Origin of the sequence: Clostridium sp. TF06-15AC (assembly GCF_003481165.1) — a bacterium.
In the GTDB taxonomy this organism is placed as follows: domain Bacteria; phylum Bacillota; class Clostridia; order Lachnospirales; family Lachnospiraceae; genus Otoolea; species Otoolea fessa.
In genome coordinates, this window is sequence record NZ_QUKS01000001.1 from 698,477 (window position 1) to 756,147 (window position 57,671).

Sequence of the window (57,671 nt, forward strand, 5' to 3'; positions counted from 1 at the left end):
TTTTCCCACATCGACAATCGATGCACGGAAAATCTCGGAAATCGCATTGATCGCCATCCGCTGGTTCGCATTTGCCCTCACCTTGACGAGCATCAGCTCACGATATACGGAATGACCTTCCCGCAGTTCCTTGATGTCGTGTACATCTTCCAGTTTTCCAAGCTGCTTCTGAATCTGCTCCAGAACCTGATGATCGCCCAGCGATACAACCGTCATACGGGAGTATCTCGGATCCGCGGTCACGCCAACTGTAAGACTTTCGATATTATATCCGCGGCGGCTGAAAAGTCCAGCCACACGGCTTAAAACGCCGGCAGTATTATCTACCAGCAATGATAACACAATTCTGCTCATGCAATCTTCCCACCTTGATCTTCTGTCTTGTTCGTATAGCCTTAATGATAGCAACCAATTCTCAGTTTGTCAACTAATTAAAAGGAATGCCTAGCATTCCCCAGAGCTATATCATTACTGTTCACGCATACGTGCCCAGTAACGGAATTTGCCGTGGCTTTGCATTTAAATACGGCAAATTCCTGCTGCCACCACGTTTTCTTACGGCACTTTCGGTTCCAAAAGTGCCTACCTGTGTACATTAACGATATATCAACACATCATTTCTGGTGTTCCTGCCACTTTTTCTCCCAGTCCGGACCGTATTTAAAATACATCTTCATCTCGGTTCCGACACTGATGAGGCGTGCATCGTCCGGGATCTCCTCACGCGTATACCAGCCTGCCTCAGAAAGCTCGTCCTCCTGCAGCCGGATCTTATCGTCCCCATCCAGTTCTGCAAAAAATCCGATCATCTCCGTATCAGTAAATGCCCACGGCTGACTCTTGAAATAGCGGATATTTTTAACTTTCAGCCCGACTTCCTCCATCACTTCGCGGCGGACGGTCTCTTCAAATGTCTCTCCGATCTCGACAAATCCAGCGATCAGCGCATACCCACGGTAGGTACTGTGGTTGACGCGGTAGCGCGACATAAGAAGTTTGTTCCCGTTCGTGATCGCCACGATGACTGCCGGGGAGATCTTTGGATATTCCGTCTGACCGCAGACCGGGCAGACGAGTGCCCGCTCGTTCTTGCTGTCCTGCGTCTTTGCCCCACAGCGTCCGCAAAACTGACGGCTCTGTCTCCAGCGCCACAGCTGCACCGCCGTGATCGCTGCAAATGCCTGGTGCATCGGCTCCATCGCACGGATGTCGGTTGACGTTTTCCATGCATAGCAAAGCTGCTCCGGCTCTTTTTCTACCCCTTCCAGTGCACCAGAAGCCATCTTCCCAGCTTCCATATTATTTTTGTCCGAAACAGGCATCTGACCAGCACCTTCTTTTAGCTTTGCCAGAATCTCTTCCGCTTCTTTCTCCGGCACACTGACCAGAAAATACGGCTTCTCATCAACCGAAAAGAGATAAACCGCCCGATCCATCAGTTCCGGAACTGCCTCCTCAATCTCCTCCCGGCGCGGGATAGTAAGCACATGTTCCTCCACGGTCTCACGCAGAAGAATCCGGCTTTTCTGGATGCAGAAGACATAGTCCTGTGCTCCAGGTTTCTGAATGTGGTATGTATTGTCATAGCGATGTGGTGCGATATCCTGTATCATAACTTTATCTCTCTATCCTTTTATTCTCTAAAACTTGTGTAACCGTTATTCCCATACTGTGTAACAATGTATAACGGCTGTCCTCGCAGACATTCTTTGTAATCTTTCTGCAAGTCATTTCATTTTACTCTTTTTAATAAAAAAATACAATCCCCGATTCGCCCCAAGCTTACAACCGTCCCACAAAATTCTCATATCCAAACGCCCGCACCACTTCCGCTGTCCCATCTTCATGCCGGTATACGATCGACGGAAGCGGCATTCCATTAAAGGTATTATTTTTGACCATCGTATAGAGTGCCATATCGCCAAACACCAGCCGCCCGCCCTCTTTTAGCGGTGCTTCAAACGAATAATCCCCGATGCAGTCTCCCGAAAGACAGGTTGGTCCGCCCAGGCGGAACGTATACGGCTTTTCGCCCGCTTCTCCCGCTCCGATAAGCGGCGGACGGTACGGCATTTCCAACACATCCGGCATATGACAGGCCGCCGAGGTATCCAGAATTGCAATCTGCATGCCGTTTTCCATCGTCTCCAGCACGGAAGTCACAAGAAATCCCGCGTTTAAGACAACTGCCTCGCCCGGTTCCAGGTATACTTCCACCCCATATTTTTCGCGCAGCCCGCACACCAAACGGATCAGGCGTTCCCGATCATAATCTTCTCTCGTAATGTGGTGTCCGCCGCCCAGGTTCAGCCATTTTACCTTTGAAAACCAGGCTCCAAACTTCTCCTCCGCTGCCCGCAGCGTCGTCTCCAGGTCATCTGAATTCTGCTCGCAGAGCGTATGCATATGAAATCCATTCAGATACGGAAGGATAGTTTCTTCAAAGTTTCCCGCCTCCGAAAGCATCGAAAGAGTCGTCCCCATGCGGGATCCCGGCGCACACGGATCATAGATCGCGTGACCCTCCTGCGTGGAACACTCCGGGTTCAGCCGGAGTCCCGCCTGTTTTCCGGCTTTTTTTACTTTTTCACCATATTTCAGCACCTGCCCCGGCGTATTAAAAACGATGTGGTCGGCATAATTTAAAATCTCATCAAACTCATCCGGGCGGTAGGCGGCAGAAAACACATGGGTCTCCCCGCCAAACTCCGTTTTTCCAAGTCGCGCCTCATAAAGCCCGCTCGCCGCGGTTCCCGACAGATACTGGCGAATCAGCGGGTAGACCGAATACATGGAAAATGCTTTCTGTGCCAGCAGAATCCGGCATCCAGCCCGCTCTGCCGTATCCTTCAAAATTTCCAGATTTTTCTTTAAAAGCGTCTCATCCACCACATAAAATGGTGTGCGGATCGCCGCCGTGTCCCGGAGAACCCCAGCCGCCTCCCGTTCCTGCATCTGTTTTCCTTCCTTTCTTTCTTCCATCTTCCGTGTCCGTTCTCTTCCTGCGCCTAAAAAAACGCAAAATAAAACCATTTTCTTAATGGAAGCATTTTTACCTTAATCCACCAGTGCCGGATCCCAGGATTCCTTCCACGGAAGTCCCCATTTATTTAACGCATCCATAAATGGATCCGGATCAAATTCTTCAATATTATAAACGCCCGGTTTCTGCCAGGTTCCATTCATCACCAGCATCGCGCCGATCATCGCCGGTACACCGGTTGTGTAGGAGATCGCCTGAGAACCAACCTCTTTGTAGCACTCCTGATGATCGCAGATATTATATAAGTAATACTTCTTCTCTTTTCCATCCTTCTTACCCTGGAAAATGCATCCGATATTTGTTTTTCCAACGGTACGCGGACCAAGGGATGCCGGATCCGGAAGCACTGCCTTTAAGAACTGCAGCGGTACGATCTCTTTTCCTTCGTACATAATCGGCTCGATCGAGGTCATGCCGACATTCTCCAGGCACTTTAAATGGGTCAGGTAGCTCTGACCGAAGGTCATGAAGAAGCGGATCCGCTTGATTCCCGGCATATTGAGCGCCAACGATTCGATCTCCTCATGGTGAAGCAGGTACATATCCTTCATGCCGACGCCGTCAAAATCATACTCTCTCTTGATCTCCATCGGTTTCGTCTCTACCCAGTGTCCATCTTCCCAGTAAGAACCGTTTGCCGACACCTCCCGGATATTGATCTCCGGGTTAAAATTGGTTGCAAACGGATAGCCGTGGTCGCCGCCGTTGCAGTCCAGAATGTCGATGTAGTTGATCTCGTCAAATTCATGTTTCAGCGCATATGCCGAAAACACACCGGTTACACCCGGATCAAAGCCGCTTCCCAGCAGTGCGGTAATGCCCGCCTCTTTAAATTTCTCACGGTATGCCCACTGCCATTTGTACTCAAATTTTGCCGTGTCCTCCGGCTCATAGTTCGCAGTATCGATATAATGGGTCTTCGTCGCCAGGCAGGCATCCATGATTGTCAGATCCTGGTACGGAAGCGCCAGGTTCAGCACCACATCCGGGTTAAATTTCTCAATCAGGGCAATCAGCTCGTCCACGTTGTTTGCATCCACCTGCGCAGTCTGGATCTTCGTCTTGGTGGTTCCTTCTAATTTTTCTTTCAGCGCATCGCATTTGGACTTCGTCCGGCTTGCAATGCAGATCTCCTCAAATGCCTCGCTGTTCTGGCAGCACTTGTGAATTGCTACGGAAGCTACGCCTCCACATCCGATAATTAACGCTTTTCCCATCTTTTTTCCTCCTGTATTCTGAAATGTACTCTGTTTTTGTTCCATTTTATAATCCAAATTTCACATTTGCTTTTGTTCAAACACTTTTCAGTTCATGTCTCAAACACACACTTTTATTTGATGATACCAGGGTCAAAAGGTCAGAAGTCCGACGCAAGCTTGCTTGCAGGAGAATTTTTGACCTTGGGACCCGCCAAAAACATTTCTTACTTAATCTTTGGATTTCCCAACAGCGCCAGCAGCATCTCCCTTACAATCTTGCACGCCACCGCCGTCGATGCACCGGACGCATCCAGCGCCGGGGATAATTCATTCACATCACATCCAACAATCCGAGCTGCGCTGCAGATCTGCGTGACTGCCCGTCGAAGTTCCTCAAAACTGATTCCGCCCGGTTCCGGCGTTCCTGTTCCCGGAAACACACTCGGATCCAGCACATCCAGATCCAGGGTAAAATACACCGGTTTTCCTTCCAGTTTCCGAAGCGTTTCCTGAAGGACTTCCATATCCACAATAAATGGATGCGTCGTCACGTGTTCTTTTCCCCAGCGCCATTCCTCCCGGTCGCCGGAGCGGATACCAAACTGCGTGATCCTGCCGTCTCCCAGGACTTCCCAGCAGCGGCGCAGCACACAGGCGTGTGAAAGTTTCGCACCCAGATAATCGTCCCGCAGATCGGCATGTGCATCAAAATGAATGATATGCAGATCCGGATATTTCTCTGCCAGTGCCTGCACCGGTGCCAGCGTCACCAGGTGCTCGCCGCCCAGCATAAATGGGATCTTGCCATCCCCGGCAACCTCCGCCGCCCGTTCCCGCAGATCCTTTAACGCCAACGATGCGTCACCAAAGCAGAGCTCCTGATCGCCCGCGTCAAACACGGCGTAATCGGTCAGATCACGGTCCTGGTACGGCGAATACGATTCCAGCCCATAGGATTCCGAGCGGATCGCCCGTGAGCCAAACCGGGTGCCCGGGCGGTACGAAGTGGTTGAGTCAAACGGCGCGCCGTAGAGCACGATCCCCGCCTCCTCATAGCTGGCGTCACACGCCAAGAACGTCTCAATATTTGCCTTCAACATCTTCTAACATCTCCTCCACATATGCCGGCAGGTAAAATGCCCCTTTATGCAGGGTCGTCGTATAATACCGGCAGTCCAGCCCCCGCAGGTTCCATCTTGTCTCATCCAAATCCTTTAACGGATGGTATTTCTTCGACGCAAATCCAAACAGCCAGTGCCCGGACGGGTAGGTCGGAATATGCGCCTGATAGACGCGGCTGATGGGAAATGACTCCACGATCCGCTTATGAGCCCGCTTGCACGCCTCCGCGTCTTCGGCATAAAACGGGCTTTCATGCTGATTGACCATGATGCCGTCCTCTTTTAACGCCTTATAGCAGTTCCCGTAAAATTCCCGGGTAAAAAGCCCTTCGCCCGGTCCAAACGGGTCGGTTGAATCCACGATGATCAGATCGTATTCATTTTCCTTAAAGCGGACATATTTCAACCCATCCTCATAGTGGATCGAGAGTCTCGGATCATCGAGACGACACGCTGTCTTCGGCAGATACTTCCGGCAGACCTCCACCACCAGCGGGTCGATCTCCACCATGTCGATGTGCTCGATCTCCGGATAGCGAGTCAGCTCCCGGATCACGCCTCCATCCCCGGCTCCAATTACCAGTACCTTTTTGACCAACGGATGCACTGCCATCGGCACATGCGTGATCATTTCGTGATAGATAAATTCATCCTTTTCCGTCAGCATCATATATCCATCCAAAGCCAGAAACCGCCCAAATTCCGGCGAATCAAAGACATCGATCCGCTGGAACTCGCTCTTTCCGCTGTAAAGCTGGCGATCCACCCGGATGGAAAGTTTTACATTTGGCGTATGATTCTCTGAAAACCAGAAATTCATAATTTTCCCCTTTCTATCTACTGCTTATTTATTTCAGCACATTCAGGCGCTCAATCCCCGGATCCTCCGGTCCGGTCATTGAACATCCTTTTTCCAGCGCATACGCAATGTAGTCAATGATCTCTTCCGTGATCTGCTCGCCCGGCGTCAGAATCGGGATGCCAGGCGGGTAGCACATGACAAACTCACTGCACACACGCCCGGCTGTCTCGCGGATCGGAAGGGATTCTTTTTCTCCATAAAATGCCTCCTGCGGCGACATCGCCACGATCGGGTCAATATAGTCAAAATCCATCAGCGTCGATTTATCCCGGCTGAACCGGCGCTTGATCTCCGCCAGTGCGCTGACCAGGCGCTCTACCTCCCGCTGCCGGTCACCGATGGACAGATATGCCAGAATATTTCCCAGATCACCAAATTCCGCCTGGATATCGTACTCGTCCCGGAGAAGATCATAAACCTCGATCCCCGCCAGCCCGATATCGCGCGTGTGAATTGAAAGTTTGGTCACATCGAAATCATAAATGCTGTCGCCGTTCACCAGCTCCTTCGAATAGGCATAATAACCGCCAATCCGGTTGATTTCTGTTCTCGCATACTCCGCCAGCTCCACCACCTGCTTAAATGCCTCACGCCCGCGAAGCGCCAGGTTCCGTCTGGAGATATCGAGGCTGGAAAGGAGCAGGTAGGAACCGCTCGTCGTCTGCGTCAGATTGATAATCTGGCGGACATACCCGGCGGACATACCCGGACCCGTCAGAAGAATCGAGCTCTGCGTCAGGCTTCCGCCCGATTTGTGCATCGAAACCGCCGCCATATCCGCCCCAGCTGCCATCGCGGAAACCGGCATATTTTCCCCGAAATAAAAATGGGTTCCATGTGCCTCATCAGCTAAACACAACATCCCATGCTCATGTGCCAGCTTTACGATCGAGCGCAGATCCGAACAAATGCCGTAATACGTCGGATTATTCACAAACACCGCCTTAGCATCTGGATTTTCCTTGATCGCCCGGCGCACATCTTCCACACGCATTCCAAGAGGAATCCCCAGTCTCTTATCACCCGCCGGATTCACATAGACCGGAACCGCGCCTCCAAGCACCATGGCGCCCATGACGCTGCGGTGGACATTTCGCGGCAATATAATCTTCTCGCCCCGCTTGACTGCCGTCAGCACCATGCTCTGAACTGCCGATGTCGTACCGCCGACCATCAGGAATGCGTGTGCCGCCCCGAATGCCTCAGCCGCCAGCTGCTCCGCATCCGCGATGACGGACACCGGATGGCAGAGGTTATCGAGCGGCTTCATGGAATTGACATCCAGCCGCATGCAGGTCTCTCCTAAAAGTTTCGTCAGCTCCGGGTTGCCGCGCCCCCTCTTGTGCCCCGGCACATCAAACGGCACCACGCGCATCTTCTGAAATGCTTCCAGCGCCTCATAGATCGGCGCGCGCTCCTGGGTCAGCGCGTCATCTCTTCGACTGCCTCCCCCCGTTTCTTTCGGTCCTGAAGCTTCCTTTCTGCGCCGTGCACTCCGTCCGACGCCCGGCTCCAGATTTCTTCTCTCTTCTTCCATCTGCCGTCCCTCCTGAAAATCACTCATTCGTTTCTTCTATCGAATTTCCCTGGTTTTCGCGGTATTTTCCAGTCAAACTCTTCTCTTTCCTCTCAAAAAGCATTTCTTTTAAAACACATTTCTTCCGCTGAAAATTTCAATCATCTCCCGCCGCAGGCTCTCCATAATACTGAGTCTGGTGGTCGGCGGAAGTTCATAGACATCTGTCTTAAACAGATAATTCTGCAGATCGATCTCTTTCAGCATCATCTTGGTATGGAACAGATTCGCCTCGTACACATTGATATCGACTACATCGTAGCGCCGCAGCGTTTCCTTGGAGATATAATCCTGAATCGAGCGGATCTCACGATCCATAAACAGCTTTTTTCCGTCCACATCCCGCGTGAACCCGCGCACCCGGTAGTCCATCGTGATGATGTCCGAATCAAACGAACCGATCAGGTAATCGAGAGTCGAAAGCGGCGTGATCTCCCCGCAGGTCGCCACATCGATATCCACCCGGAAGGTCGCCAGACAGGTCTCCGGATGGTATTCCGGATAGGTATGGACGGTCACATGGCTCTTATCCAGATGCGCCACCTGCGTCTCCCCCTGCACCGGCACCATAGAGCCTTCCGCAATCAGAAGTGTGACCGAAGCCCCCTGCGGATCGTAGTCCTGCTGGGAAATACTCAATACCCGTGCCCCGATCATATCCGTCAGCGATGTTAAGATCCGGGTCAGGCGTTCCGAATTGTACTGCTGATCGATGTAGGCAATATAATCCTTCTGCTCCCTCGGTGTCTTGGCATAACAGACATCATAGATATTAAAGCTAAGCGCCTTTGTCAGGTTATTAAAGCCGTATAATTTTAATTTTTCGCTGTGATCCATATCTTCCTTCTCCTGAAATATAAATGGTGTTGATCATGTAATAGGAAATTCCAAGGAATTTCCTATTACACATAAAAAAGAATGTGCCTTGGCACATTCTCGCGCCGAGCGCGGTCGCTTGCGACATGTTTCTGCTTCGCGCGAGTGCGCATCCTCGCGGAGCGTTTTTTTCATAGGACGTAATTTCCTATGAAAAAAAGCGGATGACGTGTCTCCACATCATCCGCAAAACGTTCTTTTTCTGCTTCACTCTATTTTTACAAATCTGCCGTATAGCTACGAAATCTTCCCTTGTCTCTATTTACCGCATATACTGCAAAACCTTTTTATCCACAGAAATCTCACATTCAGAGTCTATATAGCAAATATCTACTTTTACCACTCTTATTGACCGTTTTACAAGTTGATGTGCATGAGCACTGGTTGTAAAGTAACCAACTTATAAAATTGAGCTTTTAACTCAATCAATAGGGCAGCTCGCACTGCCAATCGGCATTTGACCCGGCTGTCCGTATGGCCATTCCCTGTTTCACAGGTGGTCAGATATATTTGCATGGATGACTCTTAAAATGTTAAGATTTTCCATATCAGAGGTATCATACAGCAATTTTGGCAAAATGTCAAGAATGATTTTTATTTGGGTTGACATTTAAAAATTTTTACTTTTCTAACGGTACTTCCGTCCTCTTCCCACAAACCACAAACATCGCCACGCCCGCCGCAAAGATAAACAGTGAGATAAACTGTGAAGTCGAGAGGAACCCGACCGCTCCCCGGTTCAAATCACCGCGGAAAAATTCCAGCACGAAGCGTCCCAGACTGTAGCAGATCAGATACAGGGATACCACCTGCCCCTGTTTTTTGCACTTTTTCGCCGCATAAAGAAGCAGCAGGCAGTGCAGAAAATCCAGACCGCTTGAGATGAGCTGGGTCGGAACCAGCGGAATGTTATTCGGGGCAAAGTCCGAATTGTGGAACACGATCGCAAAATGGCTGTGGGTCGGCATACCGTAGCAGCAGCCAGCCAGGAAACAGCCGATCCGTCCAAAGCCCTGTGCGAGCGCAACCGACGGCATGACCAGATCCGCATACTGGAAAAAGGAAATATGCTTGATCCGGCTCAGCACATAGCCGCCCAGCACGCCGCCGATGATGCCGCCATATACGACAAATCCATCGCTGATATCTAACAATTTCTTCGGGTTTGCTACAATCTCATCCAGAATTGTGACATAGTACAGAAGTTTTGCACCTAAAATTCCACATACGACACCGCAGATCGCGATGGAGAGGATCATATCGACATCCATCCCCCGCTTGTTTGCCCGGTACTCTGCCATGTAATACGCAGCGATAATGCCGATGCCGATCATCAGGCCATAGCCATGAATCGTGATGCTGCCGATTGTGAATAAGTCATTTTTCATGAAATACTTGTCCTCCGTTCTCTTCTTTCCTACAATTTCCTACAACGCATGAACATCCATATAATACTGATAATTCGGGAACTTATTCTGGAAGTGTTCTGCCATATAGTACGCCGCTTCTTTCGGGTTCCGGTTCTTGATTGCCTCGAAAATCTTCAGATGGCTCTCATAGAAATACATGCCGTCCGTCTGGCGGATCTGATCCGACACCAGATCCATGATGCTCGAATAAATCAGGCGGATCAGCTGGTTTCCAGAAAGGTTCACCACCCGGAAATGGAACAGGTTATTGTAATACTGGCGCGTCTTCAGATCGGCTCCGCCCGCAATCGCCTCTTTCATCGAATCCATCAGCGCCTGAAACTCCCCGATCTCCTCTTCCGTGATCTTGGCGGCCGCAAGCGACGCCATCTGCACCTCCATGATATAGCGGAATTCCAGAATATCATCCATCTTGCCGTTTTTTAAGTAAAACTGCATTGCCAGCGGATTGATCACCTCGACCGTATCCGCCGTAATATAATTGCCGTCTCCCTGACGGCTGCGGATAATCCCCAGCACTTCCAGCGCACTGATCGCCTGCTTGAGCGCCGGTCGCCCAACTCCGAGCATCTCGGCTAACTGGCGCTCCGGCGGAAGCCGGTCACCTTTTTTTAATTCGCCGTGCATGATCATTTCCTGGATCTGTGCGACTACCTTCTTATATACTGAAACATTTTCTTCGATTGGCTGAAACATTCTCAGTCTCCCTCCTGCTGATTTACGTTCCCTAACGCCTATCGATTATATCATTATTTATGTGAAAAAACAAATGTTAATAGATAGCAGACAACCTCCAGCACCGGCACAATCCAAAAAATACAAGCGCCTCCCTGTGCTACTCCCAACAGTCCCATCGGCGTTACAACATTGGAATGCCACGGGACCAGAAGACTCATGTATAAAGCGCCCAGAAAGAGCGAATGAATCATTTTCTCCCGTTTCCAGCCTTTTTCATCATACACCGACATCAGGCAGGAGACGGATATCACCAGGGAACACATCGCCGATGCTGAAAAAACATTTACTACAAAAGCAAATAAAATTGCTGCTATATTTCCTTTTTTCTCTGTATCCGCCCACTTAAACAACGGCTGCATCATGCATCGGATCGCCCCGCTTTTTTCAAGCATTCCAAACAAACTAAACGCTAAAAGGAACAAAAGAACCGTCCCAGCCATGCTGCTGATACCTCCGCTGTGAAAATAGGATCCTTGGTCCGGTCCATTCCATAAAACATTCAAAATTGTCTGCCATCGATATTTCTGGTAAAAAAATGCCACTGCCATCCCGGACACGCAGCCTGCCATCAACGCATGCATGGCGTTTTTCCTCATTAACATAAATATAAGAACCACTGCAGCCGGTATATACACGGGCATTCCCAGGCACATTTCCCCGAATATTTGCATCATTTTACTGCTTTCCTGTATCGATATTCCTGCCAGTTCTGCATTCTTCCATCCCACATAAAAACAGCCTGCCAGACAAACGCATATGGTTGGAATGATACTATTTCGTTCTGCTTTCAATGTTTTCGCCAGTTCTATTTCAACACTGGATGAAAGTAAATTCACAAAATCCGACATCGGAGAAATCCCATAGCCGCAAAATGCTCCGGCTATTATAACAGCTGCTGCTATTTTCTCTTCATATCCCATACTTGTTCCAATATTTAAAAATAGGATTCCCATGGTTCCACAGGAACTAAACACACTGCCAGTCAGAAAACTAAACAGAAAGCATCCTGCATACGCGGTGACCGGATACCATTCCGGACGAATCCACAAAATTCCTGTATACGTCAGTCCTGGAATCGTACCTGACAGATTCCATATTCCTGTCATCGCTCCTGCACATAAAAGAAAAAAGATAGGTGAAACTGCCCTTGTGCAAGAATGAACCATTGCTTCCTGAAGCTCATTCCAGGAATAAGAATTTGCTTCTAAAAACAGAATCACGTAGATCCATGCAAGAAAAAAGAATGCCTGCACCGGTACTTGGATCCCGCATACTGGAACTGCCAGAATCAGGAAAATTCCTCCCACCAAAGCTCCCGATCGTTTTTTATTTAATTTTTCTGCCCCCATCATTCCTCCTGTTTCTTTTTTCCACTGTAACGTTCAAATAACCCTTTTAATTAGAAAAACAGATGTAAAACAGGTTTTCTCTCCCCATCCTACATCTGTTTGACTAACTTATGAAATGTCTTATTTATCCTTGTTTAATTTCTTGATTCCAAACCCGGTAAAGCCCCAGAGAACCGCAAAACAAAAACCTGCGTAACAAAAGATTGCCCACGGAGCATATGCGAACGTAGAGACTCCCAGCGTTCCCGACATATACGCACCGCCCGCTGACCACGGAACCAGAGGAATGGAACAGGTTCCTGCATCTTCCAGTGTTCTGGAAAGATTCTGCGGTGCCAGATTTCTTTCCTTAAAGGACTCACTGAACAATTCTCCGCCCATCAAAATCGGAATATATGCATTTCCAACAATCAGCGCAATAATCAAGACTGAAATAACCGTTACCAGAATCAAAGTTCCGTCACTGTGTACGAATGTTTTCAATTTTTCCAAGATTGCATTCATAAAACCAGCCGCACTCATAGCACCTGCAAATAGAAATGCGCAGAGCACTTTCAGCACCGTTGCCATCATGCTTGTCATTCCGCCCCGCTCTACCAGCGTTTTAATGCTTCCTGTCACTGTTTCCGGATCAATTCCCAGCATCGATAAAGAAAATCCGCTATATGCTGCCGAAATTACCTTTGCAACCGTCGCTCCCTGAAATACAATCGCTAACACTCCTGCCAGAACCGATGCTGTAAACATAACCGGAATCGTTGGTTTTCCCATCGCTGAACCAACCAGCACAACCACCAGAGGAATCAATAAAAACACATTAAAATGATAAATAGAAGCGAGTCCCTCCGTCATCTCATTTGCCGCAGATGCATCGACCGATGAAACCACCATTCCAGTACGTCCAGCTATAAAATATACCACTAAGCAGACAAGCGCCGCCGGGACCGTCGTATAAAACATATGCCGGATGTGTTCAAACAATGTGGTTCCGGCTGCTACCGGAGCCAGATTTGTCGTATCTGAAAGCGGTGACATTTTATCTCCAAAATAAGCACCTGAAATAATTGCGCCCGCTGCTGCCGGAAGATTAACGCCCAATCCCTGAGCTACTCCGATAAGTGCCAGCCCGACGGTTCCAACTGAGCCAAAACTGGTTCCCGTACACACAGAAACAATTACTGTAATCACAAAAGCCGATATCAGAAACAGCTGTGGATTTAAGAGCTTCAGGCCATAATAAATCAACATAGGAATTGTTCCTGATAACATCCAGGTTCCGATAATCATTCCAACAAATACAAAGATAAAAATCGCCATAAATGACTTTCCTATCTTTTCCGAAACCGCATCTGCAATCTCATTCCAGGTTGTTCCATAAAACAATCCTAAAAGCACCGTAAAGAAGGAACAAACAAGTAAGAGTACTTCCACACTTAGTCTGAACTTTCCAAAACCAATTCCCAACACGAACGCCATCACCAATATTGGAAGCATCGCAGCCCCAAAACCCGGTTTTCTTTTCTCTTTCATATTCATTCCGTCCTTTCGCTCGAATCATATGTTTCTCTTCTACCATCCCTCTTTATAAACCCCTATATGAATCTCACGCTTACGGTTTTACCCGTTTCCTCACAGAGTGCACTTTCTTTTATGATGTTCAATCATCAATCGACACTCCCAGCGTTTCTGTCATCTTCTTATATTCCTGTGAAAACTTTTCTGTTATCGGACCAGGAATCTGTGTACCAATCTTCTTTCCATCGATCATTTTAACCGGAACCACTTCTCCGACTGTACCACAGATAAATACCTCATCCGCATTATAATACTCTGAAACAGATACGTTTCTTACCTGTACTTCCATTCCCATCTCTTTTGCTATCTGAATCATTGTTTTTCTCGTAATTCCCGGAAGCTGTGAATCTAAAGTCGGAAGTATTAATGCTCCATCTTTAATCATCTGTAAGTTTGTAGAGTTTGTCTCCGCCACATAACCATTCTGGTCAAGCATAATTGCTTCATCCGCTCCCTGACGGATTGCCTCACACGCCGCCATAATCTGGTTCAGCTGGTTACAGCAATGAATCTTCGGATCCATGTAAGACGGGGAATAGCGTTTCAGCCAGGTTGTTACCAGCGTAATTCCCTCTTTATTGAAAATAGGGGGTTTCTGATCCACACAGATAACGATCGACGCATTCGTCACATTTAAAGTCGGATGCATACCTGTCTGTGCTTTAAATCCGCGCGTCACCTGTAAACGCATATGTAAATCAGTAAATCCTGCATCCAGATTTCGACGAATCAGCTCTTTTACAATTTCCTTCATCTCATCTTTGGTCTTTCCTATATCGATTCCCAGCGTGTAGCAGGACTCATACAGACGTTTGATATGCTCATCCAGACGGTATACTTTTCGTCCATATGCACGGATTCCTTCATATACGCCATCTCCATGCTGAAAACCACTGTCATATACGGAGATAACGGCTTCTGATTTTTTAACAAAATCTCCATTTACATAAAGGATTGTATCTGCAATTTTCTGTCCGTGTAACATAATAGAACCATCTTCTGTCAACTGTGATAACTTATACATATCCGTTCCTCCTTCAATTATCTTTTTATTTCTCTGATTGTCACTTTGGTATAATGGTAAATTGGTAAGTCCATTTACACTATGATCATATCACATTTCTCCTGTATGTCAATATTAAAATTTATAACTGTTATAAACATATATTTATGTGTCTAATGTTATTTGATTCATTGTTGGATTTTTACAGAATATAGTCTAGTATTTAGTTTTACTTTTTCGCAATTTAACGCAAAAAAACAGACAGAAAGAATAAAATTTCCTCTCCATTCTTTCTGCCCGTCTATTTTTATTATATTTTATTAAAAGCCAACTAAGCAGGGCGCATTTTTACGCCTCTTCCCGCTCTTCCTCCGGCAGCAGGTTCGTCATGCTTTTTAAGCTGATCGCCAGTGTCGAGCTGTTGTGCAGCAGCGCCGACATCGACGGTGTGATGATACCAGCCACGCCTAAGAGAATCAGACCCAGGTTGAAGCTGATGACGAAACGGTAGTTTCCATGGACACGTTTCATCAGATCCATGCTCAGATGACGCAGAAGCACGACTTCATCCAGGGAATCTTTCTTGATCGTGATATCCGCGATCTCTCTGGCAATCTCTGCGCCCTCGCTGACTGCGATGCCCGCGTCTGCCGCTGACAGGGCCGGTGAATCGTTGATGCCGTCACCGATCATGATAACTTTGTGGCCTTTCGCCTTCTCCTCCTCAACAAAGCGCGCCTTATCCTCCGGAAGTACCTCGGAGAAATAATCATCCACGCCGACCCTCTTCGCGATCGCCGCTGCGGTCCGCTCGCTGTCGCCGGTCATCATGACAATGCGCTTAAATCCAGCCTCTTTTAACTGGCGGATGACAGACGGTGCTTCCTCACGCAGCGGATCCTCGATGCAGATAACGGCTGCAAGCTGTCCGCCGATTGCCATGTAAAGATGGGAACAATTTTCCGGAAGGTTCTCAAACTTCTCTTTTCCATCCTCCGGCAGTGTGCACTTCTCATCCTCAAATACGAAATGGTGGCTTCCAATCACGACGCGTTCTTCGCCCACATAGGTAGCGATACCGTGCGCTACGATGTAATCCACTCTCGAGTGCATCTCATCATGTACCAGATGACGTTTTTTCGCTTCCTGTACGACCGCATTTGCCATCGAGTGCGGAAAATGCTCTTCCAGGCAGGCTGCGATACGAAGCAGTTCTTCCTTCTCCATGCCGTTGAAAGATACTACATCGGATACAACCGGTTTTGCCTTGGTCAGTGTTCCGGTCTTGTCAAATACGATCGTCTCTGCCTCGGCAACTGCCTCCAGGAACTTGCCGCCCTTGACCGTAATGTGATGCTGGCTTGCCTCACGCATCGCAGACAGGACTGCAAGCGGCATTGCCAGTTTCAGTGCACAGGAGAAATCAACCATCAGGATCGACAGTGCTTTCGTCGCATTGCGGGTCAGCAGATAGGTAAGCGCGGTACCGCCCAGACTCCACGGAACGAGTGCATCTGCCAGGTTTGATGCCTTGCCTTCAACAGAGGATTTGAGCTTCTCCGAATCCTCGATCATCTGTACGATACGCTCATAACGGGTGGAACCGGCGGATTTTTCTACCTTGAAGGTAATCTCTCCCTCTTCCAGCGCGGTTCCTGCGTAAACATAGCTGCCCGGCTCTTTTCTGACCGGCTGGGATTCGCCGGTCATCGAAGCCTGGTTTACCATCGCCTCGCCGCTTACTACGACACCATCCAGCGGAATCACTGTACCCATATGGACGGTCAGCTCGTCGCCCGCGGTAACATCCGAAAGCGGTACAAGAACTTCGGTCCCGTCCACTTTCTTCCAGACCTTTTCCACATTCAAGGACATGCTCCGCGCCAGATCACCAACGGATTTCTTATGTGTCCACTCCTCCAGAAGCTCACCGACGCCGAGCAGGAACATAACGGAGCCAGCCGTATTGAAATCGCGGCGCAGAAGGGAAACACTGATCGCCGTCGCATCCAGCACCTCCACATGCAGCTTGCGCTTAAATACGAGGCAGTGGATACCTTTCACGATATAACGGATCGCCTGCACGGACGTGTATACCGCACGGACCGGCGCCGGGAGAAATGTCTTCGTCGCAAAACGGGTCAATACCTTCTGAATCAGCTTTTCTTTGTACTCCTGATTCAGGGCGCGTCCGCTGCTTTTAACTGCCATCTCCTGTTTTTCGGTAATCTGACCATCAAACGCCGCTACCTGTACGAGTACCGCCTCCCGATCCTCCTTATAATAGATAACCGCATCTGCTGTCCGCTCATACACCTTAGCCGCCGTCACGCCGTCCAGACCAAGCAGATACTGTTCCAAAACGTCCGCTTCGCGCACGGTATGGAATTTCCGGGCAAGGCTGATACGGATTCTTCCTTTGATTTCATGCTTTATAATGAATTTCATGATTCATCTTCCTCCGGTTATAGAAGAGCTGCCGCGAGACAGCATCCCATGCTATCTTGCGGCAGCCCCCCTGTTATTTAGATTCATGTATTCTTGGAGTTGCTATTACTGCTCTGCCTTCTCAGCCTCCGGTGCGGCCTCGGTTGCCTCAGCAGCCTCGTTGAAATCCTCATCCTCACCAAAACTCTCATAGCCGCGAGCCTCGTTGATCTGCTTTGCCTCAGCCAGGATGTCCTCAGCGTTCTCCTGAATATTGGTAGCGGTGGTCATCACACAATCACGTGCACGAAGTCCGGCTGCTACGCAGTTTACGTAAAATTTCTTTGCATCCTCGCTGCCAAGAATCTTAACACCTGCTGTTCCGAACAAAACGCCGCCTGCAAATAAACCTAATTTTTTTAATTTGAAAATGTCCATCATGATTACTCCTCCTCTGATATTATCTAATTATATTCACATATGATTTTTGAAAACTATTTATTCCATTTCAAATGCGAATATTGCTGCGTTTAATGACTCATTTCTGAGGTACAAGTAGATGGTAACAGCTTACCCCCATGATAGTCAAACCTAACTTTCCTTATTGAGATTTTTTATCAGCTAGCATCCGAAGTTATACTTGACAGCTCATCCTCATTCCGCAGAGAATACTGGCGGCAACGGTTTAAAACGCCGATTTCTTCCAGCACTGCAATCATCCGGTACACCGTTGCCTTTCCGATCCCCGGGTCGCGCTTGGATGCCTCGTAGTAGATCTCCTTACAACTGCTCCATCTTCCCTCCAGGATCACATCCAACATGATCTTTCTTTGATCGGTCATCCGTTTCCCCCGTCTCTTCAGTTCGCCGATAATCTGCTCTCTCTGCTGCATCGTATCATCTCTCTTTCCATATCCGGTTTCTGCTTAAATTTGTAATATATAATTAGCAGTGACAAACTTGAGTTAGAATATCAAAACCATAGTTAGATGCATCTAACTTCAATCTACAGACTACCTCTTTTTTTCTCATCTGTCAATGAATTTTCGAAAATATATTTGATTTTCTTCTCTGATAATGGTAAGGTACTCACAGAATGATCAATTCAGACAGGAAAGGAAGGATTTTTTGATGAGCTTCAAAGAAATAAAGCCAGAAGAATTAAATTTTAACCCGTTTACCCGCATCGGTTCCGACTGGATGCTTTTAACCGCCGGCACCGAGGATAAATTCAACACCATGACTGCCAGCTGGGGCGGCGCAGGCGTATTCTGGGGCAAACCGGCTGTTACCTGCTATATCCGTCCCCAGCGCTACACCAAAGAATTTATAGACAAAGAAGAACTCTTCTCCGTCAGCTTTTTAAAAGACGGTCACCGCGATGCCCTCAAACTCTGCGGCTCCGTATCTGGCCGTGACCACGACAAAATCAAGGAAGCCGGTCTGACCCCGGTCTTCATCGACGGCGTACCGGCATTTGAAGAAGCTGACACCATCCTCATCTGCCGCAAAATGTACCGCACATCCATGAATCCGGCAGATTTTATCGATAAGGACGCTGACAGCAAGTTCTATCCGGAAAAGGACTATCATGATATGTATATTGCGGAGATTGTGAAAGCGGTTGTGGCTGAATAAGCAGAGCCGCTCCATTTAAAATTTAAATCCCACAGGAAACGCTGATTTGCAGCATTTTCTGTGGGAATCCTTTGAATGATCCTTTTGGGTCTATTTGTTTATATTGTGTCTTTATTTATTCCTTTATTTTGCCAATTCCAGCATCCGCGCCAGCGGACCAACCGCCCTCTGCCGCATCGCCTCATCCATCTCCACTTCCTCCTCCGGATTTTCCAGCGCCCGCAGTACGCTGTCCAGATGAATCTTCTTCATATTCGGGCAAAACTGACGGTGACCTACGGAGAAAAACTTCTTCTCCGGATTCTTCTGCAGCAGTTCATAGAACACGCCCATCTCGGTGCAGATCAGGAAGACTTTCTCATCCGAATTCGTCGCATAATCAATAATCTGGGAGGTACTTCCGACAAAATCTGCCAGCTCCAGCACATCGCCGGTACACTCCGGATGCGCCAGCACAACTGCCTCCGGATGCAGCTCTTTTGCTTTCTTTACATCTTCCGCATGAATACTCTTATGTACATGGCAGAAACCGTCATTGAAAATAAAATGTTTCTCCGGCACTTTTTTTGCGATAAAACGTCCCAGATTCTCATCCGGAATAAAGAAAATATCCTTGTTCGGCAGTTTTTTTACGATTTTGAGTGCATTCGATGAGGTAACACAGACATCCGATTCTGCCTTGATCTCCGCCATCGAGTTCACATAACAGACAACGGCTACCTCCGGATACTCTTTGCGTACTTCGCGGATCTTCTCCACCTCAACCATGTGAGCCATCGGACAGTCCGCGCTCCGGTCTGCCATGATAACCGTCTTCTCCGGGCTTAAAATCTTCGCACTCTCGCCCATAAATGACACGCCACAGAAAATGATCGTCTTCTGCGGCACCGTCGTCGCCAGCTCCGCCAGATAATACGAATCGCCCACATAATCGGCAATCTCCTGCACTTCTCCATCTACGTAATAATGTGCCAGAATCACGGCATCCTTCTCTTTTTTTAATGTCTCGATCCGCTGCTTTATCTCCTGATCCATCTCTTTTCCCTCTCCTTTTTTCACCGCTCTGTTCACGCTTCCGAATCCCCATCGATTGACAGAAACCATACCATTTTCCGACAGCTGCGGTTCATTTTCTTCTTTACAATGTATCCGACATCTTTGCCACGCCATATTTCTCTGTCCATATAGCTTCCACACGGTAAACTTCTGTGATTATACCTCTAAGAGAAAAGCTGTGTCAATGAATTTTTGACACTTTTTATTACATCTGTCTTGTCACATAACAATTCATCTATATACAGACTGAACGTCTGCTTTTCCGGCGCTTCAACCAGAGCAGCCAATATGCATTTATGCAATTTTTTTGTTTCACAAATGTATTTTACTGTGCAACAAAAAGTCAAACCAAAAATCGGACGGTTTTTCGCTGTGTTTTTCACTGTTCAAACCGTCCAATCTACATGACATATTTATAATTTTATCGCTTTATGCACATCCGCCCTTATTGCTGAAACAGCACCAGTCTCGATACCTTTCCTTCCGCGTCCGCCCAGATCGCGCATTTCTTTCCCGCTTCCAGATCGTCTGCGGTCACGATGTTCCGGGTTAAATACGGCAGAATACGTGTCTCAGCGCTGACCGTATAGGTCACGCCATCCTTTGCTTTCACACAGACGGTATCATCATTCTCGGCACTCTTTTTCACCGACTCGATCTCCGTGTAAACCGGCACGGCGCTCACATCGGTTACATGGACGAAGAAGAGCTGTCCGTTCGTGATTGGCGGCTCGCTCATCGCCATCGCATCCCCGATGTAGGCATATACAACGGTTCCCGTCTCCGCCTCAGTCATATCGACCGGATTGCCTGTCTCTGCGTCAAAAATCGGCGTTTCCGGTGAAAATGTGATCACCATCTCGCCGGCACTGCTGATTCCCGACTGATTGTCGATCGTGACGGAATCGCTGGTAACCTCCGAAACCGGACCATAAACACAAATAGTTTCCGCTGCAGTGGCCTCCCCAGCTGCCTCCGTATCTTCGACAACCGGCTTTGTCTCCTCATCGCCCGCTTTTGCACTGGAAGCGCACCCAAGCGCACCTACCGACAGTGCTGCACAAATTCCTGCAATATATAACGAATTTTTTTTCATAATTTGAATCTCCTTCCGACTGTTCTTATGCCTGCTCCCTGCCTGTTCCCAGGGACTTCTCTGAAATTTTTCAAAACTTCCCAGGCACTTTTTTGTTTCTAAAACCAGTGAAATATTTTTCTTTATACTCTGTATTCAGCTCTTCTATCTGGTTTTCTCTGTTCTAACAGTCTACCCTATTTCATTCAAAAGTAAAAGTGCTTTTTTCTTACGGATTTCTGATATTTTATTACTGTTCACGCATACGTGCCCAGTAACGGAATTTGCCGTGGCTTCGCATTTAAATACGGCAATTCCTGCTGCCACCACGTTTTCTTACGGCACTTTCGGTTCCAAAAGTGCCTACCCGTAAACAGTAACGATATTTTCCTTTGCCGGTCAGGAGGTCCATACAAAGCTTCAGCAACTGTGCTGCCATGTAACATTTCACTCCACTTCCTCTTCTATCAGCTCCACACGGCAGATCTGTGGAAAATTTACCGCGATCTCCCCGCCTATATTTTCAAGTCCAGGCTGATTTCCACTCCTTATTTCCGCCAACCACAAAACTTGCCGGTAATAGTCGATTTTCTTCAATCGTCCTGCTGCCGTTCGGTAAGCGCCGCCATCCTTGTGCACGTCCGGTTGGAACCAGGTCACAGAAAGCCGAACCGTCTCGCCACGCATCAGCTGCTCCTCCGCTTCCACAAGCGTCTGATTGATCATCTCACGCACGCTGTCATCCAGATCGATCTCCCGCTCGGTCAGACGCGCCTCCTCCTCTACCGCCTCCTCATAGCCATTCAGTGCGGCAAACGAGGCAAACTGCGCCGCCCGGTCCTCCACCGGCATCCGTGCATGGCGCAAGGGAAATGGGTAAGAATGACCGAGGATATCGCCGTAGCGGCGCTGGGCGTCACTTTCCTGCCCTTTTTGGGTTTGGCTTCGTCCACCTTTTAAGTTTTCAAATTCATTCACTCTATATTGATCTTCCATCTACGCCTGATGTCCCCCGATCTGCCCGTTGCGCTCCTTGGCGGTCGCGCCTTCCTCAAAGTTCATCCCGCGCAGCACCGCGTTTTTTCCGTATTTTTTCTTGATTGTCAGAAGCGCTTCCTGCATCCGGCGCTCCCGCTCGCGTTTTTTCTGTTCTTCCTTCTCTTTTGCTTCCTTTTTTGCGTAATCGGTAAACAAATCAAGCTGTTCAAATGTTTCCTTCTGTTCACGCTCTTTCGCCATTTTCTCATTTACCACATGACATGCCGAGAGCGACATCCGGCGGATGAGAAGCGCCGGGTTGACAATCTTATCATACAGAGCCGCCATCGCCTCCAGAAGCTCGCTCGATGACGAAGTCGCACGCGGCAGATTCCACGTTCCATGTGCATGCTTCGGCACACGCCGCCCGTAGCGATCGGTTGTCACCGGTCCCTTGTATACTTTCCGTATCTCCGGGCGGGTCAGGTTTTCGATGTCATATCCGACCGTTAGAACGAGCTGATCGGTCACCAGCCGTTTTTCCACCAGCTCCAGCGAGATCCCGTCAATCATCTCCTGTACCACGATCCGCGCCTTATCCGCCGTGTACGGACAGGAAAGCACCTGCCCGCAGCCCAGGCTGCTGCTCTGCGGCTTGTATGCCCGTATCTGTGCGATCGTGCACGGCTCGTAGCCCCACGCATGGTCAATCAGAAGCTCAGCATTGACGCCGAACATCTGGTACAGCAGTTCCTCGCTGTAAAACTCGCCCGGTTTTCCCAGTGAACAACGCGCAATATCGCCCATCGTCCGAAGTCCCGCCTGCCAGAGTTTCTTCTGGTATCCTGGTCCAACCCGCCAGAAATCGGTCAGCGGCTCATGCGTCCACAAAAGTTCCCGATAGCTTTGCTCATCCAGCTCGGCAATCCGCACGCCGTCCTTGTTCGCTTCCACGTGCTTCGCCACAATATCCATCGCCACCTTGCACAGATACAGGTTCGTCCCAATCCCCGCCGTCGCCGTGATGCCTGTTTCCTTTAACACCGTGCGGATGATCCCCTTTGCCAGCTCGCGCGGCGAAACCTTGTAAATCCCCAGATATTCCGTCACATCCATGAACACTTCGTCAATCGAATACACATGGATGTCCTCCGGTGCCACATACCGGAGATAAATCTGGTAGATCTGCGTGCTCCATTTCATATAGTATGCCATTCTCGGCGGCGCAACCAGATAGCTGACCGCCAGCGACGGATCCGCCTTTAATTCTTCATTTCTCCACGATTTATCCCGGAACTGACGTCCCGGCGCCAGTCTGCGGCGTTCCTCATTGACTTCCCTAATCCGCTGAATCACCTCAAATAACCTGGGACGCCCCGGCACACCATAGGATTTCAGTGACGGTGACACCGCCAGACAGATCGTTTTCTCCGTCCGCGACGGATTCGCCACGACCAGATTCGTCGTCAACGGATCCAGACCGCGCTCTACGCACTCGACCGATGCATAGAACGATTTTAAATCAATGGCAATGTACGCGCGCCTGGAAACTGTTTTCTGCATGGCAGGATCCTCCCTTCTCTATGAATTTAAAATTTGAGCGCCACTGGTAAAAAATCATCTCAAAAAATCAAGCACAGAAAGATTCCGAGCGTACACATGAAAATCCAGTTAAAAACTCACTACATGCTTCTATTATAGCATAACCATCAGCTTCACGAAATACTCAAATCCAAACATGTGTTTTACAGCAGTAAAAAGAATGTGCCTTGGCGCATCCGGGCGTCTCGCGCGGTCGCTTGCGACATGTTTCTGCTTCGCGCGGGTGTGCATCCTCGCGGAGCGTTTTTTGTTTCATAGGACGTAATTTCCTATGAAACAAAAAACCTCCAGTCCATTCGAATGAGAATCACATTTCTCATCCAAATAAACTGGAGGTTTTCTATCTCACCAGGTTTACCTCTTGGATTTATTTACCATTTATTTCTGGCATTATAACTGCGGACCAGCCTTTACCAGAGCCTTGCCAGCTTCGTTTCCTTCGTATTTAGCGAAGTTCTTGATGAAACGGCTTGCCAGATCTTTTGCTTTCTCTTCCCACTCAGCCTCGTTTGCATAGGTATCGCGGGTATCCAGGATAGCCGGATCTACGCCCGGAAGCTCGGTCGGTACTTCGAAGTTGAAGTACGGGATCTTCTTGGTCGGAGCCTTCTGGATGTCACCGTTTAAGATAGCGTCGATAATACCACGGGTATCTTTGATGGAGATACGTTTGCCGGTTCCGTTCCAGCCTGTATTTACGAGGTAAGCTTTTGCTCCGCTCTTCTCCATTCTCTTAACCAGCTCTTCTGCGTATTTGGTCGGATGCAGCTCCAGGAAAGCCTGTCCGAAGCAAGCGGAGAAGGTCGGGGTCGGCTCGGTAATGCCGCGCTCGGTACCAGCCAGTTTTGCTGTAAATCCGGATAAGAAGTAGTACTGTGTCTGCTCCGGTGTCAGGATAGATACCGGCGGAAGTACTCCGAATGCGTCTGCAGACAGGAAGATAACGTTCTTAGCTGCCGGTGCAGAGGATACCGGACGTACAATATTCTGAATATGATCGATCGGGTAGGATACACGGGTGTTCTCGGTTACGCTCTTATCAGCGAAATCGATCTTGCCGTTCTCATCCAGGGTAACGTTCTCAAGCAGCGCATCACGTCTGATAGCGTTGTAGATATCCGGCTCAGACTCTTTATCCAGGTTGATAACCTTCGCATAGCAGCCGCCCTCGAAGTTGAATACACCGTTGTCATCCCAGCCGTGCTCGTCATCACCGATGAGAAGACGTTTCGGGTCGGTAGAAAGGGTAGTCTTGCCAGTTCCGGAAAGTCCGAAGAAGATAGCGGTGTTCTCGCCATTTAAGTCGGTGTTAGCGGAGCAGTGCATAGCAGCGATGCCCTTTAACGGAAGGTAGTAGTTCATCATGGAGAACATACCTTTCTTCATCTCTCCACCGTACCAGGTGTTGATGATAACCTGCTCGCGGCTTGTGATATTGAAGACAACAGCTGTCTCAGAGTTTAATCCAAGCTCTTTGTAGTTCTCAACTTTAGCCTTGGAAGCATTGTATACTACGAAGTCCGGTTCGAAATCAGCCAGTTCTTCGTCGGTCGGAACGATGAACATATTCTTTACGAAATGAGCCTGCCAAGCAACCTCCACAATAAAACGGATCGCCATACGGGTGTCTTTATTTGCGCCGCAGAAAGCATCTACTACAAACAGTCTCTTGTTGGAGAGCTCTTTTAAAGCGATATCCTTTACTGCGCTCCAGGTCTCTTTGGATGCTACATGGTTGTCGTTCTTATACTCGTCTGAAGTCCACCATACTGTGTCCTTAGAGTTCTCATCCATAACGATGAATTTGTCTTTCGGGGAACGTCCGGTATAAATACCTGTCATAACGTTTACTGCACCAAGCTCGCTGACCTGACCTTTTTCATAGCCCTCCAGCTCCGGTTTGGTTTCTTCTTCAAACAGCATCTCATAAGAAGGGTTGTAAACAATCTCCGTTGTTCCTGTGATTCCGTACTTGCTTAAATCGATCTTAGCCATCTTAATACCCCTTTCCTGTTATCCGGCGGCTCCCGTCTGTGTGAAATTGTCAGCTTCGCTGACCAGAATCATGCGCCAAGTCTCACGGACGTTCGACTTAAATTTTGTCTGACATTTCTCACCGAACCGGGGATTTCAGTGTCCCCCACTGTACATGTGTATAGTTTGCAACCGCTTTACCTTTTCACGGTTCTTATATTTTGTACAATGCGAAAACTCGCCTTTTCTTCTCTTTATCTATTTTTACCAAAAGAGATTACTTCATCATTCTAATGCATTCATGGTAAAAAATCAAGCGAAATCGCGAAATGATTGATATTTTTTTATCAATTTCATTATTTCAAATATATCTGTCACTCACAGCGTCTAAATCGTTTAAGTTTTAAAATCACACGTACCACACCGCTTCATTCGTCGCTGAAATGGCATCCGTACCCGCCTCAAAGGCCGCCATCACATCTTTTTTGTCAGACAGCAGTCCCCCGGCGATCAGCGGAATATCGGTGTACTCGCGCATGATCTTAAGAATCTTCGGCATCACCCCCGGCATGATCTCGACTGCATCCGGTCGGAACATTTCGATCTGTTTTTTCAATGTATCGAGTGCGATCGAATCCACAACAAAGGTTCTCTGGATCGCATAAAGTCCCATCTCCTTCGCGCGCTCCACCAGTGTATTTTTTGTGCTGATAATACCGTCCGCCCGCGTATTGTGGGCGATAAAATCGACCGCCACCCTCTTGGTGCTCAGTCCCTGGATCATATCCACGTGGACGATCGCCACCTTCCCGGCGTCCTTGATGCGCGCTACAATCTGATCAATATCACAGATCGTGCCAAACAGCACAAATACTACCTTACATTCAGATTTAAGACTTTTTTCCAGCCCTTCCCAGCTCTTAATCGCTGCGATTATCGGAGATTCCTCCAGTAATTCAAGCATTGTCATTCTATGCTTCCTCTTCTCTCATAGTCTTGAGTATTTCTCCCATCTCTTTCAGCCCTGTGAAAATCGCATCCGGCACGACATCCGCCTTCGGTACATCCTCCAGCTTCGTCTCGCCGGTCAGCACCAGGATTCCGTGTGCCCCATTTACCACGCCGGTTTTCACATCCGTGTAGATCCGGTCGCCGACAAACGACATTGCCTCGCGCTTTGCCCCGGTCATCTCCAGAACCATATCCACGGTCTCCTTGAATGGTTTTCCGACATACTTCGGCTCCTTTCCGGTCGATAAGGAGATTGCCGCGCACATTGCGCCGCAGTCCGGGATAAAACCATCCTTCGTCGGGCAGTTGATATCCAGATGCGTTGCCAGGAACACAGCGCCGTTGCGGATATACGTGCAGGCGCGCTCCAACTTCTCATAGGTCAATGTCATATCAAAGCCAATCACGACCACATCCGGCATCTCCCTTGTCAGAAGAATGCCATTTTCACGGAAATTCTCCTCCAGGTCCGGCGTTCCCACCAGATAGACTTTCTTTTCAGGATAATACTCTTTCAGATACTGAATCATCACATCCCCGGATGTAATGATCTGATTTCTTTTAATATAACACCCCATTTTTGCCAGTTTGTCAATATATGTTTTCGGAGATTTCGACGAATTATTCGTAAAAAACACATATCTCTTCCCGGCTTTCTTCACTTCCTCCAGGAAATCCAACGCCCCGTCGAGCACATCCGTATCCAGATAAAACGTCCCGTCCATATCGAGGACAAACAGCTCTGTCTCCTTTAAAATTTCACGTTTTTCCATGCCTCTCTCCTTGTAATTTATCTCTGTAAATATGTACCTGTAAAAAAGATTTTCTTCAAAACAACTTTATCCAATCCTGCCCAAATATGCAAGCAGGTTTTTCATAAATCTTAATTTCAAAAATGGGAAGCCGTACAAATCTCTTCTATGAGTCTGTACAACCTCCCATCTCTCATCTTTATATTCTGCGACAGGCTGGCGGCGTCACTTTTACGTTTTTTTACGCCCGCCCTACATTCTTGCTCGCCACAACCGCAACCCCGGTTCCAGCGCAGTCATCAATGATCACATCCCCGATATGCACCGGAGCAGCCACCTTCACGGCGCGGATCTCCTTCATGCAATCAAAGATTTTGCCCTTCGGGATATCCGAAGCCGTCTTGACCGCTGCTCTCTCGATCGTGCCGCCCTCGACGCGTACCGTTGAGGTAACGATTCTCGTCGGATTGGTTACCTCTTTCTTTGCATACGCCTCGCCGCGCGGGCATGTATTTCCTTCTACCTTGATCTCGTCATTTCCCATCGTCACAGTGAGCTGACAGCCCAGCGGACATCCGATACAGGTCAGTTCTCTTACTTCCATCACTCATCCACCTCCGTGCAAATGGTTATTTCTTTCAGATCCGGATATTTCTCCAGACTTTCCTTCGTCAGGATCACCTGCTCCATCTCCCCCGGTGCCAGCACGCGTTTTTTGCGGCTGCTTACACGCTCTCCGTCAAAATAAACGGAAATGCTGCGGTTTTTATAAACATCTGCCACACGGAAACGAACGGTCAGCTTGTCTGCCATCGCCTCGGTATCGATCGACTGCGGTACCGTGTAGCGGACGCCATTTTCTGCCTTGAGTGTCACGCTGTGACCTTTCTTCGTCTCGCCGGATTTCACATATTTCGCTGCGTTCTGTCCTGCCAGCGCTGCCTCCTCGGATACATAGTCAACCAGATCATGTACATGAAGCACGTTGCCGCAGGCAAATACACCCTCGATGCCTGTTTCCAGACGGTCATTGACCATTGGGCCGGAGGTAACCGGGTTCATCGTCACGCCCATATTTCTCGTCAGCTCATTCTCCGGAATCAGGCCACAGGATAACAGAAGCGTATCACAGTCATAGTGCTCTTCGGTACCAGGAATCGGTTTGCGGTCCGGTCCGACCTGTGCCAGCGTAATGCCTTTCACGCGCTCTTTTCCCTCGATATTCACAACCGTATGGCTTAACTTCAACGGAATATCAAAGTCGTTTAAGCACTGTACGATATTTCTCTTCAGACCGCCCGAATACGGCATCAGCTCCGCTACGACCTTAACCTTTGCGCCCTCCAGTGTCATACGTCTCGCCATGATCAGTCCGATATCGCCGGAACCGAGGATGACAACCTCTTTACCGACCATATGTCCCTCGATGTTCATGAGACGCTGTGCCGTACCAGCAGTGTAGATACCTGCCGGACGATACCCTGGAATGTTCAGGGCGCCTCTCGGACGTTCGCGGCACCCCATCGCCAGGATAATCGCTTTTGCCTTGATGAGCTCCAGTCCCTCGCTCCGGCTTACGACTGTGATCTCTTTGTCTTTATTGATATCCAGTACCATGCTGTTTAAACGGTACGGAATTTCCAGCTTTTTCACTTCTTCCTCATAACGTGCCGCATACTCCGGTCCGGTCAGCTCTTCTTTAAAGGTATGAAGACCAAAACCATTGTGGATACACTGATTTAAGATACCGCCCAGCACGCTGTCGCGCTCCAGAATCAGAATATCCTCTGCGCCGCTTTTCTTTGCCGCTGCTGCCGCTGCCAGTCCAGCCGGACCTCCGCCGATAATTACAATGTCATGCTGAATCATGGTTATGCCTCCTCACCTTTTATCATTTCGGAACCTTTGCGGTTTTTGCAGATCTCTGTGATCGGGATTCCCGTCTCACGGGAGAGAATTTCCATCGCTCTCGGAGTGCAGAAGCCTGCCTGACACCGTCCCATACCCTGACGGACGCGCCGTTTGATGCCATCCATCGAGCGTGCGCCGAGTGTACGGGTGATCGCATCCACGATCTCCCCCTCGCTGATTGTCTCGCAACGGCAGACGATTGCGCCGTATGCCGGGTTCTTGCGGATCAGTTCTGCGCGTTCTTCCGTATTTAAACGTGCTGCTTTCACGATGCCCTTGCGGATCGGATTGAAATTCGGATTCTTGCCAAATCCAGCTTTTTCCTCGATCATCCCAGCCAGATATTCACCGATCGCCGGTGCGCAGGAAAGTCCCGGAGACTCGATTCCGGCTGCATCAAAGAAGCCCGGTGCGTCCTCCGCCTCACCGATGATGAAATCATCGCCGTCCTCATGGGCACGCAGGCCGGAGAAGGAAGTGATGACCTGACGGAACGGAATGTTGTTGACACTCTTGGCTGCCTTCTCACATGCCTCTGCCAGTCCCTCGGCGGTCGTGTAGGTTCCGTCCTTATCTTCCTGATCCACCGCGGTCGGTCCGACTAAGAGATTTCCGTGAATCGTCGGGCTGACGAGGATTCCCTTGCCATACTTGCCCGGAAGCTGGAAGACAGTCGCTGATACGTGGTTGCCTGCCTCTTTATCGAGCAGGCAGTACTCGCCGCGGCGCGGCACAATGTGAAGCTTCTTTTCCGAAACCATGTTGTGGATCTCATCAGAATACACGCCGGCTGCGTTCACGACATATTTTGTCTCGAAGACACCGTTGTTGGTTATCACACGGTATCCTTCTGTCGTTTTTTCAATTTTTTCTGCTTTTGTGTTGAATACAAATTCAACGCCGTTATCACAGGCATTCTCTGCCAGCGCGATCGTCAGACCAAATGGACATACGATGCCGCCAGTCGGTGCATAGAGCGCTGCCACAACCTCCCCGCTGACGTTCGGCTCCATCTTGCGGACCTCATCGCCGGTCAGAATGGAAATATCCGGCACACCGTTTGCCACGCCTCTCTCATAGAGTGCCTGCAGCGCCGGGAGGTCCTCCTGCGCGAAGCAGAGTACCAGGGAGGAATTCCGCTTGAAATCAAAATCGAGTTCTTTGGATAAATCTCCCATCATGGCGTTGCCTTTTACATTGAGCTTTGCTTTTAAAGAACCTGTCTTTGCGTCATAGCCCGCATGGACGATAGCACTGTTTGCCTTCGATGTGCCGGAGCAGACATCCTCTTCTTTTTCCAGAAGCACGGTGCGGCACTCATATTTCGAAAGCGCTCTGGCGATGCTGCTGCCGATGACGCCACCTCCGATAATCACTACGTCGTATGTATTTCCGTTCATACTGTGATCCTCCATTATTTATACTAAATGTTTTCTTGTTCTCGTTTCAACTATCCTGTTTGTTTAGACAATTCATCCTATTTCTGCTACATTTCGTGCGTAAGCCCATCTGAACCCTTTAGCTGCTACAGCTCCTCTGCAAACCGGATCTCCTCCATCGCCTGAATATCGCTCAGAAGTGTTTTTCGAAGCGACTTGTCCTGCACTTCCACCGACATCGTCGCGGAGGGACCCTCGCCCTTTAACTTATTCTTGGCAATATCAAAAGACACGATTTTCACATTCTTAGAACGCATGGTATCCATGAACGCCCCAACACACCGGCTGCTGGTAAATTCCAGATAGAAATCGAACACCTTTGCATGCTCATGAATCATTGTATCCACACGTGTCAGGAGCTTCAAGGTAACCGCAATCAGAATCAGACCGTAAACCGCACCGTCCACAAATCCGATACCGGCTGCCAGTCCTTCACAGGCGCAGACCCAGAGACACGCCGCTGTGGTCAGTCCACGCACCTGATTACGCCCGGTTACCATGATCGTGCCAACCCCTAAAAATCCGACACCGCTGATAACCTGCGCGCCCATCCGCGCCATGTCCGCTTTTGCAGATGGAAATGTCCGGAACATATATTCACTCGTCAACATGACAAGCGCTGAACCCAGGCAGACCAGCACATGCGTCTTGATGCCCGCACCGCGCCGTTTCAGGCCACGGTCAATTCCAATGAACATTCCCACCGCCAGCGAAAACAGCAGGCGAATCCAGATGCCGACCGCTGTCCAGGTCGCCGCCGTCTCCACAATCCATTTCCAAACTGCCATTTTTTCTCCCTCTGCAAGCCCGTAAAGCTTCTAGAACACAGCTCTTTTTCGCTCCACAAGACTCTTCCATGACCGATACCGGTATCTTTTATGGAACAAAAAAGAGCAGAAAGCATCCGTATTTCTACGTTTGCCTTTCTGCTCTTAATCTCACAGGCTTTATTATATCCAATTTATTAACGTTTTGTCAATCTGTTTCTATGCTGCGCCGTACAGAAGATCCGGTACACATGTAATTAAGAACGGGCAGAAGGTCAGAAGCAGAAGAACAACCAGAAGGGACACGATAAATGGCCATACTTCCTTCAGGAACTCACTGATCGGACATCCCGTGATACCACAGGTCGTGAACATCATCGAACCGAACGGAGGTGTAATACCACCGATCATGATGTTAACGATCGCTACCAGTCCAAAGTGGTAATCATTGATTCCAAGCTGTCTTGCAACCGGAAGCAGCAGAGGTGTAATAATCATCAGCGCCGCGCCGCCTTCCAGGAACATACCCATAATCAGAAGAATTACGTTGCATGCCATAAGGAACAGCCACTTGTTGGTTGTCAGGCTTAACATAGCAGTTGCCACGACTCTCGGCAGGTTGATCCAGGTCATGTAATAACCGAATACATTCGCTGCAACCATGATCAGGACAACGCTGGAAGTACCGGCGATACTGTCAAGCAGGATCGGAACCAGATGCTCTTTCAGGGACAGTTTCTTGTAAACGAAACGTCCGATAATAATACAGTAAAGAACGGCTACCGCACCGCCCTCAGACGGGGTAAACATGCCAAAACGCATTCCCAGAATGATACCAAACGGGAAGAACAGACCCCAGAAAGAGGTAATACCCTGTTTCACGATTTCTTTCAGAGACGGGAATTTTTCACGGGTGGTCGGGTAGTTTCTCTTATGCGCAATAATCGAAACAACGATCATCATCGAGATTGCCATCAGGATACCCGGAATATAACCAGCCGCAAACGTACGACCCAGGGAAATCTGTGCAATCAGGGTAAAAACGATCAGGTTTACTCCCGGCGGAATAACCGGTGTAGCAGCCGAGGAAGCCGCTGTGATCGCTGCGGAGAACGCCTTGGAGTAACCTCTCTTCTCCATCTCCGGAACCAGCATCTTGGACTGCATCGCACAATCTGCGTTGGCCGAACCGGAACATCCGCCCATCAGCATACTAAGTACTACGTTTACCTGTGCCAGACCGCCTTTCATATGACCGGTCAGCACTTCCGCGAAATCCATCATCTTGTCACTGATGCCGCCGTAGTTCATGACGGAACCAGCCATAACGAAAAATGGAATCGCTAACATCGAGAACGACTGTGTAGAGGTCATAACCTTCTGTAAGATCAGCCAGTTTTTACTGGTTGTATCAATAAATGTAAAATAAAAGAAGGTTGAACCAAACAGCGCATATACAATCGGCATTCCCAGGAAATAGAGAATAAATACCATAAAAATCGGAACGAGTTCAATTAATTCGAGTCCCATCAGTTATTTCCCCCTTTCCCTTTAAATACCTTGATAATATCCTTAACCAAAAAGTAAATACAGAAAATCAGTGAAAGCCCAAATCCGATCGGAACCGCGCCGGAAATATACCAGCTCGGAACACGCAGCGTATTAGTCAGCTTATCCATCGTGTTCATCACATACTGGACGCTTGTTCTGGTCAGCATAATCAGAGTAACAAGCTCCAGAAGATCCATAATAACCTTAACAACTTTTCTTATCTTCTCCGGAAGAATGTTGATCAGGATGTCTACGCCCAGATGTGCGTGCTTACGGTACGCATATGCGCTTCCAATAAAGACGGTCCAGACGAAGAGCCCCGTAGCGACCTCTTCCGACCAATACAACGGTCTTTTCAGGAAATAGCGCATAAGGACGTTTGCGTTTACAACGATTGTACAGAGTGTCAGTGTCACGCAGGTAATAATTGCATCCAGGTTTACCAGCACCGACCCCAGTGTGTTTTTTTTCTTTTCCATAGTCTATCCTCATGCATTCATAATGGCAGTCAGTTTTGCATAACCGACGACTGTTCTGTCATACAGTCATCATTCCAGCAGTTGTAACTGTTCAGTACCTTCACAGTCACGCGCAAAAATCCATTAAAAATTGCCTACGGCAATGGGATTTTTGCCTGCTGGCCCATGTTTTCGTACGGTCAGCGCAGTAAATGCGCAGACCTACTGAACAGTTACCAGCAGTTTCATATTTCCGGCACTATACGTTTGTCGGAAGCCTGCCCGGACCTCAGACAATCTTCTTCGTTCTGACAGCCCGGGCAGATATACTTTCTTCTCCGCAGCGGTTCTGATAACCGTTACGTTTTTACTATTTCATAATTGCTTTAAAATACTGTATTTGTTCGGAATAATTTACATTATTCGTTGTTTGCACGGTAGTCATTCAGGAAATCAACCAGCTTCTGGTGAAGTTCCGGATCTGCGCCGTACTCGTCTACGATCCAGTCGTAAACCGGAGCACAAGCCTCTGTGAATGCATCAACATCTACATCATTCCACTCAACGCCTTTGTCTTTCAGGAACTCGATCATGGAAGCTTCGTCGTTCTCAGCATTTTCCTGCTCCCACTTACCAGCTTCTACACAGCACTCATCCAGGATGTTTCTCCATTTTTCCGGGATGGACTGATATACGTCCTCAGCCATGAATAACCAACGGGTTGCGATGAAGTGGTTCGTGTTTGCAACTTTCTTGGTGTACTCATAAGCACCTGTATCCTTCAGGGTGGAGATGGAACCTTCGAAACCATCAACAACACCACTGGACATAGCAGATAAGCACTCCGTAAAGCTCATTGCAGACGGGGTAGCACCCAGACAGGTAATCGTCTTAACAAACAGCGGAGACTCGGTCGAACGCATGATCAGACCATTTAAGTCAGCCGGTTTCTCAACTACCTTGTTCGTACATACGCTTCTGAATCCGAACGAATAATGTGTATCCAGAACGTGGATGTTGTGCTCGCTTGCCAGTTTTGCATTCAGATCTTTTACAATATCAGAATCCATCACTGCATTATACTCTGCATTGTTCTTGTAAAGCATCGGTCCAACTAATACGTTGTAATCGCCGATGTAATCAGCAAAGTAGGACGGCTCCTCCAGACCCATCCAGACAGCGCCGTTGTGTGCCTGTGCTACAGACTCCGCGTAGCAGTCAAGCTGGTTCTGTCCGTAATACTCCAGAGTGATATGACCATCGGTCTTCTCTTTTACCAGGTCTGCCAGATATTCGCTGGCTTTGTAGTTCCACTCTGCCGGCTGAAATACGTTGGAAAACTTGATGGTGATGTAGTAATCATCTGCAGATGCCTCGTCACCTGCTGCCGTTCCTGCGTCTGCTGCCTTTGTGTCAGTCTTTGCGCCGCTGCCGCCGCAGGCCGCCAGGCTCATTGCCATCGTCGCTGCCAGTACTACTGATAATACTTTTCTCATACGTTTTCTCTCCTTTTTCTTAACCTCCCCCAGTCATCTTTCTGACCGGTTCATCAACAGTTTCTACTACTTTCTAAATAAATTACCATTTCAGCATTTAGGCAAAAAAATAGCACCATTTTTAAAAAACAGTCTTTTCCAGCTGTTTCTAACCATGGCGCATCTCTTCGTCTCTGCTTTTGGTTCTTTATTTACCTTTTACCTAATTTTAACACTTATTTTATGATTAGGCAAGCTATTTTGTCGAAATTATATAATTTTTTCTCGATTTTAGTCGATTTTTATGTGATATTTTTGTAACAATCTTGTTTATTTTTTATCAACATTACAGATTTAACAGATCCAGTTGCGGAAACAGGGAAGAAACAGTATACTACTTCTTAAGATATTTTCTATGCTTCTATATACTGTTTTTATATAGGTGATGATTGATTTTTTATATGAAAGGGCTTACCATGATTTACTATAAGATAGAAATGCACCACAACGAAAAAACCTTCGAATCCCTGTCCCGGATGCAGTACGATCTCTTCTGCGCTTCCAACCGGATCACGCGGACAATTTTAAGCATCCTGTTCATCGCCGGAGGTATCATCAATCTAAGCGAGTGGTGGGGCATCCTCTTAGCCGCCTACGGCTGCTATCTGACGACCAGCACCTACAGCTCCGCCAACCACACCGCCCACAAGCTCGCCGAACAGATCAAAAAAAGCGGCATGCCGTTCCCGGCGTCCCGCTATGAATTCCGTGAAAATCATCTGGAAGTCTATTCTCTTCCGAAAAACACCCGCGAAAGCACACTGGCTTACAATGAATTTGAAAAGCTGGGTGAGGACCGCGATTATTTCTATCTGTTCCGCGATTCCTACGGCGGGTATATGGTACCGAAAAAGGGGATTGACGCAAGCGCAAGGTCCCGTTCAAATTCGGATGAGAGCCAGAATTTGAAAGCAATTGGCGCGTTTCGGGAATTTTTGGAAAATAAGAGTGGGAAACGGATTTACAGGAAGACGATTCCGCTGGTTCGGGTGATGCAGGCGTTGAAGAAGAAAAGATAGGTCGATAGATATAAACTATAAAATAGTTCAACAACTATAAAAAGCCACGATTTGAACTCTTTGATTCAGATCGTGGCTTTCTCAAAAACCTGCTGTTCCATTCTGTTTTTCTGCCAAAAATCTTCTGCAGTTCCTAGAATCAGCCTTACCGCGTGGTGCTCAAACGTTTTTGCAACACTTGTGGCTTAAAAATATCAATGCAGTTATTTTCTTCTATCTCTGCGCCACCTTATGCGGATTCAGAATATTCTTTGGATCAAACACTTTCTTGATTCCGTTCATCAGATCCAGGTTCTTCTCCGGCAGGGATTCTCTTAAATACGGCTTTTTCGCATATCCGATGCCGTGCTCGCCGGACACCTGACCTTCGAGTTCATGAGCTTTCTGATAGATCTTCTCCATTGCAGCAGACATCCGTTTTTCCCACTCTTCATCACTCAAATCGTCTTTCAGGATGTACGCGTGCAGATTTCCGTCGCCCGCATGACCGAAGCTCTTGATGCGGATATCAATCTCATTGTGGAGATCGTGCAGATACGTCACCATCTCATTGACGCGGCTTCTCGGAACAACCATATCGACCTCATCCATGTAAGTCGTGGATCCCTTGATTGCCTCCAGGAAAGCGCCTCTGGCTTTCCAGATGGATTCCTCCCGCTCCTGGGTATCGGAAATCAGCACGTCCAGTGCGCCCTGTTCCAGGCAGAGTTTGGCCACCTTGTCATACGCTTCTTCGATCTCCTGGGTGGAATTCCCATCAAATTTCAAAAGCAGATACGCATCCGACTGTTTATCCGGGAACGCTTTTCCTAAATACTCCTCGGCGTCTTCAATCACTTCCCGCTGCATGAACTCGATCGCGGTCGGGATCGTCTTAGATTTGATGATAACCGGGACGGTGTCGATCGCCTGTTTCAGGGTCGGGAACGGGATCAGAAGGCTGATGACACGCTTCGGAAGCGGCAGAAGCTTTAAGATCGCCTTGGTAATAAAGCCAAGCGTTCCCTCGGAACCAATAATCAGATCTTTCAAGTCATAGCCTGAACTATTCTTTACGACTTTGCCTCCAAACTGAGTGATCGTGCCATCCGGCAGAACCACTTCCAGCCCCATGACATAGTCTCTCGTCACACCGTATTTGACCGCACGCATACCGCCCGCATTCGTGCTGATGTTGCCGCCGATGGTCGCTGATTTCTCACCCGGATCCGGCGGGTAGAAGAAATCGTGATCTTCTACATAAGCGGACAATTCCATCAAAAGGACGCCCGGTTCCACCGTGACCGTCAGGTTTTCCTCGTCCAATTCGAGAATCTGGTTCATCAGGGTGGTATCGATCATGATGCCATGTTCCATCGGAACCGAAGAACCAACCAGACCCGTTCCGGCGCCCCTCGGTGTCACCGGAATCGTATTTTCGTATGCATATTTCATGATCGCCGCGATCTCTTCGGCTGATTTTGCCTTTACCACCACATCTGGATAACTGCTGGTGCCGCTCAGCTCATCGTGGCTGTACTCTTCGTTGATATTTTCACCTACGAGGACACGCTCGTCATCCTGAATTGTGTTTTTTATATATAAAATATCATCTTTATCTATTTTCTTGTAATTTCCCATGATATCCTGCTCTCCTTCCTGTGAATCTTTATCTTCCCATCTCAATCTTCTCAATCAGTCTCGGGAGAATCTCATAGAGATCACCAGTCAGGCAGTAATGTGCCGTCTTGAAAATCGGCGCTTTCGGATCTTTATTGATCGCGACGATCGTCTCCGCGTGATTCATGCCGGCAGTAAACTGGACCGCACCGGACACGCCACAGGTGATGATGAGTTTTGGGCGGACCGTACGGCCACTCAGACCGATCTGGCACTTGGCATCCAGCCATCCGGCTTCCACCATTGGACGGGTGCAGGCAAGCTGACCTCCCAGCAAATCTGCCAGTTTTTCCAGCATTTTCAAATCTTCCGGCTTCTTCACGCCTCGTCCGGCTACCACCAGGACGTCAGCATTTTCGATAAAGGTTTCCTTCGGCTTTTCTACGATATCCAAAACCCTCACGTGGGAAAGCAGTTTTTCCTTCTCAATTGTACAGACCACAATCTCACCGCTCTCTTTCTCGGCACGCTCCGGTGCGTTCATGATCTTATAGCGCACGGTCGCCATCTGCGGACGGTGGTTCGGGGTCTTGATGTGCGCCATGATATTGCCGCCAAAAGCCGGTCGGATCTGGGATAAATCAGTATTTTCATCCATTTCCAGGATCGTACAATCCGCGGTCAGGCCTGTCTTCATACGGGCAGCCACACGCGGCGCCAGCTGTCTGCCGACCGTGGTCGCACCGACGAGAATAGACGATGGTTTTACTGTCTGGATGAAGTTTTCAAAAACAGCCGTGTACGGCTCGATCTGGAAACGTGCCAGTTCCGGTGCATCATAGACGAATACTTTATCTACATTATAATGAAGCAGTTCGTGTGCAGCCGCTTCGATTCCATTTCCCATAAACAGGGCGTAAACCGGATGTCCCGTTACCTTGGAAAGTTCTCTTGCTTTTCCAAGAAGTTCCAATGTAACCGGATGCACCTTTCCATCCACGTGATCTACGTAAACGGCAATGCCCTTCCATGCACTCTTATCGATGCTCGGTTTTACCGCGTCTTCTACATATTCAACCGCGCCCTTCGGACCTTTTCTCACGCAGAGACGGCACATTTTACAGGCGGCGCTGATCGTCACCTTTCCGTCTTTTTCTTCCATCGCCCCGAACGGACAGAGCTTGATAAGTTCCTGATTATCCGGGATTTTGTCCTGATGTATGATTAACTCAGCCATGATTCCACCTCCTACACGAATTTCATATCCACGATCTTCTGATACAGCCGGTCCGCCAGCTCTTCGCCGCTTCCGTCCCACATTTCCTTTTTGTCATTGACAGCCGGTGGGAAAATGCGCTGAACCTGCGTCGGGGAACCATTGAGTCCATAGTGCATCGCGTCTTTATCATCCATATCCGCCAGGGAAAGAATCCGGATTTCACGGTCTTTCGTGTTCATTTTCCGGACATACGAAGGAAGTCTTGGCTGGAAAATGTCCTTGTCAACGGCTAAGAGACACGGAAACTGCACTTTCGCCACCTCGACCTCTTCCGGCAGATCCATGCTGACGGTGATGCCGTCCTCATCAATCTGATTGATCCTGACAACATCTGCCACGCTCGGGATATTCAGCCACTCGGAGATCTCCGGACCAACCTGCGCGGTGTCGCCGTCCGTTGTCTGTTTGCCGCAGAGGATCAGGTCAAAATCGCCGCAGCTCTTGATGCCCTGCGCAAGTGTATAGCTGGTTGCCAGTACATCCGCACCGCCAAATTTGCGATCCGATAAAAGCGTTCCGCCGTCCGCGCCCATCGCAAATGCCTCGCGGATCACCTGCTGCGCCTGCGGCGGTCCCATGGAAATGACGTGAACACTTCCGCCCACTTCTTCCCGGATCCGGAACGCCGTCTCCAGCGCGTACAGATCGTATGGGTTCATCTTCGAAGCCGCGCCGTCTCGTTTCAGCACGCCGGTAACCGGATCGACTTCTACTTTATTGCTTTCCGGTACCTGTTTGATACAGACAAGAATCTTCATTCTGTTTCCTCCTTCATATGGATGCTTTGTAAAAATCTTTAAATGATGGATATAAAGAATTTTTAATCCGCATATTGGTTCTACCAATTTATTGAAAAGAAAAAGAATTTTGGTAGAACCAATTTTCTTTATTCGTTAGTATAGTGGGCTGCGTTCTAGTTGTCAACGATTGTTTATCTTTTCACATAGAATGTGTTTTTTCATGTTTTTCCAAAATTTCATCTATCATCCGGAAATGCCGGTCCAGTGCATCCTTCCCCGCTGCATTATCTTTGTTCCGCAGCGCTTCCGCAATCTGCCGGTGACAGAGATTCAGCGCTTCTTTCGCCTCTTTTGTCCGCAGAATTTCCGCGCGCATATTCCGGATGAAGGTATCGATCACGCCGGAACACGCCTCTAAAATATTGAGCAGCAGCACATTTCCCGACGCCAGCGCCAGTGTAAAATGGATCTGTTTGTCAATCCGGGCGTTTTCCTGCTCGTCCATGCTCCGGTCAAGACGTTTTACCAGTTCTTCCAGCGCGTCCATCTGGCTCTCCGACGCATGTTCAACCGCCAGGGCAAACGCCTGCTGTTCCAGCGCATAGCGGATCTGGCTGATCTGCTGATAATTAATCTGGGACATAGCAAACATCATCCCCATCGTCTCCGCAATGCTTTTCTGAAATTCACAAGTGATGTAATTCCCCGATCCCTGCTGGGAGGAAATCACTCCCGTCATATCCATGATCCGCAGCGCTTCCCGGACGGAATTGCGGCTGACTTCCAGCATCTGCGCAATCTCCCGCTCCGGAGGAAGCTTCTCCCCCGGACGCAGCTCGCCCGCCATGATGCGGTTCTTGAAATATTCAATGACGCCTTTATAGGCTTTTTCCTGTTTTTCCATAGACGCTGCATTCCTTTCACTTTGTCTTTATCATATCATATATAAAAATCCGGATTGAACCGAAAAGATTCTTTTTACAGAAAGCTCTCCAACCTCGTCTCCTGCCAGCTTATAATCTCCTGCTCCAATTTACAGTTGTGCTCCAACATATACCGCAATATTCCCGCATAGCTGCTGCCCTGTTTTATCATCGCTTCCGCCTTCGCCCGATCGGGTGATTCCAATGGCTTCGCATATGTCTGAAACCGCTGCAATTCCTGCACACCCATCGCGCACAGCTGAAACGGCAGTCCCGTCTTTCGGATCAGATGCCCCGCGATCGCCAGACCGTCTGGATCGAGATCGCCAAAATGATGCCAGGAAAGTCCCGGATTTTCTCTGGCGATCCGCTGCAATAGCGCCTGTTTCGTGCGGGTATGGTAGCCGCTCAGAAACAGATAAAATATATGTTCCCGCTCCAGCCGGTGAAAGGAGGTCAGATTTTCCACCGTCATCAGCTCCGCATCCCGGATCTGGATGCTTTTTGCCTTCTGGAATGTCTCAAAAGGGATCGACATCGGCAGATCGTGATAAATCCGAAGTTCGCGTCCATCTTCAAGGCAGATCCGCGCATCCCCTTTCAGATAGATATACGCCGGATTGGAATAAATGTAAAATTCCTCCAGAAGCGCCGTCTGCCGCTCCCGTTCTTCTTCCAGCTCCGCAAGCGGTTCATCATACCGTCCTGTGTGCTCCAAAATCCCACACACCTTTTTCCGATATATCTTTTCCCACTGTTTACTGTCATGCAGAACTGCCTCTGACATTTCCCGCTCCAGCGTAGTTCTCTGCTTTTCCTGATTTTCTTTTAAAAATTGCACCAGCTTCCAGATAGCTTCTGCCTCGGTTATCTCTTTTTCTACTTTCTTTTCATCCAGCTTTTTTGCACGGCTGTTTTTCAGTGTCTGAAGCTTTTCTTTTCCATATGCTTCCAATAAATCGCACTGGCAGAAGCGATGATAAACTTCTTCCAACTGTTTTTTTAGAATATTCTTTTCCGTCCGGTTCAGACAGGTATAGTAATCTTTCCAGCGTTCCGGGACGGCACAGATCTGACGGAGAATACCAGTATTCGGAGGAACCACATGAATAAGTCCCCCCGATTCCATCTGACGGATCAGTCGTTCAAATTCTTTTTCCTGGAAAAGCTGTTCCGGCGGGAGAAAATCTTTGTTGTAGCCCTTGAAAATATCGGATGGTTTGACCGAAAACACTTGTTTTACCTTATTTTCACCGACATAGGTGACGCTTTTTTCGTATTGATCCAGCAATTTACTTAAAAGCTGTTCTTTCCACTCTTTCCGATCCGCCATTTTTTCTCCTCTTTCCCTATGCCTGCTTCACCAATCCTTCTACCGCATTCGTATACCGTCCTGTCACGATGAGGCTGACGGTTGAATCGATGAACTGACCGATACTGTTGATCTTCTCCGGCGGGGCTGCATAGAATACCTGGAAGTGATTCTCTTCGAAATAACGGACCATCTGCTCGATCCGCTCTCTCGACAGCGCCGAGAATGCCTCGTCGATGAATGCCAGACGGGCGCAGCAGGTGTTTGCCGGATAGCACTGCAAAAGACTCGCCGCCAGAATGATGAAATACGGGGTCTGCTTCTCTCCGTTGCTGGCGGAACCCTGTTTTTTCGATAACTCTGCCGTGATCTCGGTCTGCCCCTGACGGCTGCTGATCTCCATATCGTAAGAAAAATATCTCCTGTAATCCGTGTATTCCCACTCATCTTCTTCCGCCAGAATGATACTCATAAACTCCTGAATATCATTCTCCATCTCCTCGTCGTCGCGCGCCGAATTCATATAGACCTGCGGGGAACTCATATATTTTTCCAGACGCCTGCAGATGCGGAAGAAGAGAGCGCGGTCTGGCTTTTCTTTCATCACAAACTTGTAGGTATCGTTGCCAAACGGCATATGGCGCAGTTCACGGTTAATCGCGTCCATCTCACGTTTTGCCTCGCGGACATTCTCGTCAATCTCCGCCACGAAATCGTTCATAAACGCGCTCTCCAGCCGTCCTGCCTGCTCCTGCAGCTTCTGCTGGGCTTCCTCCACCTTGACGTGCGCCAGGTTCCGGTATTCTTCCCGGTACCACGGGATGTAACCAATGCCGCGCTTTCCGACGTCGATTCCCGCCAGGCGGCAATACGCCAGCTGTGCGTCCTCCAGCTGGCGCTCCCGCTCTGCCAGCATATTTTTGCTCTTGTCGATGGAAAGCTGTGTCGTCACGCGGATCGTGCCGCGCTTCTCGCTTTCGCGGTTATATTCCTCCAGCATCGCCTCTTTGAGTTCCATGTTGACAAGGCATTTTTCCTCATATGCCTTCTGGCATAAATAGATCTCCGTGCTGATACGGCTCAGTGTTCCTTCGCAGCCCTTTAAATCATTCTTACAGCCGCCAAGCTCACTCTGGTTCTGGTTCACACTCTCATTTGCCTCGCGTGCCAGCCGTCCCGCCGTCTCCAGTTCTTTCAGGACTGCGGTAAAGTCCGGATTTGCCTCGATCTCCTCGCGGTCCTTTACCAGGCTGTCCCTGCGCTTTTTGCAGTCCTTCAGCCCATATGCCGCGCCGAAATCGTAGTGTCCACCGTCCCAGTCGATCTCCTTGATCGCATCACGGTATTTGATAACCTGTGAAAGTGCCTCTTTATCGGCCCGCTGAACCACCTGTAATTCTTCCAGTTCTTTTCTGGACTGTTCCAGCTGGCAGCGGATCGCGTCTGCGCCGAGACACAGCTCGGTCCGTCTCATATCCATCATCGCAACCGCATAGCTCTTCGCCAGCATGCCATCCCGCATGAGTCCGCCCTTCGGGTATTCATGCAGCTCTTCCAGATTTTCACAGAGATGAATGCCGTTTAACAGATAATTGGCGTAACGTCTCGCATAGACGTTCGGGATCCGCAGAATCTCCGCCGCGGAACCTTCCACCGCCTCTGTTTCCGGAAGCTTATCCGTGATCACGACATTTCCATCATAGATCCGCTCTTTCTGTAAAATCTGCATCGCCTTATGGCAGTGCGCGCCGTCCACGATGATATAGAAACGCTTTCTTCCCAGAAATGTCTCAACCGCCTTTCTCCACTCCGGAGCGGTCACCTCCTGGACCAATTCGGCAAAAATGTGGACCTCGGTCTGGATACCCTGTTTTTCTAACCCTCTCTGAATCTTATTCCGGGCATTTTCCACCTCCGCCGGGAACACAAGGATATTCGATTCCAGACGGCGGATCTTCTCCTGCAGCGCCCCTATCTCTTTTTCGCGCTCTTTACACTGATCCTGCAGGTGGATCTTATTTTCCTCATAGATGCCGTCCTGACGGTGCACCTTCTCGCGGAATGCGTCAAACGCCTCCCGCTTCTTCGCCGTCTCCCCATCCGCCTGTTCCAGTGTCTCCAGATAGGTGTTTTCCGAGGATAAGGACGGAAGATCTGCTTCCAGAAGCTTGATAAGCGCGCTTATCTTCTTCTTCAATTTCAAAATCTGCGCCAGCTTGTCCTCCCAGTTCTTTTTCTCACGATCCGTTTCCTCGATCTGGCGTTTCAGGGAATCCAGGCTTTCCTGCATTCCCTTGACCATATCGTTATTTTCTGCAATTCGCAGGCGTTCCTGTGCGGCTTCCTGCTGTCTTGCGAGCTCTCCCGCCCGCTCGGTCAGGCGCCCGTACTGGTCTTTTAAAGCCTGATAACGGTTTTTCGTCTGCTTTTCTTCCTCTTCCTTCTCCCGGAGCGCCTGGTACGAAAGCATCAGCTCCCGGATGCGGAGTACCCGCTTTTTCTTCTCGTATTCGTCACTCTGGCGAAGAACCTCTTCGAGCTGGATTTTGCCCTGTCTGAGACTCTCATAGAGTTCCCGCAGGCGCTCAAACTGGCGCTTCTGCTCGCGCAGTTCCTCCAGCGACTGGACTTTTCCCGGTTCCAGGACACAGTCCTGAATAAACTGGTCGATATTATTTTCCGGGTTAAATGCCATCATTTTCAGAAGCTTTGTCCGGTATTTGGCTGCGTCCACGCGGAGTCCCAGCGCCCGGAGTACCGCCTCCGTGCCGCGGTCCCGTCCCATAAAAGAGGAAAGCTTCATCGCCTCGCCATTCACTGTCAGCTCATTTTTCGGCGTGATGCGGAGTGCATTTCCCTCAATCCGTGTAAAATCGATATCGTCAATCGCCGCCCCTGGACAGATAAACCAGCTGCTGACCGGCTTGCCAGACTCACTTGGAGACTCAATGCATACTCCGACCGTGAGCGGCACTCCCAGCGTCGGATCGGAAAATTCCATCGCAATATAGCTGACAACGCTGCCATTTCTCAAATAACGCGCCTCGCCATTACTGCGCGTGTCGCCGCGCACATAGCCAAGCACCGTCCGGTCTCGGTCCTTCGCCGCCTTGTTAAACTGCGTGTTGCCCGTCAGGAGATAGGTCATCGCATCAAGCACCGTCGATTTTCCGCTTCCGTTGACACCGGTCACCAGGGTCGAACCTTCCAGCTCGATACAGACATTCTGGAAACGCGACCACTGGACCATCAAAAGTTTTTTCGCCGATTTCCTATTCATGATCGTCTGATTCTTCATCGCCGTCTTCCTCCTCTTTTGTCAGCTCCGTTTCCCATTCGTCCTCACGGCTCCACTTTTCCTGCATCCGCCGGTTGACATTTTCCACAAATTTGCCAAACTCCTGTGGTTCCAGCACAAACTGCATCGACGGATAAAGACAGATCCGGCAGTCCTCCTCGCCGAGCTTTCCAATTACCTGCAGAAGCTGATATTTGGTAAACAGCGTCAGAATCGATGCAAAACTGCTCTTGTCAATCTGATCCCGAATGCCGTATTTTTCCATCTCATAGCGCAGATCGGTCACCGAAATCTCAATATTTTTCGAAAGATTTCCAGAACGCACCCGGTCCGCATAGAGAGTCCAGAGGCAGCATAAAACCACACTCTCCATCTTTTTGAGTGTCACATGGTTGATCTGCAGTTTTCCATTCTCGCCGAGATCCCGGCAGTTCTGCAGCATAATCACGCCATTTTCCCGGTCAATTACAATATCGTATCCGATATATCCCAGGTACGCTGAAAATGGTTCCGAACGCTTGGAGACAAAATAGTACGCTTTTTTGCTGTCCTCGTCACGGTCGCGCACGATAAAGGTCTGCTTCAGAAGACGCCTGACACTTTTCTGGAACATGTCCTTCTCAGAGGATGTATATTCATTCCATATTTCTTCAAATCCCATGTTTTATTTCTCCTTCCGGCGTTCGATTTTAAAGCGCCGCAGAAGCATCTGCTGCGTTTCCAGATAACCATCCTCCGCCTGTATCTCATACCCATTTTCCGAACCATAGGCAACCGCCGAGAGCGCGCTTAAAAGATCCCGCTTGCTCTTCATCGGAACCTCCTCGCTGGATATCTCCGTCCGATCTCCTAAAAGCGCCTCCAGATAATTCTTCATCTTATCCTTCGAATACGGGTTCTCTGCCTCCCGCTCCTGTGCCTCCCTCGCACGATCGATGTCCTCCTGTGTCATTTCTTCCAGCTCCGCATAGGTTGCCTCGCGGATCATCTGCTCCCGTCGCGGATAGCGGATCGAGTCGGTATCGATAAACTCATTATTTTCCAGCAAAAACAACCCGTTCATCGACTCCGGCAGTTCTTCCTTCCAACCGAGTGTGTTCATCTCCGCCGCAATCACGCGGATCGTCTGCTCGACATGCCCGCGCACATCGCTGTCCCGGTTTTGAAGAAATCTCGCGCGTCCAATCGCAATCTGTAAATAGATATTAATTTTATGCTTGATATCCCGCATGATCTGGTCGTAATCGACTGAGAAAAACTGCAGAATCGTCTGGATCATATCCAGCACCTTATTCTCCGCCTCAATGTGTTCCAGTTCTTCTTCCTTCGCGCATCCCGCCACCAGGCCCTCAAACAGCTCCTGCCGGTTCTGCATCGCTTCCAGCTTTGACCGGATAAAGGAACGGTACATATGAATATTCTGCTGTTTTGTCAGACGCGCGTACTCGCGGATAAAATCGCCCTCACAGTATTCGAGGACGTTCTCGGTCAGACTTTCCAGGCTTTCCTCGCGCACCATCCGCTCGATGATTTTTTTGATAAAGGTCGCCAGGCGCTTGAGCGCACCGGAGAGCTGTTTCGCGTTGCGGTAGACCGAGCGCAGCGCATTGACATAGATATCCGGTTCCCACTGGTCGGGATTCTGCAAAATATTATAAATATTGAAAATATAACTTGAAAATTCTTCCCACTCCGGCTTCATCATCTTCTGGAGAAATTCTGCCAGAAAGACGCCCTGCTCCGTCATCATGATATGCTTCTCATACGTCGCATCGTCCGTGTCCTCCTCCAGCCATCCGACCTCTTTCGAGCAGAATTTGCGGATCACGGAATTGGCAAGCTGGTTGTAATTCCGGTCGGTTGTCATCTCATCATCCAAATAATCAATGTGATTCTCCAGAAGATAGATGGCAAGCGCATCCCGGATGCGGCTGCGGGCAATGCGGTAGGTGATCTCCCGGTCATACTCATGATAAATGAGCAGAAGACAGTCCGAATAAATGCGGTTGCTGCTGCCGCTTGCCAGGCAGTTGAAAAAGCCGATTGGGAGAGCGTCAAAAAGGTTTTTATTTATACTCACGGTGTATTCCTTCCATATATTTATCTGTATTTAATTATATACTCTATACTGGGAAAATGGCAAGGCTGGGACTGTTTGGTCTGTGATTCCGGTTATTTCAAAGAGACGTTTCCGCCTTTGTTTAACGTGCTCACAAACTGCATCACACATTCTCTCAGCTTTGCAATGCTCCCATTCTCCTCCGTCCCCGGCTTCATACCCATTCCTATTTCCCGGATGCAGGTCGGGGAAACCGGAACGCAGTAGACATCTTCGGTATTTCCGCGGATCATCAGTTCAGACATCATTGAAATGCCCAGCCCTTTTCCCACCATGCGGATCACCGTCTCATCATCCACATAGACGGACTGCTCCTTTGCCCTGACTCCCTCTTTTGCAAATGCGGCGTGTACATCAATGTCAAACCGCCCGTAAGGCATCAGGAAATCTTTTCCTTCAAATTCACGCAGCGGAAATTCTTTGCGCCCATTTAAGGGATACTGCTTTGGCAGAATCGCATACAAAAGTTCATGATACAGCGGAATCCACTCGCATTTCGGTTCTTTCTGTCTGCTCGCAAAAATGACATCCGTCTTTCCGCTCTGTAATAATTCAAATGGTTCCAGCGCATGATCGACCATGCGCAGATCAACGTCCACCTTCGGGCAGAGGCGGCGGAACCGGTATAAAATCTCCGGCATCCAGTACATCGCGATGCTCGCATATGCCGCCACACGGATCGACTCCTCCTGCTGTTCCCGCACCGCCTGAATTTTATTTTCCAGGGTGGCATTTGCCTGCAAAAACTGGCGGATATCCGGCAACAGGTTTTCTCCCGCCTCCGTCAGCGCGATGCCGCTGTAACTGCGGCGGATCAACGGAAATCCAATCTCCCGCTCCAGGCTGTCCACCAGATGGGTCAGCCCCGACTGCGTGTAGCCAACTACCTCGGATGCTTTCGAAAAACTTCCAAGATCTACCGCCGTCATCAATATTTCCAGTTTTTTGGCATCCATGCCGCACCTCCTTTTAGAATATTACATTTTGTCATATTTCTATTATAAACTAGATTTTCACAAACCACAAGGAAGGCTTTATAATGATGATTAGAAAAGAGTTTTCAATTGTTACTGTTCATGGGTAGGCACTTTTGGAACCGAAAGTGCCGTAAGAAAACGTGATGGCAGCAGGAATTTGCCGTATTTAAATGCGAAGCCACGGCAAATTCCGTTACTGGACACGTATGCGTGAACAGTAACTTTCAATTCTCATGTAAAAGGAGTGAATATCTATGACGCAGACCTGTCTTTCCCATAAGCAGCGGCTTTTAGTTGCCGGAACCTTATTCGGCATGTTCTTCGGCGCCGGAAATCTGATTTTTCCGGTACATCTCGGTCAGCTTGCCGGACGCCAGTTTCTCCCGGCAGCGATTGGATTTATTCTGACTGCCGTCGGCATTCCGATCCTGGGTGTTGCCGCGATCGGAAGCACGCATTCGAAGGGACTTCAGGATCTGTCCCGCCGCGTCGGACACAGATATAGCTATTTCTTTACCTGTCTGCTCTACCTGACAATCGGACCGTTTTTCGCTATTCCGCGGTGCGCTACGACCTCCTTTACCGCCGGAGTCAGACCCCTTTTGGGAACACAGCTTTCCGAACAGACTATGCTGCTTTTGTTTTCGCTGATCTTCTTTGCGCTGGTGTTTGTATTTTCCATTCGTCCTGGCAGCATCACGCTCTGGATCGGAAAAATCATCAATCCGCTGTTTCTTCTGTTTCTAGGCGTTCTGATTGTGACTGCTCTGCTTCATCCGAGCATCGAGGTTTCAGCGGCAGTTCCCGATGCCTCTTATCAGAATGGAGCTTTCTTTTCCGCGCTCTCCCAGGGCTATGAAACCATGGATGCGATTGCCGGACTCGCATTCGGGATCGTGGTCATTTCGGTTATCCGCCAGATGGGCGTGCGGGAAGATTCAACCATTGCAAAAGAGGTTCTGCATTCCGGTATGCTGGCTGGGCTTCTGATGGCATTTATCTATCTGCTTACCATCCTGATTGGAGTACAGTCACTGGGACAATTCGAACTTTCAGAAAACGGCGGCATCGCCCTCTCCCAGATTGCAGACTACTACCTTGGACGGATGGGCACCTGGATCCTCGCCATCGCGATCACGTTCGCCTGCCTCAAGACCTCCATCGGGCTTGTAACGAGCTGTGCGGAAACCTTTGTGAAACTGTTTCCCCATGCCCTTTCCTACCGTGCATGGGCGGTCGTTTTTACCCTGTTTTCACTCATTGTGTCAAATATAGGACTGTCCGCTATCATCACTTACTCGGTTCCTGTTTTGATGCTGATTTATCCGCCAGCCATCACGCTGATTCTCCTCGCGCTGCTTGGAAATGCATTCCAGCATAACAAAAAAGTCTATGTCTGCGTTACCATTTGTTCCTGGGCAGCTTCCATCTTTGACTTTTTAGCAGCTCTGCCAGACGAAATGCAGTCTGCCCTACATCTGGAACCCGTCATCGCATTTGCCAGACAGACGCTTCCGCTGTTTGATTTGAACCTCGGATGGATTCTGCCGTCGCTTGTCGGGCTTTGTATTGGACTTCTCTGGAGACAGAAAGAAAAACCAGCAGACCGCTCACACCTTCCTGTATTTCCCATATCTTAATAGTATGAACGAACCGCAGGAGGCAACCATGAAACGAACTAAATTTGCAGCTGCCCTGGCTGTGCTCACTCTGCTTACCACCCTGACCGGGTGTGGACAGGCGAAGGAGGCGGACGGGGCGCTTGAACCGGTCACACTCAATGAAGTAGCCCACTCGATTTTTTATGCGCCACAGTACGCCGCGATCGAGCTGGGCTATTTTAAGGATGAAGGCATCGATCTGACACTCGTAAACGGTGCCGGTGCCGACAAGGTTATGACCTCGCTCATCTCCGGGGATGCCGATATCGGATTCATGGGCTCAGAGGCAAGTATCTATGTCTACCAGGAAGGTTCCGCCGATTATGCTGTCAATTTTGCCCAGCTGACCCAGCGTGCCGGAAACTTTCTCGTTGGACGAAGTGCCGAACCAGACTTTTCCTGGCAGGATCTGAAAGGCAAAAAGGTGCTTGGCGGGCGCGCGGGTGGAATGCCGGAAATGGTCTTTGAGTATATTTTAAAGAAAAATGGCATCGATCCAAAAAATGACCTGACCATCGATCAGAGTATCAATTTCGGGCTGACAGCGGCGGCGTTTACGAGTAATGATGCGGATTACACGGTCGAGTTCGAGCCCTTCGCCACCACCCTTGAAACCGAAGGAAATGGCACCGTTGTCGCCTCGCTCGGCGTCGATTCCGGTTATGTCCCCTACACCGCCTACTGTGCAAAGCAGAGCTATCTAAATAGGCATCCGGAAATTATCCAGTCGTTCACGAATGCCATCCAGAAGGGCTTAGCTTACGTCAACTCCCACAGTGCGGACGAAATCGCCGAGACAATCCAACCTCAGTTTCCGGAAACAGACCGCGCAGCAATCGCCCGCATCGTTGAACGCTACAAAGCGCAGGACACCTGGAAAAATGATACCATTTTCCACAGCGACAGCTTTGAGCTTCTGGAAAACATTCTGGAAGAAGCAGGTGAACTCAAGGAACGGATTCCTTATGAAAAACTGGTAACGACCACGTATTCTGAAAAAGCGGCTGGATTGCAGAATGAATAACCAGCAAAAAAGAATGTGCCTTGGCACATCCGGGCGTCTCGCGCGGTCGCTTGCGACAACCTACATCTTCGCGCGAGTGCGCATCATTGGCACGTTAGTGCCTTTTTGTGTAATAGGGAATTCCAAGGAATTTCCTATTACACAAAAAAGCTGTCATGTATCACTATTCAAACATGACAGCTCTTTATTTCTATGCCGCAAACACTCCCATTACCTTCTTAAAATAGTCCCAGAGCCCCGCTTTCTCCACCGTTTCTGCCGCTTCTATCTCCACACTTCCCAATTCCCGTCCATCCAGCCGGTAGACCAGATGTCCGATCACATCACCTTCCCGAACCGGCGCTTTGCGGGATTCTTCCATCATCCACTCTTTTTCGATTCCATCCAGATTCTCTCCTCCCATCGAAAGGTAAGAAAAGGTTCCCCGCAGACGCCCTGCAACCTGTTCCTGGATGCCGCCTGCCACCGTCGTTTCCGGCACAGCTCCCGGATTGTCATCTTTGTAAAGATGACAATTTGCAAACCCATAATTTAACAATGTGACCGCATCCGCAAACCGCGCCTTATAATCCGGTGCTGCCAGGATGACGGCAATCAGATCAACACCATCTTTCCGCCCGGTTGCGGACAGACAGTATTTTGCCAGCGATGTAGAACCTGTTTTCAGTCCCGTCACCTCAAAATTTGTCACCATTTTCAGCAGCTTATTCGTATTGGAAAGTCCAAATTCTTTCTCTCCCTGCTTGGTCCGGTGCGTTATATTTTCCATCCAGATCGTTGAATACTGAAAAATTTCCGGATACTTCGTGATCAATTCCCGCGACATGAGGGCAATGTCGCGCGCCGACATCGCGTGCGTCGTAGACGCCGTCAGACCGCAGCAATCCTCAAACTTTGCTGTCTCCATTCCAAGCCCTTTCGCCCGCTCGTTCATCATCGCAACAAATGCCTCCTCACTGCCGCCGATATACTCTGCCATTGCCACACTGGCATCATTTCCCGATGCAATGACGATGCACTTGATCAGCGTTTCGACCGTCTGTACCTCCCCTTCTTCCAAAAACACCTGGGATCCCCCCATGGATTTCGCATGCGCGCTGGTCGTGACCCCATCTTGCAAATGAATTTTTCCCGAATGTAACGCATCAAAAATCAGAAGCAGCGTCATAATCTTCGTCACGCTGGCTGGATTTCGCGCCTCGTCCGCATTTTTTTCGTACAAAATAGTTCCGGTGGAGGCCTCCATAAGGATCGCCTCCGGTGCCTGGACGGGAAGCTCAGCGGCATTTTCTGCTGCCTGCGCTGTCTCTGCGGTTACTGAAACGGGAATCCACAGTTCCTCCGCGTAAGATGTGAGCATACCACTTCCCCCCAATTTACCAATTCCAAGCTGTATGCCTGACACACATTCTCCCATCGTAAGCACAACCGCTACACCAATCGCTGCCAGCCCTCTCCAAGCATTTTTGTTTAAATACTCTCTTCTCCTGTCTCTGCCCCCTTCGTCCCAACACATACATTCTTTTTCCCGAAACAGCTTCTTTTTCACAAACCAACACCATTTTTCCACACGCTTCCATTTCAAATACCACACCTCTCCCTGCATGATACATTTTTCATTCATATCTTCCTCCGTCTGCACATACTCTCTTCTCAAGATATGGCATATCCGCCCGTCCCTATGCCAAAGAGAATTGTAAGAAACTGTCATAGACCACCTTTCCTTTTTATGGTATACTATAAGAACACAGACAGGCTTATAAAAACGTTTTCCGCTCTCTTTCTTGCTGTGTCGAGTCGGTGGCAAACTTTCTCGGCCTGTTATTACTATCTGACGCAAAAAACGACAGATAAATATGAATAAACAAAAGGTGAAAACTATGATGAGAAGAAATTCCTCCCTTGGAAGCGTTGGATTTTCTGCACGTGGCGGACGTTCCAGGCGACGGCACGGCGGTTCCTCCAAACTTCCGTATTTAATTTTAATCGGCATTCTGATTGTACTGCTTGGAATTGCCGCGTTCCTCTGGGTGCGCCGCTCTCCGGCAGCACATGTATCTTCGGTTCCAGCGTCAACCGAAACGGATTCTGAAAATGGAGTAATTTCCCTTGATAATGCATCTGCACCTGCTGATGACAGCCTCGAGGGTGTCATCGCTCAGGCAAAGCTTCTGGCAGACGGTTATGACTATGACGGGGCAATCAATCTCCTGTCCAGCAGTACATACGCATCTGACGAGTCCGTGACGGCAGCGATCGACGAATACAACGCCACCAAAGAAACACTGGTGCGCGCTGATCCGCGCAAGGTAACGCATGTATTCTTCCATACACTGATTATGGATACCTCGAAAGCATTTGACGGCGACAGCCGCGAAAAGGGTTATAATCAGGTCATGACGACCAAGGATGAATTTATGAAGATTCTCCAGTCGATGTATGAGCGCGGTTTCGTTCTGGTACGTCTGCACGATGTAGCGTATGAGGTGACCGCAGAGGACGGTTCCAGGCATTTCCAGGAGGGCGATATCATGCTTCCGGAAGGTAAGAAGCCGTTCGTCATGTCACAGGATGATGTCTGCTACTACGAATACATGGATGGAGATGGCTTTGCCTCCCGTATGATTATCGGCGAGGATGGCAAGCCAACGAACGAGATGAAGATGGACGACGGTTCTGTTTCCGTCGGTTCCTATGATCTGGTGCCGTTACTGGATGATTTCATCAAAGAGCACCCGGATTTCTCCTACCGCGGCGCAAAAGCGTGCATTGCTTTTACCGGTTACAATGGCATCCTGGGCTACCGCACCGATTCCGCCTACAATACTGACGAGTACAAAGCGGAACACCCGGATTTCAACTTTGAGGAAGAACGCGCCAACGCAGCAAAAGTCGTCCAGTGCCTGCGCGACGACGGTTTTGAAATTGCCTCCCACAGCTGGGGACACCGCAACATGGGTACGATCTCCATGGATAAATTCCGTGAAGATACCGATAAATGGGCAAATGAAGTCGAAACGCTGACCGGTCCGTGTGATATCATCCTCTTCCCGTTTGGAAGCGATATTGGGGACTGGCATCCGTATGATACAAGCAGCGAGCGCTTCCAGTACCTGTACAACAAGGGATTCCGTTACTTCTGTAACGTAGATTCCTCCCAGTATTTCGTCCAGATCGGCGACGATTATATGCGACAGGGGCGCCGGAACCTCGACGGCTACCGGATGTATTATGACCTTCCGGAAAGTGGAGTCGGCGGCGACCATTTGAGTGACCTGTTTGATGTCAACGAGGTATTTGACCGGTCAAGACCTACTCCGGTGCCGAAGATGACGGAGTAAGATAAAGCTGTAATCCAATTTTAAATAAAAGAAAGAGAAATCGAGCATTTGTTCGATTTCTCTTTCTTTTTTAAAAACCCCGGAGTCTTCCACACTCCGGGGCACACCTTTTCTTTCAAGCACAGCTTTCCGTTGCAAATCTTAGAACTGCACAATCTCCTCAATCGGCTCTGCCTTTTCCACGTAATCTGCATAAAGCATCGGACCTTCGCCCTCATACTCCGGCATATACTCATATTCTACGCGGGCACGTACTTTGACCCAGTCTTTCGTCTCAAGCAGACGGGCATTTTTTGCCTTGCACATGAAACCTAAGAACGTCATATCTGCCTCGCAGCAGGTCATCGCCATACGTCCAGGAACAAAGTTGTTCTTCGGGAAATCCGGGGTTTTCAGTACCATGCCGGTAAATTCAACGGTCTTTCCACGGTAACGGTCCGGTTTATCCATCGCATCAATATACCAGATACCATATGCCTCCGGCGGAATCTCGATCACTTCGGCATTGACATCAAATGGAAGATCCGCTTCGGTCACTTCCTCAATTTCGCCCTCTGCGTCCTCAAATACGATCTGAACCTGCGGGTTCATGCCCTTTAAAGTACGGCGGTATACATCCAGATCCTCGATCTCGTCGCAACGGTTCATGATAATCATTTCCGTGTTGCGGACCATGGCACCAATCAATGGTTTCATGTTCTGCAGGTATAAATCAAATGTGGAACCATCGATGATCGTGATCTGCTGATACAGATCCCAATCGTTCGGAAGTTTCAGGGCATCCAGATTCCACATACCGTTCCACTCCATCAGAACTCGCTCCGGATTGTAAAGAAGCTCCAAATCCTGTAGGTATTCCGGCGTCAGCTTTTCCGCTTCCTCTATATAGACAACCGCTGTATGAGTCTGCTTTAAAAGCTCCTCATCATACTCTTCCTCGCCCTCTTCGCAGACAATCAGAAGTGTTTTTCCTTCGGTCTGGAAATAATCCTGCTGCATTGTAAATTTAATAAACTGGGTTTTTCCAGCTTCCAGAAAACCATTGATGAGAAACAACGGCATCTTATCTTCATTCATAGTTCATTCTCCTTGTATTTACGCGTTGAACGCTGCCTTCAGACCCTCTTCGTCCAACTCGGCACCGATCACGCACACCTTTCCGGTAAAATCCGGTGCTCCCTCACGGATCTCAGCCTGCTCCGGAACCATATCAAAATGCAGCCATACGCCCTTTTCTTCACTCGGAACCATGCCTTTCGCACGCAGAACCTCGCCGTATTTATCACCATAAGCCAGATCATCCAGAATCTTCTGCAGATCTTCTTTCTTCATCACGCCGACATTCTCCAAGCCCCAGCTTGTAAATACATCATCTGCATGATGGTGTCCTTCGTGATCGTGGTGGTGGTCATGGCAGCCACAGCCACACTCGTCATCATGGTCGTGATGATGATGCTCATGGTCATGATCATGACAGCCACAGTCATCATCATGGTCATGATGATGGTGCTCATGATCGTGATCATGACAGCCACAATCGCAGTCATCGTCATGATGATGATGCTCGTGATCATGATCATGGCAGCCACAGTCGCAGTCATCGTCATGGTGGTGATGCTCATGATCGTGGTCATGGCAGCCGCAATCGCAGTCATCGTCATGATCATGATGGTGATGATGCTCATGCATATGCTCTCTTGCCTCTTTCATCAGCTCCTCTGCCATATCATCTTCCTGCTCGATCATCTCAAGAAGCTGTGCGCCGGTCAGCTCGCTGCATGGAGTGGTCACGATGGTTGCCTTTGCATTGTGCTGGCGAAGCATCTCAACCGCGCCCTGTACCTTCTTCGGATCCGCTACATCGGTACGGCTTAACACGATCGTGCCTGCATTTTCGATCTGGTTGTTGAAAAACTCACCGAAGTTCTTCATATACATACGGCATTTGTTGACATCTACCACGGTAACCGCACTGTTTAACATAACCTCAATCTCAGAAGCTACATTTTTTACTGCATTCATAACATCAGACAGCTTGCCGACGCCTGACGGCTCGATGATAACACGATCCGGCTGATATTTGGTCAGAACTTCCTCGAGGGAACGTCCAAAATCGCCGACCAGAGAGCAGCAGATACAGCCGGAGTTCATCTCACGGATCTCGATGCCAGCGTCTTTTAAAAAACCGCCGTCAATGCCGATCTGTCCAAATTCATTTTCAATCAGAACGACTTTCTCGCCTGAAATTGCTTCTTTTAAAAGCTGTTTAATAAACGTAGTCTTTCCTGCACCCAGGAAACCGGAAATAATATCAATCTTTGTCATTTTACTTACCTTCTTTTCTGTACAAATGTGTACTGACTGTAAATCATTGTCCGCCCGGTACCTGGCATCCCGGCAATGCATAGCTTTACATCGCCCGAATCTGCCGAAGTTCCGATCAGCCACTTATTATTTTACACAAATACCTAGTAAAGTCAAGCATCGGCAAAATCCCGTTACTGGGCGCGTGTGAACAGTAACGTTTTTAGCCTCACATATATGCAGCCTTTTTGAGACCAAAAACGCCCTATAAAGACACAGTAATCGTCCGCTTCCAGCTCGCCCCAGCATACACTGCCGTAATAAGCTCTGCCAGCCAGAACGCGTGCCATACACCGGTAGGACCGATGATCCGGCTGAGCACAAATGCGATCGGAATGATAATCACGGCATAGCGCATCAGGGAAATTTTCAGAGATTTAAGTCCCATTCCAAGTCCCTCAAACGCGCCGGAAGCAATGACGGAAACCGTTGACATGACAAAGCCCGGGCTGATGATCCGGAGCGCCGTTCTGCCGATCTCCACCGTCGAAGGCGTCTGCGTAAACAGCCCCATCAGGAAATCCGGCACCAGCTCGCCAAGCAGGGTTCCCGCTGTCATGATAATGCCAACAATCATAAGGGCCGCGCGGAAGATCTTTTTCACCCTCTCCTGCTCGCCTGCACCGTAATTGTAACCGATCAGCGGGCGCATTCCCTGCACCACGCCGCTGGCTCCCTGATAAAGCAGTGCCTGCAGCTTGTAGTAAACCCCCAGCACCAGAATATATACCTGCGAAAATGGTGCCAGAATCGCATTGAGCGCCGTCAGAAGCAGGGATGTCAGCGCCATATTGAGTGTTGCCGCGATTCCGACTGAATACATACCGCCGCAGATCTCCTTCGACGGACGCATTTCCCGCAGCGAAATCTCCACATTTAACGGTTTCACATGGTTTAAAATCAAATAAAACAGCAGCGACGCCGTCTGCCCGATTCCTGTCGCCCACGCCGCACCGCAGATTCCCAGTTCCGGCATGGGGCCTAATCCAAAGATAAAGATCGGGTCCAGCACGATATTGACGCCGCATCCAATCAAGACGGCTGCCATCGATATTTTCATCTTTCCAAC

General features: G+C 49.0%; 48 protein-coding genes (2 of these 48 running past the window's edge). 5 read left to right on the forward strand and 43 right to left on the reverse strand.

What is annotated here, in order from left to right; all coding sequences use genetic code 11:
- From ilvN to DXC57_RS03200, 16 genes are all read right to left on the reverse strand, one after another.
- Positions 1 to 354, reverse strand: the 5' portion of a protein-coding gene (ilvN, locus tag DXC57_RS03125) for an acetolactate synthase small subunit (protein WP_118651104.1). 147 nt of this gene lie to the left of the window's left edge; 354 of the gene's 501 nt are visible here — the first part of the coding sequence; the start codon lies at positions 352 to 354; the stop codon falls past the left edge of the window.
- Positions 355 to 614: 260 nt separating this feature from the next.
- A complete protein-coding gene (gene nudC, locus DXC57_RS03130) occupies positions 615 to 1,613 on the reverse strand; it encodes an NAD(+) diphosphatase (RefSeq protein WP_118651106.1) in 999 nt (332 codons plus the stop codon).
- Between the two features lie 169 nt (positions 1,614 to 1,782).
- Positions 1,783 to 2,955 (reverse strand): carboxynorspermidine decarboxylase, encoded by a 1,173-nt coding sequence (gene nspC, locus DXC57_RS03135; RefSeq protein WP_118651336.1) that lies wholly within the window; start codon positions 2,953 to 2,955, stop codon positions 1,783 to 1,785.
- A gap of 102 nt (positions 2,956 to 3,057) precedes the next feature.
- Positions 3,058 to 4,260 (reverse strand): saccharopine dehydrogenase family protein, encoded by a 1,203-nt coding sequence (locus tag DXC57_RS03140; RefSeq protein WP_022360539.1) that lies wholly within the window; start codon positions 4,258 to 4,260, stop codon positions 3,058 to 3,060.
- Positions 4,261 to 4,466: 206 nt separating this feature from the next.
- Positions 4,467 to 5,342, reverse strand: a complete 876-nt coding sequence (gene speB, locus DXC57_RS03145; protein ID WP_022360540.1) for an agmatinase — start codon at positions 5,340 to 5,342, stop codon at positions 4,467 to 4,469.
- Positions 5,323 to 6,183 carry a polyamine aminopropyltransferase gene (speE, locus tag DXC57_RS03150; protein WP_118651108.1) on the reverse strand — a complete coding sequence of 287 codons (861 nt, stop codon included), beginning with the start codon at positions 6,181 to 6,183 and terminating at the stop codon, positions 5,323 to 5,325. Before speE ends, speB begins: the two co-directional genes overlap by 20 nt.
- A gap of 28 nt (positions 6,184 to 6,211) precedes the next feature.
- Complete coding sequence (locus DXC57_RS03155) at positions 6,212 to 7,789, reverse strand: aminotransferase class I/II-fold pyridoxal phosphate-dependent enzyme (protein ID WP_270224102.1); 1,578 nt, start codon at positions 7,787 to 7,789, stop codon at positions 6,212 to 6,214.
- Positions 7,790 to 7,870: 81 nt separating this feature from the next.
- Complete coding sequence (gene speD, locus DXC57_RS03160; protein WP_118468053.1) at positions 7,871 to 8,638, reverse strand: adenosylmethionine decarboxylase; 768 nt, start codon at positions 8,636 to 8,638, stop codon at positions 7,871 to 7,873.
- 659 nt (positions 8,639 to 9,297) lie between these two features.
- Positions 9,298 to 10,065: a prolipoprotein diacylglyceryl transferase gene (locus tag DXC57_RS03165; RefSeq protein ID WP_118651110.1), complete on the reverse strand. Its 768-nt coding sequence runs from the start codon at positions 10,063 to 10,065 to the stop codon at positions 9,298 to 9,300.
- Between the two features lie 39 nt (positions 10,066 to 10,104).
- Complete coding sequence (locus DXC57_RS03170; protein ID WP_118468051.1) at positions 10,105 to 10,803, reverse strand: FadR/GntR family transcriptional regulator; 699 nt, start codon at positions 10,801 to 10,803, stop codon at positions 10,105 to 10,107.
- 53 nt (positions 10,804 to 10,856) lie between these two features.
- Complete coding sequence (locus DXC57_RS03175; RefSeq protein WP_118651112.1) at positions 10,857 to 12,197, reverse strand: Na+/H+ antiporter NhaC family protein; 1,341 nt, start codon at positions 12,195 to 12,197, stop codon at positions 10,857 to 10,859.
- A 117-nt stretch (positions 12,198 to 12,314) separates the two neighbouring features.
- Complete coding sequence (gene nhaC, locus DXC57_RS03180) at positions 12,315 to 13,724, reverse strand: Na+/H+ antiporter NhaC (RefSeq protein ID WP_118570654.1); 1,410 nt, start codon at positions 13,722 to 13,724, stop codon at positions 12,315 to 12,317.
- 127 nt (positions 13,725 to 13,851) lie between these two features.
- A complete protein-coding gene (locus DXC57_RS03185; protein ID WP_118651114.1) occupies positions 13,852 to 14,793 on the reverse strand; it encodes an aminotransferase class IV in 942 nt (313 codons plus the stop codon).
- 327 nt (positions 14,794 to 15,120) lie between these two features.
- Positions 15,121 to 17,220 (reverse strand): heavy metal translocating P-type ATPase, encoded by a 2,100-nt coding sequence (locus tag DXC57_RS03190; RefSeq protein WP_118651116.1) that lies wholly within the window; start codon positions 17,218 to 17,220, stop codon positions 15,121 to 15,123.
- Between the two features lie 105 nt (positions 17,221 to 17,325).
- Positions 17,326 to 17,640, reverse strand: a complete 315-nt coding sequence (locus DXC57_RS03195) for a DUF6110 family protein (protein ID WP_118651118.1) — start codon at positions 17,638 to 17,640, stop codon at positions 17,326 to 17,328.
- Between the two features lie 176 nt (positions 17,641 to 17,816).
- Positions 17,817 to 18,092: a transcriptional repressor gene (locus DXC57_RS03200; RefSeq protein ID WP_118651120.1), complete on the reverse strand. Its 276-nt coding sequence runs from the start codon at positions 18,090 to 18,092 to the stop codon at positions 17,817 to 17,819.
- Between the two features lie 238 nt (positions 18,093 to 18,330).
- On the opposite strand from DXC57_RS03200, the gene DXC57_RS03205 reads away from it, so the two are divergent.
- Entirely contained in the window at positions 18,331 to 18,837 is a 507-nt protein-coding gene (locus tag DXC57_RS03205) for a flavin reductase (RefSeq protein ID WP_107000129.1), read from the forward strand.
- A gap of 123 nt (positions 18,838 to 18,960) precedes the next feature.
- Here the strand turns inward: DXC57_RS03205 and nadA are convergent, their stop codons facing one another.
- The 14 genes from nadA to dctP form a co-directional block, all read right to left on the reverse strand.
- The gene (gene nadA, locus DXC57_RS03210; protein WP_118523572.1) at positions 18,961 to 19,872 is read right to left on the reverse strand and encodes a quinolinate synthase NadA; all 912 of its coding nucleotides are present in this window, start codon (positions 19,870 to 19,872) and stop codon (positions 18,961 to 18,963) included.
- Between the two features lie 466 nt (positions 19,873 to 20,338).
- On the reverse strand, positions 20,339 to 20,989 hold the full coding sequence (locus DXC57_RS03215; RefSeq protein WP_118651122.1) for a hypothetical protein: 651 nt from the start codon (positions 20,987 to 20,989) through the stop codon (positions 20,339 to 20,341).
- 426 nt (positions 20,990 to 21,415) lie between these two features.
- The gene (locus DXC57_RS03225; RefSeq protein ID WP_117796438.1) at positions 21,416 to 21,964 is read right to left on the reverse strand and encodes a hypothetical protein; all 549 of its coding nucleotides are present in this window, start codon (positions 21,962 to 21,964) and stop codon (positions 21,416 to 21,418) included.
- Entirely contained in the window at positions 21,965 to 23,509 is a 1,545-nt protein-coding gene (locus tag DXC57_RS03230) for a DNA methylase (RefSeq protein ID WP_118651124.1), read from the reverse strand.
- 429 nt (positions 23,510 to 23,938) lie between these two features.
- Positions 23,939 to 25,543, reverse strand: coding sequence for a phosphoenolpyruvate carboxykinase (ATP) (pckA, locus tag DXC57_RS03235; RefSeq protein ID WP_107000134.1), 1,605 nt, complete (start codon positions 25,541 to 25,543; stop codon positions 23,939 to 23,941).
- A gap of 388 nt (positions 25,544 to 25,931) precedes the next feature.
- The gene (locus tag DXC57_RS03240) at positions 25,932 to 26,492 is read right to left on the reverse strand and encodes a glycerol-3-phosphate responsive antiterminator (RefSeq protein WP_107000135.1); all 561 of its coding nucleotides are present in this window, start codon (positions 26,490 to 26,492) and stop codon (positions 25,932 to 25,934) included.
- Position 26,493: 1 nt separating this feature from the next.
- Positions 26,494 to 27,306 carry an HAD-IIA family hydrolase gene (locus DXC57_RS03245; protein ID WP_022359841.1) on the reverse strand — a complete coding sequence of 271 codons (813 nt, stop codon included), beginning with the start codon at positions 27,304 to 27,306 and terminating at the stop codon, positions 26,494 to 26,496.
- A 220-nt stretch (positions 27,307 to 27,526) separates the two neighbouring features.
- Entirely contained in the window at positions 27,527 to 27,889 is a 363-nt protein-coding gene (locus DXC57_RS03250) for a DUF1667 domain-containing protein (RefSeq protein WP_118651126.1), read from the reverse strand.
- Complete coding sequence (locus tag DXC57_RS03255; protein WP_118651128.1) at positions 27,889 to 29,154, reverse strand: FAD-dependent oxidoreductase; 1,266 nt, start codon at positions 29,152 to 29,154, stop codon at positions 27,889 to 27,891. Before DXC57_RS03255 ends, DXC57_RS03250 begins: the two co-directional genes overlap by 1 nt.
- Positions 29,155 to 29,156: 2 nt before the next feature.
- Complete coding sequence (locus DXC57_RS03260) at positions 29,157 to 30,596, reverse strand: NAD(P)/FAD-dependent oxidoreductase (protein ID WP_118651130.1); 1,440 nt, start codon at positions 30,594 to 30,596, stop codon at positions 29,157 to 29,159.
- A gap of 125 nt (positions 30,597 to 30,721) precedes the next feature.
- Positions 30,722 to 31,423 (reverse strand): MgtC/SapB family protein, encoded by a 702-nt coding sequence (locus tag DXC57_RS03265; RefSeq protein ID WP_107000139.1) that lies wholly within the window; start codon positions 31,421 to 31,423, stop codon positions 30,722 to 30,724.
- 198 nt (positions 31,424 to 31,621) lie between these two features.
- Positions 31,622 to 32,932: a TRAP transporter large permease gene (locus tag DXC57_RS03270; RefSeq protein WP_182431265.1), complete on the reverse strand. Its 1,311-nt coding sequence runs from the start codon at positions 32,930 to 32,932 to the stop codon at positions 31,622 to 31,624.
- Positions 32,932 to 33,432 carry a TRAP transporter small permease gene (locus DXC57_RS03275; RefSeq protein WP_118651132.1) on the reverse strand — a complete coding sequence of 167 codons (501 nt, stop codon included), beginning with the start codon at positions 33,430 to 33,432 and terminating at the stop codon, positions 32,932 to 32,934. Before DXC57_RS03275 ends, DXC57_RS03270 begins: the two co-directional genes overlap by 1 nt.
- Before the next feature lie 398 nt (positions 33,433 to 33,830).
- Positions 33,831 to 34,907 carry a TRAP transporter substrate-binding protein DctP gene (gene dctP / locus DXC57_RS03280; protein WP_118472041.1) on the reverse strand — a complete coding sequence of 359 codons (1,077 nt, stop codon included), beginning with the start codon at positions 34,905 to 34,907 and terminating at the stop codon, positions 33,831 to 33,833.
- 455 nt (positions 34,908 to 35,362) lie between these two features.
- Here dctP and DXC57_RS03285 point away from each other — a divergent pair, with 455 nt between their 5' ends.
- Positions 35,363 to 35,965 carry a YcxB family protein gene (locus tag DXC57_RS03285; RefSeq protein ID WP_182434328.1) on the forward strand — a complete coding sequence of 201 codons (603 nt, stop codon included), beginning with the start codon at positions 35,363 to 35,365 and terminating at the stop codon, positions 35,963 to 35,965.
- Positions 35,966 to 36,178: 213 nt separating this feature from the next.
- On the opposite strand, the gene DXC57_RS03290 is transcribed toward DXC57_RS03285, so the two are convergent.
- The 9 genes from DXC57_RS03290 to DXC57_RS03330 form a co-directional block, all read right to left on the reverse strand.
- On the reverse strand, positions 36,179 to 37,585 hold the full coding sequence (locus DXC57_RS03290) for an FAD-linked oxidase C-terminal domain-containing protein (protein WP_107000143.1): 1,407 nt from the start codon (positions 37,583 to 37,585) through the stop codon (positions 36,179 to 36,181).
- Positions 37,586 to 37,613: 28 nt separating this feature from the next.
- Entirely contained in the window at positions 37,614 to 38,801 is a 1,188-nt protein-coding gene (locus DXC57_RS03295) for an electron transfer flavoprotein subunit alpha/FixB family protein (RefSeq protein WP_118293257.1), read from the reverse strand.
- A gap of 11 nt (positions 38,802 to 38,812) precedes the next feature.
- Entirely contained in the window at positions 38,813 to 39,601 is a 789-nt protein-coding gene (locus DXC57_RS03300) for an electron transfer flavoprotein subunit beta/FixA family protein (RefSeq protein WP_118293258.1), read from the reverse strand.
- A 181-nt stretch (positions 39,602 to 39,782) separates the two neighbouring features.
- Complete coding sequence (locus DXC57_RS03305) at positions 39,783 to 40,487, reverse strand: FCD domain-containing protein (RefSeq protein WP_107000145.1); 705 nt, start codon at positions 40,485 to 40,487, stop codon at positions 39,783 to 39,785.
- A gap of 74 nt (positions 40,488 to 40,561) precedes the next feature.
- Positions 40,562 to 41,839 carry a Wadjet anti-phage system protein JetD domain-containing protein gene (locus tag DXC57_RS03310; protein WP_118651136.1) on the reverse strand — a complete coding sequence of 426 codons (1,278 nt, stop codon included), beginning with the start codon at positions 41,837 to 41,839 and terminating at the stop codon, positions 40,562 to 40,564.
- A gap of 16 nt (positions 41,840 to 41,855) precedes the next feature.
- Entirely contained in the window at positions 41,856 to 45,116 is a 3,261-nt protein-coding gene (locus DXC57_RS03315) for an SbcC/MukB-like Walker B domain-containing protein (RefSeq protein ID WP_118293261.1), read from the reverse strand.
- Entirely contained in the window at positions 45,091 to 45,777 is a 687-nt protein-coding gene (locus DXC57_RS03320) for a DUF4194 domain-containing protein (RefSeq protein WP_022359826.1), read from the reverse strand. Before DXC57_RS03320 ends, DXC57_RS03315 begins: the two co-directional genes overlap by 26 nt.
- 3 nt (positions 45,778 to 45,780) lie before the next feature.
- Positions 45,781 to 47,196, reverse strand: a complete 1,416-nt coding sequence (locus DXC57_RS03325; RefSeq protein ID WP_118522133.1) for a Wadjet anti-phage system protein JetA family protein — start codon at positions 47,194 to 47,196, stop codon at positions 45,781 to 45,783.
- A gap of 92 nt (positions 47,197 to 47,288) precedes the next feature.
- The gene (locus DXC57_RS03330) at positions 47,289 to 48,191 is read right to left on the reverse strand and encodes a LysR family transcriptional regulator (RefSeq protein WP_022359822.1); all 903 of its coding nucleotides are present in this window, start codon (positions 48,189 to 48,191) and stop codon (positions 47,289 to 47,291) included.
- 275 nt (positions 48,192 to 48,466) lie between these two features.
- Here DXC57_RS03330 and brnQ point away from each other — a divergent pair, with 275 nt between their 5' ends.
- Both brnQ and DXC57_RS03340 read left to right on the forward strand, forming a co-directional pair.
- Entirely contained in the window at positions 48,467 to 49,852 is a 1,386-nt protein-coding gene (gene brnQ / locus DXC57_RS03335) for a branched-chain amino acid transport system II carrier protein (protein ID WP_118651138.1), read from the forward strand.
- A gap of 28 nt (positions 49,853 to 49,880) precedes the next feature.
- A complete protein-coding gene (locus DXC57_RS03340) occupies positions 49,881 to 50,897 on the forward strand; it encodes an ABC transporter substrate-binding protein (protein WP_118651140.1) in 1,017 nt (338 codons plus the stop codon).
- Between the two features lie 190 nt (positions 50,898 to 51,087).
- Here the strand turns inward: DXC57_RS03340 and DXC57_RS03345 are convergent, their stop codons facing one another.
- On the reverse strand, positions 51,088 to 52,521 hold the full coding sequence (locus DXC57_RS03345) for a D-alanyl-D-alanine carboxypeptidase family protein (RefSeq protein WP_243101267.1): 1,434 nt from the start codon (positions 52,519 to 52,521) through the stop codon (positions 51,088 to 51,090).
- A gap of 256 nt (positions 52,522 to 52,777) precedes the next feature.
- Here DXC57_RS03345 and DXC57_RS03350 point away from each other — a divergent pair, with 256 nt between their 5' ends.
- On the forward strand, positions 52,778 to 54,238 hold the full coding sequence (locus tag DXC57_RS03350) for a polysaccharide deacetylase family protein (RefSeq protein WP_118293266.1): 1,461 nt from the start codon (positions 52,778 to 52,780) through the stop codon (positions 54,236 to 54,238).
- Between the two features lie 141 nt (positions 54,239 to 54,379).
- Here the strand turns inward: DXC57_RS03350 and DXC57_RS03355 are convergent, their stop codons facing one another.
- From DXC57_RS03355 to DXC57_RS03365, 3 genes are all read right to left on the reverse strand, one after another.
- Positions 54,380 to 55,315: a GTP-binding protein gene (locus DXC57_RS03355; protein ID WP_022359817.1), complete on the reverse strand. Its 936-nt coding sequence runs from the start codon at positions 55,313 to 55,315 to the stop codon at positions 54,380 to 54,382.
- A gap of 18 nt (positions 55,316 to 55,333) precedes the next feature.
- On the reverse strand, positions 55,334 to 56,563 hold the full coding sequence (locus DXC57_RS03360) for a CobW family GTP-binding protein (RefSeq protein ID WP_118491949.1): 1,230 nt from the start codon (positions 56,561 to 56,563) through the stop codon (positions 55,334 to 55,336).
- A gap of 244 nt (positions 56,564 to 56,807) precedes the next feature.
- Positions 56,808 to 57,671: the 3' portion of an MATE family efflux transporter gene (locus DXC57_RS03365; protein WP_118481860.1), read on the reverse strand. The gene runs 471 nt beyond the window's last position; 864 of the gene's 1,335 nt are visible here — the last part of the coding sequence; the start codon falls outside the window, past its right edge; its stop codon occupies positions 56,808 to 56,810.

What these genes read in the sequence shown, in the direction of transcription:
- DXC57_RS03350 (WP_118293266.1), top strand. Translation starts at nt 52,778, where the DNA reads ATGATGAGAAGAAATTCCTCCCTTGGAAGCGTTGGATTTTCTGCACGT.
- DXC57_RS03315 (WP_118293261.1), bottom strand. Translation starts at nt 45,116, where the DNA reads ATGAAGAATCAGACGATCATGAATAGGAAATCGGCGAAAAAACTTTTG.
- DXC57_RS03360 (WP_118491949.1), bottom strand. Translation starts at nt 56,563, where the DNA reads ATGACAAAGATTGATATTATTTCCGGTTTCCTGGGTGCAGGAAAGACT.
- DXC57_RS03265 (WP_107000139.1), bottom strand. Translation starts at nt 31,423, where the DNA reads ATGGCAGTTTGGAAATGGATTGTGGAGACGGCGGCGACCTGGACAGCG.
- DXC57_RS03295 (WP_118293257.1), bottom strand. Translation starts at nt 38,801, where the DNA reads ATGGCTGAGTTAATCATACATCAGGACAAAATCCCGGATAATCAGGAA.
- DXC57_RS03345 (WP_243101267.1), bottom strand. Translation starts at nt 52,521, where the DNA reads ATGAATGAAAAATGTATCATGCAGGGAGAGGTGTGGTATTTGAAATGG.
- DXC57_RS03165 (WP_118651110.1), bottom strand. Translation starts at nt 10,065, where the DNA reads ATGAAAAATGACTTATTCACAATCGGCAGCATCACGATTCATGGCTAT.
- DXC57_RS03290 (WP_107000143.1), bottom strand. Translation starts at nt 37,585, where the DNA reads ATGGGAAATTACAAGAAAATAGATAAAGATGATATTTTATATATAAAA.
- speE (WP_118651108.1), bottom strand. Translation starts at nt 6,183, where the DNA reads ATGAATTTCTGGTTTTCAGAGAATCATACGCCAAATGTAAAACTTTCC.
- DXC57_RS03330 (WP_022359822.1), bottom strand. Translation starts at nt 48,191, where the DNA reads ATGGATGCCAAAAAACTGGAAATATTGATGACGGCGGTAGATCTTGGA.
- DXC57_RS03140 (WP_022360539.1), bottom strand. Translation starts at nt 4,260, where the DNA reads ATGGGAAAAGCGTTAATTATCGGATGTGGAGGCGTAGCTTCCGTAGCA.
- DXC57_RS03270 (WP_182431265.1), bottom strand. Translation starts at nt 32,932, where the DNA reads ATGGGACTCGAATTAATTGAACTCGTTCCGATTTTTATGGTATTTATT.
- DXC57_RS03355 (WP_022359817.1), bottom strand. Translation starts at nt 55,315, where the DNA reads ATGAATGAAGATAAGATGCCGTTGTTTCTCATCAATGGTTTTCTGGAA.
- DXC57_RS03320 (WP_022359826.1), bottom strand. Translation starts at nt 45,777, where the DNA reads ATGGGATTTGAAGAAATATGGAATGAATATACATCCTCTGAGAAGGAC.
- DXC57_RS03215 (WP_118651122.1), bottom strand. Translation starts at nt 20,989, where the DNA reads ATGAAAAAAAATTCGTTATATATTGCAGGAATTTGTGCAGCACTGTCG.
- DXC57_RS03175 (WP_118651112.1), bottom strand. Translation starts at nt 12,197, where the DNA reads ATGATGGGGGCAGAAAAATTAAATAAAAAACGATCGGGAGCTTTGGTG.
- DXC57_RS03275 (WP_118651132.1), bottom strand. Translation starts at nt 33,432, where the DNA reads ATGGAAAAGAAAAAAAACACACTGGGGTCGGTGCTGGTAAACCTGGAT.
- DXC57_RS03155 (WP_270224102.1), bottom strand. Translation starts at nt 7,789, where the DNA reads ATGAGTGATTTTCAGGAGGGACGGCAGATGGAAGAAGAGAGAAGAAAT.
- dctP (WP_118472041.1), bottom strand. Translation starts at nt 34,907, where the DNA reads ATGAGAAAAGTATTATCAGTAGTACTGGCAGCGACGATGGCAATGAGC.
- DXC57_RS03200 (WP_118651120.1), bottom strand. Translation starts at nt 18,092, where the DNA reads ATGCAGCAGAGAGAGCAGATTATCGGCGAACTGAAGAGACGGGGGAAA.
- nhaC (WP_118570654.1), bottom strand. Translation starts at nt 13,724, where the DNA reads ATGAAAGAGAAAAGAAAACCGGGTTTTGGGGCTGCGATGCTTCCAATA.
- DXC57_RS03285 (WP_182434328.1), top strand. Translation starts at nt 35,363, where the DNA reads ATGATTTACTATAAGATAGAAATGCACCACAACGAAAAAACCTTCGAA.
- pckA (WP_107000134.1), bottom strand. Translation starts at nt 25,543, where the DNA reads ATGGCTAAGATCGATTTAAGCAAGTACGGAATCACAGGAACAACGGAG.
- DXC57_RS03305 (WP_107000145.1), bottom strand. Translation starts at nt 40,487, where the DNA reads ATGGAAAAACAGGAAAAAGCCTATAAAGGCGTCATTGAATATTTCAAG.
- DXC57_RS03185 (WP_118651114.1), bottom strand. Translation starts at nt 14,793, where the DNA reads ATGTATAAGTTATCACAGTTGACAGAAGATGGTTCTATTATGTTACAC.
- DXC57_RS03340 (WP_118651140.1), top strand. Translation starts at nt 49,881, where the DNA reads ATGAAACGAACTAAATTTGCAGCTGCCCTGGCTGTGCTCACTCTGCTT.
- DXC57_RS03310 (WP_118651136.1), bottom strand. Translation starts at nt 41,839, where the DNA reads ATGGCGGATCGGAAAGAGTGGAAAGAACAGCTTTTAAGTAAATTGCTG.
- DXC57_RS03230 (WP_118651124.1), bottom strand. Translation starts at nt 23,509, where the DNA reads ATGCAGAAAACAGTTTCCAGGCGCGCGTACATTGCCATTGATTTAAAA.
- DXC57_RS03245 (WP_022359841.1), bottom strand. Translation starts at nt 27,306, where the DNA reads ATGGAAAAACGTGAAATTTTAAAGGAGACAGAGCTGTTTGTCCTCGAT.
- DXC57_RS03195 (WP_118651118.1), bottom strand. Translation starts at nt 17,640, where the DNA reads ATGATGGACATTTTCAAATTAAAAAAATTAGGTTTATTTGCAGGCGGC.
- speD (WP_118468053.1), bottom strand. Translation starts at nt 8,638, where the DNA reads ATGGATCACAGCGAAAAATTAAAATTATACGGCTTTAATAACCTGACA.
- nudC (WP_118651106.1), bottom strand. Translation starts at nt 1,613, where the DNA reads ATGATACAGGATATCGCACCACATCGCTATGACAATACATACCACATT.
- DXC57_RS03255 (WP_118651128.1), bottom strand. Translation starts at nt 29,154, where the DNA reads ATGATTCAGCATGACATTGTAATTATCGGCGGAGGTCCGGCTGGACTG.
- DXC57_RS03170 (WP_118468051.1), bottom strand. Translation starts at nt 10,803, where the DNA reads ATGTTTCAGCCAATCGAAGAAAATGTTTCAGTATATAAGAAGGTAGTC.
- DXC57_RS03205 (WP_107000129.1), top strand. Translation starts at nt 18,331, where the DNA reads ATGAGCTTCAAAGAAATAAAGCCAGAAGAATTAAATTTTAACCCGTTT.
- DXC57_RS03260 (WP_118651130.1), bottom strand. Translation starts at nt 30,596, where the DNA reads ATGAACGGAAATACATACGACGTAGTGATTATCGGAGGTGGCGTCATC.
- DXC57_RS03240 (WP_107000135.1), bottom strand. Translation starts at nt 26,492, where the DNA reads ATGACAATGCTTGAATTACTGGAGGAATCTCCGATAATCGCAGCGATT.
- DXC57_RS03300 (WP_118293258.1), bottom strand. Translation starts at nt 39,601, where the DNA reads ATGAAGATTCTTGTCTGTATCAAACAGGTACCGGAAAGCAATAAAGTA.
- nadA (WP_118523572.1), bottom strand. Translation starts at nt 19,872, where the DNA reads ATGGATCAGGAGATAAAGCAGCGGATCGAGACATTAAAAAAAGAGAAG.
- DXC57_RS03190 (WP_118651116.1), bottom strand. Translation starts at nt 17,220, where the DNA reads ATGAAATTCATTATAAAGCATGAAATCAAAGGAAGAATCCGTATCAGC.
- DXC57_RS03250 (WP_118651126.1), bottom strand. Translation starts at nt 27,889, where the DNA reads ATGGAAGTAAGAGAACTGACCTGTATCGGATGTCCGCTGGGCTGTCAG.
- brnQ (WP_118651138.1), top strand. Translation starts at nt 48,467, where the DNA reads ATGACGCAGACCTGTCTTTCCCATAAGCAGCGGCTTTTAGTTGCCGGA.
- DXC57_RS03225 (WP_117796438.1), bottom strand. Translation starts at nt 21,964, where the DNA reads ATGGAAGATCAATATAGAGTGAATGAATTTGAAAACTTAAAAGGTGGA.
- nspC (WP_118651336.1), bottom strand. Translation starts at nt 2,955, where the DNA reads ATGCAGGAACGGGAGGCGGCTGGGGTTCTCCGGGACACGGCGGCGATC.
- speB (WP_022360540.1), bottom strand. Translation starts at nt 5,342, where the DNA reads ATGTTGAAGGCAAATATTGAGACGTTCTTGGCGTGTGACGCCAGCTAT.